The 56,735-nt window shown below is 59.1% G+C and carries 54 protein-coding genes (1 of these 54 running past the window's edge); 25 read left to right on the top strand and 29 right to left on the bottom strand.

Annotated elements, in window-relative coordinates:
- A protein-coding gene (locus BKN05_RS01080) for a YciI family protein (RefSeq protein ID WP_284820316.1) crosses the window boundary here: on the bottom strand, positions 1-214 show its 5' portion. The gene continues 74 nt to the left of window position 1, outside the view; the window shows 214 of its 288 coding nt (coding positions 1-214); the start codon lies at positions 212-214; its stop codon lies off the left edge, out of view.
- A gap of 59 nt (positions 215-273) precedes the next feature.
- Between BKN05_RS01080 and pgsA the strand changes: the two genes are divergently transcribed.
- The 4 genes from pgsA to BKN05_RS01060 all read left to right on the top strand — a co-directional run bounded on the left by pgsA (position 274) and on the right by BKN05_RS01060 (position 2,795).
- Entirely contained in the window at positions 274-858 is a 585-nt protein-coding gene (gene pgsA / locus BKN05_RS01075; RefSeq protein WP_005325132.1) for a CDP-diacylglycerol--glycerol-3-phosphate 3-phosphatidyltransferase, read from the top strand.
- A 7-nt stretch (positions 859-865) separates the two neighbouring features.
- Positions 866-1,363 carry a CinA family protein gene (locus BKN05_RS01070; protein WP_286687709.1) on the top strand — a complete coding sequence of 166 codons (498 nt, stop codon included), beginning with the start codon at positions 866-868 and terminating at the stop codon, positions 1,361-1,363.
- A gap of 26 nt (positions 1,364-1,389) precedes the next feature.
- Entirely contained in the window at positions 1,390-1,752 is a 363-nt protein-coding gene (locus BKN05_RS01065; RefSeq protein WP_005325127.1) for a helix-turn-helix domain-containing protein, read from the top strand.
- Positions 1,753-1,934: 182 nt separating this feature from the next.
- A complete protein-coding gene (locus tag BKN05_RS01060; RefSeq protein ID WP_250408363.1) occupies positions 1,935-2,795 on the top strand; it encodes a PspA/IM30 family protein in 861 nt (286 codons plus the stop codon).
- Between the two features lie 79 nt (positions 2,796-2,874).
- On the opposite strand, the gene BKN05_RS01055 is transcribed toward BKN05_RS01060, so the two are convergent.
- From BKN05_RS01055 to BKN05_RS01045, 3 genes are read right to left on the bottom strand one after another with little or no spacing between them, the layout of a single operon-like run.
- Positions 2,875-3,495 (bottom strand): energy-coupling factor transporter transmembrane component T family protein, encoded by a 621-nt coding sequence (locus BKN05_RS01055; RefSeq protein ID WP_284820320.1) that lies wholly within the window; start codon positions 3,493-3,495, stop codon positions 2,875-2,877.
- Positions 3,496-3,506: 11 nt separating this feature from the next.
- Positions 3,507-4,199: an energy-coupling factor ABC transporter ATP-binding protein gene (locus BKN05_RS01050; RefSeq protein ID WP_284820322.1), complete on the bottom strand. Its 693-nt coding sequence runs from the start codon at positions 4,197-4,199 to the stop codon at positions 3,507-3,509.
- The gene (locus tag BKN05_RS01045; protein WP_284820324.1) at positions 4,199-4,762 is read right to left on the bottom strand and encodes a biotin transporter BioY; all 564 of its coding nucleotides are present in this window, start codon (positions 4,760-4,762) and stop codon (positions 4,199-4,201) included. Before BKN05_RS01045 ends, BKN05_RS01050 begins: the two co-directional genes overlap by 1 nt.
- A 163-nt stretch (positions 4,763-4,925) precedes the next feature.
- Between BKN05_RS01045 and BKN05_RS01040 the strand changes: the two genes are divergently transcribed.
- From BKN05_RS01040 to BKN05_RS01020, 5 genes are all read left to right on the top strand, one after another.
- The gene (locus tag BKN05_RS01040; protein ID WP_005325117.1) at positions 4,926-5,141 is read left to right on the top strand and encodes a DUF3046 domain-containing protein; all 216 of its coding nucleotides are present in this window, start codon (positions 4,926-4,928) and stop codon (positions 5,139-5,141) included.
- Positions 5,142-5,323: 182 nt separating this feature from the next.
- Positions 5,324-6,460, top strand: a complete 1,137-nt coding sequence (recA, locus tag BKN05_RS01035; RefSeq protein WP_005328639.1) for a recombinase RecA — start codon at positions 5,324-5,326, stop codon at positions 6,458-6,460.
- Between the two features lie 50 nt (positions 6,461-6,510).
- Positions 6,511-7,113, top strand: a complete 603-nt coding sequence (gene recX, locus BKN05_RS01030) for a recombination regulator RecX (protein WP_286687708.1) — start codon at positions 6,511-6,513, stop codon at positions 7,111-7,113.
- Between the two features lie 45 nt (positions 7,114-7,158).
- Complete coding sequence (gene miaB / locus BKN05_RS01025) at positions 7,159-8,721, top strand: tRNA (N6-isopentenyl adenosine(37)-C2)-methylthiotransferase MiaB (RefSeq protein WP_286687707.1); 1,563 nt, start codon at positions 7,159-7,161, stop codon at positions 8,719-8,721.
- 22 nt (positions 8,722-8,743) lie between these two features.
- A complete protein-coding gene (locus tag BKN05_RS01020; protein WP_286687706.1) occupies positions 8,744-9,370 on the top strand; it encodes an Rv2732c family membrane protein in 627 nt (208 codons plus the stop codon).
- Positions 9,371-9,384: 14 nt separating this feature from the next.
- Here BKN05_RS01020 and BKN05_RS01015 read toward each other — a convergent pair whose 3' ends face one another.
- Together BKN05_RS01015 and BKN05_RS01010 are read right to left on the bottom strand one after the other, a co-directional pair.
- Positions 9,385-10,479, bottom strand: coding sequence for a GNAT family N-acetyltransferase (locus tag BKN05_RS01015; protein ID WP_286687705.1), 1,095 nt, complete (start codon positions 10,477-10,479; stop codon positions 9,385-9,387).
- A 35-nt stretch (positions 10,480-10,514) separates the two neighbouring features.
- Complete coding sequence (locus tag BKN05_RS01010) at positions 10,515-11,819, bottom strand: DUF349 domain-containing protein (RefSeq protein ID WP_286687704.1); 1,305 nt, start codon at positions 11,817-11,819, stop codon at positions 10,515-10,517.
- A 136-nt stretch (positions 11,820-11,955) separates the two neighbouring features.
- Between BKN05_RS01010 and BKN05_RS01005 the strand changes: the two genes are divergently transcribed.
- The 3 genes from BKN05_RS01005 to dapF are packed head-to-tail and all read left to right on the top strand — an operon-like array spanning position 11,956 to position 14,317.
- Positions 11,956-12,555, top strand: a complete 600-nt coding sequence (locus BKN05_RS01005) for a hypothetical protein (RefSeq protein ID WP_239228331.1) — start codon at positions 11,956-11,958, stop codon at positions 12,553-12,555.
- The gene (miaA, locus tag BKN05_RS01000; RefSeq protein WP_284820336.1) at positions 12,555-13,451 is read left to right on the top strand and encodes a tRNA (adenosine(37)-N6)-dimethylallyltransferase MiaA; all 897 of its coding nucleotides are present in this window, start codon (positions 12,555-12,557) and stop codon (positions 13,449-13,451) included. The genes BKN05_RS01005 and miaA overlap by 1 nt, the downstream gene beginning before the upstream one ends.
- A gap of 5 nt (positions 13,452-13,456) precedes the next feature.
- Positions 13,457-14,317 (top strand): diaminopimelate epimerase, encoded by an 861-nt coding sequence (dapF, locus tag BKN05_RS00995; RefSeq protein WP_284820338.1) that lies wholly within the window; start codon positions 13,457-13,459, stop codon positions 14,315-14,317.
- A gap of 39 nt (positions 14,318-14,356) precedes the next feature.
- On the opposite strand, the gene BKN05_RS00990 is transcribed toward dapF, so the two are convergent.
- The gene (locus tag BKN05_RS00990) at positions 14,357-14,968 is read right to left on the bottom strand and encodes a hypothetical protein (protein ID WP_396334653.1); all 612 of its coding nucleotides are present in this window, start codon (positions 14,966-14,968) and stop codon (positions 14,357-14,359) included.
- Between the two features lie 36 nt (positions 14,969-15,004).
- Complete coding sequence (locus BKN05_RS00985) at positions 15,005-15,802, bottom strand: hypothetical protein (protein ID WP_286687702.1); 798 nt, start codon at positions 15,800-15,802, stop codon at positions 15,005-15,007.
- Positions 15,803-15,877: 75 nt separating this feature from the next.
- Between BKN05_RS00985 and hflX the strand changes: the two genes are divergently transcribed.
- From hflX to BKN05_RS00970, 3 genes are all read left to right on the top strand, one after another.
- On the top strand, positions 15,878-17,371 hold the full coding sequence (gene hflX / locus BKN05_RS00980) for a GTPase HflX (RefSeq protein WP_286687701.1): 1,494 nt from the start codon (positions 15,878-15,880) through the stop codon (positions 17,369-17,371).
- Positions 17,372-17,402: 31 nt separating this feature from the next.
- Entirely contained in the window at positions 17,403-18,683 is a 1,281-nt protein-coding gene (locus tag BKN05_RS00975) for a uracil-xanthine permease family protein (RefSeq protein ID WP_286687700.1), read from the top strand.
- A gap of 131 nt (positions 18,684-18,814) precedes the next feature.
- Positions 18,815-19,804 carry an HNH endonuclease signature motif containing protein gene (locus BKN05_RS00970; RefSeq protein ID WP_225746841.1) on the top strand — a complete coding sequence of 330 codons (990 nt, stop codon included), beginning with the start codon at positions 18,815-18,817 and terminating at the stop codon, positions 19,802-19,804.
- Positions 19,805-19,872: 68 nt separating this feature from the next.
- Here the strand turns inward: BKN05_RS00970 and BKN05_RS00965 are convergent, their stop codons facing one another.
- Genes BKN05_RS00965 through BKN05_RS00955 form a run of 3 tightly spaced genes read right to left on the bottom strand, consistent with a single transcriptional unit; the run spans position 19,873 to position 23,302 of the window.
- Positions 19,873-20,142 (bottom strand): HPr family phosphocarrier protein, encoded by a 270-nt coding sequence (locus tag BKN05_RS00965; RefSeq protein WP_005325102.1) that lies wholly within the window; start codon positions 20,140-20,142, stop codon positions 19,873-19,875.
- Positions 20,143-20,196: 54 nt separating this feature from the next.
- Entirely contained in the window at positions 20,197-22,323 is a 2,127-nt protein-coding gene (locus BKN05_RS00960; protein ID WP_286687699.1) for a PTS fructose transporter subunit IIABC, read from the bottom strand.
- A gap of 13 nt (positions 22,324-22,336) precedes the next feature.
- Entirely contained in the window at positions 22,337-23,302 is a 966-nt protein-coding gene (locus BKN05_RS00955) for a 1-phosphofructokinase family hexose kinase (RefSeq protein WP_198493194.1), read from the bottom strand.
- Positions 23,303-23,500: 198 nt separating this feature from the next.
- Here BKN05_RS00955 and ptsP point away from each other — a divergent pair, with 198 nt between their 5' ends.
- Complete coding sequence (gene ptsP, locus BKN05_RS00950; RefSeq protein ID WP_198493193.1) at positions 23,501-25,189, top strand: phosphoenolpyruvate--protein phosphotransferase; 1,689 nt, start codon at positions 23,501-23,503, stop codon at positions 25,187-25,189.
- 21 nt (positions 25,190-25,210) lie between these two features.
- Here the strand turns inward: ptsP and sugR are convergent, their stop codons facing one another.
- Positions 25,211-25,993 carry a transcriptional regulator SugR gene (sugR, locus tag BKN05_RS00945; protein WP_049377410.1) on the bottom strand — a complete coding sequence of 261 codons (783 nt, stop codon included), beginning with the start codon at positions 25,991-25,993 and terminating at the stop codon, positions 25,211-25,213.
- Positions 25,994-26,351: 358 nt separating this feature from the next.
- Complete coding sequence (lexA, locus tag BKN05_RS00940; protein WP_198493192.1) at positions 26,352-27,056, bottom strand: transcriptional repressor LexA; 705 nt, start codon at positions 27,054-27,056, stop codon at positions 26,352-26,354.
- A 731-nt stretch (positions 27,057-27,787) separates the two neighbouring features.
- Between lexA and nrdR the strand changes: the two genes are divergently transcribed.
- The gene (gene nrdR / locus BKN05_RS00935) at positions 27,788-28,246 is read left to right on the top strand and encodes a transcriptional regulator NrdR (RefSeq protein ID WP_005328590.1); all 459 of its coding nucleotides are present in this window, start codon (positions 27,788-27,790) and stop codon (positions 28,244-28,246) included.
- On the opposite strand, the gene hrpA is transcribed toward nrdR, so the two are convergent.
- On the bottom strand, positions 28,243-32,130 hold the full coding sequence (gene hrpA / locus BKN05_RS00930; RefSeq protein ID WP_286687698.1) for an ATP-dependent RNA helicase HrpA: 3,888 nt from the start codon (positions 32,128-32,130) through the stop codon (positions 28,243-28,245). The genes nrdR and hrpA overlap by 4 nt on opposite strands.
- Positions 32,131-32,238: 108 nt before the next feature.
- Between hrpA and BKN05_RS00925 the strand changes: the two genes are divergently transcribed.
- Positions 32,239-33,138 carry a hypothetical protein gene (locus BKN05_RS00925; protein ID WP_198493190.1) on the top strand — a complete coding sequence of 300 codons (900 nt, stop codon included), beginning with the start codon at positions 32,239-32,241 and terminating at the stop codon, positions 33,136-33,138.
- An 88-nt stretch (positions 33,139-33,226) separates the two neighbouring features.
- On the opposite strand, the gene BKN05_RS00920 is transcribed toward BKN05_RS00925, so the two are convergent.
- On the bottom strand, positions 33,227-34,171 hold the full coding sequence (locus BKN05_RS00920) for a hydrogen peroxide-inducible genes activator (protein ID WP_198493189.1): 945 nt from the start codon (positions 34,169-34,171) through the stop codon (positions 33,227-33,229).
- 160 nt (positions 34,172-34,331) lie between these two features.
- On the opposite strand from BKN05_RS00920, the gene BKN05_RS00915 reads away from it, so the two are divergent.
- The gene (locus BKN05_RS00915; protein WP_286687697.1) at positions 34,332-34,925 is read left to right on the top strand and encodes a peroxiredoxin; all 594 of its coding nucleotides are present in this window, start codon (positions 34,332-34,334) and stop codon (positions 34,923-34,925) included.
- Between the two features lie 97 nt (positions 34,926-35,022).
- Positions 35,023-35,547, top strand: a complete 525-nt coding sequence (ahpD, locus tag BKN05_RS00910; RefSeq protein ID WP_049377405.1) for an alkylhydroperoxidase, AhpD family — start codon at positions 35,023-35,025, stop codon at positions 35,545-35,547.
- Between the two features lie 89 nt (positions 35,548-35,636).
- Here ahpD and BKN05_RS00905 read toward each other — a convergent pair whose 3' ends face one another.
- A complete protein-coding gene (locus BKN05_RS00905) occupies positions 35,637-38,180 on the bottom strand; it encodes a DEAD/DEAH box helicase (protein ID WP_286687696.1) in 2,544 nt (847 codons plus the stop codon).
- A 34-nt stretch (positions 38,181-38,214) separates the two neighbouring features.
- Positions 38,215-39,279 carry a PAC2 family protein gene (locus tag BKN05_RS00900; RefSeq protein WP_286687695.1) on the bottom strand — a complete coding sequence of 355 codons (1,065 nt, stop codon included), beginning with the start codon at positions 39,277-39,279 and terminating at the stop codon, positions 38,215-38,217.
- A 242-nt stretch (positions 39,280-39,521) separates the two neighbouring features.
- Between BKN05_RS00900 and BKN05_RS00895 the strand changes: the two genes are divergently transcribed.
- Complete coding sequence (locus tag BKN05_RS00895; protein WP_286687694.1) at positions 39,522-40,607, top strand: DUF4192 domain-containing protein; 1,086 nt, start codon at positions 39,522-39,524, stop codon at positions 40,605-40,607.
- A 13-nt stretch (positions 40,608-40,620) separates the two neighbouring features.
- Here BKN05_RS00895 and galE read toward each other — a convergent pair whose 3' ends face one another.
- From galE to BKN05_RS00850, 9 genes are all read right to left on the bottom strand, one after another.
- Positions 40,621-41,607 carry a UDP-glucose 4-epimerase GalE gene (gene galE, locus BKN05_RS00890; protein WP_286687693.1) on the bottom strand — a complete coding sequence of 329 codons (987 nt, stop codon included), beginning with the start codon at positions 41,605-41,607 and terminating at the stop codon, positions 40,621-40,623.
- A 2-nt stretch (positions 41,608-41,609) separates the two neighbouring features.
- On the bottom strand, positions 41,610-42,287 hold the full coding sequence (locus tag BKN05_RS00885; RefSeq protein WP_286687692.1) for a metal-dependent transcriptional regulator: 678 nt from the start codon (positions 42,285-42,287) through the stop codon (positions 41,610-41,612).
- Positions 42,288-42,509: 222 nt separating this feature from the next.
- On the bottom strand, positions 42,510-43,523 hold the full coding sequence (locus tag BKN05_RS00880) for a sigma-70 family RNA polymerase sigma factor (RefSeq protein WP_005325073.1): 1,014 nt from the start codon (positions 43,521-43,523) through the stop codon (positions 42,510-42,512).
- A 182-nt stretch (positions 43,524-43,705) separates the two neighbouring features.
- Positions 43,706-44,497: a helix-turn-helix transcriptional regulator gene (locus BKN05_RS00875; protein WP_198493184.1), complete on the bottom strand. Its 792-nt coding sequence runs from the start codon at positions 44,495-44,497 to the stop codon at positions 43,706-43,708.
- 144 nt (positions 44,498-44,641) lie between these two features.
- Positions 44,642-46,015 carry an L-serine ammonia-lyase gene (locus BKN05_RS00870; RefSeq protein ID WP_198493183.1) on the bottom strand — a complete coding sequence of 458 codons (1,374 nt, stop codon included), beginning with the start codon at positions 46,013-46,015 and terminating at the stop codon, positions 44,642-44,644.
- Positions 46,016-46,060: 45 nt separating this feature from the next.
- Positions 46,061-47,476, bottom strand: a complete 1,416-nt coding sequence (locus tag BKN05_RS00865) for an SLC5/6 family protein (RefSeq protein WP_286687691.1) — start codon at positions 47,474-47,476, stop codon at positions 46,061-46,063.
- A 358-nt stretch (positions 47,477-47,834) separates the two neighbouring features.
- Positions 47,835-48,278, bottom strand: a complete 444-nt coding sequence (gene dtd / locus BKN05_RS00860) for a D-aminoacyl-tRNA deacylase (protein ID WP_049377396.1) — start codon at positions 48,276-48,278, stop codon at positions 47,835-47,837.
- 42 nt (positions 48,279-48,320) lie between these two features.
- Positions 48,321-49,892: a DUF7782 domain-containing protein gene (locus BKN05_RS00855; RefSeq protein WP_286687690.1), complete on the bottom strand. Its 1,572-nt coding sequence runs from the start codon at positions 49,890-49,892 to the stop codon at positions 48,321-48,323.
- Between the two features lie 15 nt (positions 49,893-49,907).
- Entirely contained in the window at positions 49,908-50,282 is a 375-nt protein-coding gene (locus BKN05_RS00850) for a DUF3099 domain-containing protein (RefSeq protein WP_239281982.1), read from the bottom strand.
- Positions 50,283-50,419: 137 nt separating this feature from the next.
- Here BKN05_RS00850 and BKN05_RS00845 point away from each other — a divergent pair, with 137 nt between their 5' ends.
- Together BKN05_RS00845 and BKN05_RS00840 are read left to right on the top strand one after the other, a co-directional pair.
- Positions 50,420-50,671, top strand: coding sequence for a DUF3039 domain-containing protein (locus BKN05_RS00845; protein ID WP_005325062.1), 252 nt, complete (start codon positions 50,420-50,422; stop codon positions 50,669-50,671).
- The gene (locus BKN05_RS00840; RefSeq protein ID WP_286687689.1) at positions 50,668-52,434 is read left to right on the top strand and encodes a DEAD/DEAH box helicase; all 1,767 of its coding nucleotides are present in this window, start codon (positions 50,668-50,670) and stop codon (positions 52,432-52,434) included. The genes BKN05_RS00845 and BKN05_RS00840 overlap by 4 nt, the downstream gene beginning before the upstream one ends.
- Positions 52,435-52,527: 93 nt before the next feature.
- Here the strand turns inward: BKN05_RS00840 and BKN05_RS00835 are convergent, their stop codons facing one another.
- Entirely contained in the window at positions 52,528-53,961 is a 1,434-nt protein-coding gene (locus BKN05_RS00835) for an RNA polymerase sigma factor (protein WP_396334654.1), read from the bottom strand.
- A 200-nt stretch (positions 53,962-54,161) separates the two neighbouring features.
- Positions 54,162-54,920, bottom strand: a complete 759-nt coding sequence (ppgK, locus tag BKN05_RS00830) for a polyphosphate--glucose phosphotransferase (protein WP_286687687.1) — start codon at positions 54,918-54,920, stop codon at positions 54,162-54,164.
- Between ppgK and BKN05_RS00825 the strand changes: the two genes are divergently transcribed.
- A complete protein-coding gene (locus tag BKN05_RS00825) occupies positions 54,919-55,806 on the top strand; it encodes an inositol monophosphatase family protein (protein WP_198493176.1) in 888 nt (295 codons plus the stop codon). The genes ppgK and BKN05_RS00825 overlap by 2 nt on opposite strands.
- A 112-nt stretch (positions 55,807-55,918) precedes the next feature.
- Positions 55,919-56,209: a DUF4193 domain-containing protein gene (locus tag BKN05_RS00820; RefSeq protein WP_049377389.1), complete on the top strand. Its 291-nt coding sequence runs from the start codon at positions 55,919-55,921 to the stop codon at positions 56,207-56,209.
- Positions 56,210-56,249: 40 nt separating this feature from the next.
- Here the strand turns inward: BKN05_RS00820 and BKN05_RS00815 are convergent.
- Positions 56,250-56,735 (bottom strand): IS30 family transposase (locus BKN05_RS00815; protein ID WP_286687686.1); only part of this gene is annotated, 486 nt, incomplete at its 5' end.

Raw genomic sequence — 56,735 nt, 5'->3', positions numbered from 1 at the left:
CGTTGTCCATGAGGGCGATGGCGTCGGCGACCACGGCGTCGTCGGCAAGCCCCACGATGATGAGTGCGCCGCCCTTGGAATCCGTCAAGGGGCCTGTGGCAATGATGGTGCCCTCCTCAAAAAGTTGCGCGGTAAACTCGCGGTGCGCGGGGCGTGCCTTAGCAATCTCAGGATTTTTGGGGTTGTAGTCGTAGCTAACAGCAAAATACTTCATGCTTCGCATTTTAAAATGCAGGGGCATCCAAGCGCAGGTGCTTGGTGCTAACAGGTAGTATGTATAACGTGAATCAACCCGGAACACAGTCAGCGCAATCCTCGGATGTGAATCCACAGGTATCCAATTGGAACCTGCCAAATATTCTCACCAGCCTGCGCATTCTTTTCATTCCGGTTTTCGCATGGCTAGTTATTGCCGGCCATGAATGGTGGGCTTTTGGCCTATTCGCGGCCTTAATGCTCACAGATAAGCTCGACGGGGACATCGCACGTGCCCGTGGCCTTATCACCAATTTTGGCAAGATTGCTGATCCCATCGCGGATAAAGCGCTTATGACTACCGCACTGGTATGCCTCAACATCATTGGGGTACTGCCGGTGTGGATTACCGTGGTCATTCTCATCCGAGAGTTTGGTATCACCATCTGGCGTATGGTTTTGTTGCGCCGCGGCAAGGTGGTACCTGCTTCGAAGGGCGGCAAGCTGAAGACTGTATTGCAATCCTTGGCAGTCGGGCTGTATCTGTGGCCGTTGCCGGAGTGGATGAACGTACCTACCTTCCTAGTGATGCTTTTGGCCGCAGTGGTGACCGTGGTTACCGGCGTCCAGTACCTCATCGACGGTAAGAAGCAGAATAGCTAGGCAGTCCATGAACGTCACGGCGTCCCGCCTCGTATCTGAACTCACCGAGCGCGGCGAAACTTTGTCCTTTTGTGAGTCGCTTACTGCTGGGCTGGCCAGCGCCACGGTGGCTTCTGTCCCTGGAGCTTCGGCTGTGTTGCGCGGAGGGCTTGTAACATATGCCACCGATGTGAAATCCCACTTTTTGCATCAATCGGTAGCCGATATCGAAGCAGCCGGTGTGGTTTCTGGGGAGACTGCCCTTGCAATGGCGCGCGCGGCGGTGGCAGAAACCGCCGCGGACTGGGGGATAGGCCTTACCGGAGTGGCAGGACCAGACCTACAAGAAGGCAAGCCGGCGGGCACCGTATATATCGGCATCTATTCTCCTGACAGAGTGGCATTCTCCCAGTTGCTATCCGGATTAGGCAAGGAGCGCAACGAAATCAGAGAGGCCACGGTCGCAGCCGCCCTGCGTCTACTGTGCTCAACTTTGGAAGAAAATCCGGCACCGCGGGAACAATAACGAGACAAGGAGCGTTGACCATAGTGATGAACACTTCTACTGCAGTCCTCGAACACCCGGTAAACGGCGCTGTTGCACCAGCGGCGCCCGCCACTGCTCGTACCCCTGAGCCCCTTTTGCGTGAGGCTCTTGGGTTGACGCTGCGCGCCTTCCGCGCGGACAAAGGAGTAACCCTGCGCGAATTGGCCGGGGTGGCCCGCGTATCGCCGGGTTACCTTTCGGAACTTGAACGCGGCCGCAAGGAGGTCTCCTCTGAGCTTCTTGCGTCCGTGTGCCACGCGCTGGATTGCTCTGTCTCTGATGTACTGATTGAAGCGGCCGGTTACATGGCCCTGCCCTCCATGGATGAGGAGCTTGCCCATACGGCACCTGCCGCATCAGAGCTTTAAGCCACAGTGGTTTATGTCAGCAGCCGGCCTTTTCTCTTGCGGGGAGGGCCGGCTGTGGCGATTATGGGGGCGTCGGCAAGCGCCCGCGACCGCGGGGAGTGCAAGCGGTGGAAACAGCGCTTCGCTAGTATAAACAGCAGAACATTACGCACATTTTTAACCTAGAAAGGTTGAAGCACACCATGGCGAACCCATTTGTTAAGGGCTGGAAGTACCTGATGGCACTCTTCGATAATAAGATCGAGGAAAACGCCGACCCGAAGGTGCAGATCGAGCAGGCTATTGAGGACGCTCAGCGCCAGCACCAGGAGCTGTCTCAGCAGGCGGCCGCCGTGATTGGTAACCAGCGTCAGCTGGAAATGCAGCTTAACCGCCGTTTGGCAGAAGTAGAAAAGCTGCAGGGCAATGCTCGCCAGGCTCTGGAATTGGCTGATCAGGCCCGTGCTAAGGGCGATGAAAATAAGGCCGTGGAGTACGAGAACGCGGCAGAGGCCTTCGCTGCCCAGCTGGTTACGGCTGAGGAGTCCGTGGAGGATACCAAGAAGCTGCACGACCAGGCACTGCAGCAGGCAGAAAAGGCCAAGAATGCGGTTCAGCGCAACAACGCCGCGCTGCGTGAAAAGGTCAATGAGCGCTCCAAGCTGCTTTCCCAGCTCGAGCAGGCAAAGATGCAGGAAAAGGTTTCCGAGTCTTTGAACTCCATGAACGAGTTGAGCGCCAATGGCAATACACCGTCCCTGGATGCTGTGCGCGATAAGATTGAGCGCCGTTACTCCAAGGCGCTAGGCCAGGCTGAGCTTGCTGAGAACTCCGTGGAAAACCGCATGGCCGAGGTTCAGCAGGCGGGCATACAGATGGCCGGTCATTCCCGCTTGGAGCAGATTCGCAGCGAAATGAACTCTTCTAAGTCCGTGGAAGGTAATAAGGCTCAGGCCATTGAGGGCAATAAAGCGTCCGGCTCTGCTGCCGACAACGCTGCTCAGCCAGGCAGTGCCAACAACGATGCTGTGCAGGCCCGGCTGCGTGAGCTGCGTGGGGAGTAAACCCCCGACAGTCTTTTAAATAATTATCGCCTCCCTCGGCCATCATGTGGTGGTGCGTGGGAGGCGATAACTATTGCTGCTAGTCGCCGACGCCGCGGGCCTGCAAAGCCTCACCCGTGGCGCGTGCTCGCCGGATGGAGCGAATGATAACCGGGGTGCCAAATGCGAGCGGGGACATCCCGGCACCGCGCGCTTTGCGGGCATCTAGGACTTCATAGACGGTTTCAAACATCAACGGGATGAGACGAATAGTCAGTGACATAGCCAAGCTGATGTTTTCTACCGGTATTCCGAGTCGCTTTAGGGGCTGTAGCGACTCTTCCAGCGACTCCATAATCTCATCGACCGTGGAGGTGAGCGTGAGCAAGAAGGCGGCCATCATAGCGGCAAAGACATTGAGGAACATCACCGCCGCATAGTCGAAGTCCTTTGCCCACCATTGAAAGCCTGCCAAGGGGACTAGGAAAAGGAGAGGCGGCCGGATCTGACTCCACGCAATGCCCAGTGGAATCCGGGCGCAAGCATAGAGAAAGACGACAAAAATGACGCCGCCTGCTGCCCACGGAATGGACTTGAAAAAGATGCTGGTGACCAGGATAAAGACTAAGAGGAATGCGATCTTCCAACTAGGCTTGATGCGATGAACAAAGCTGGTGCCATCAACATAGACGGAAAGTGGGAGATTCGTGCGTCGTTGCATGACAATTCTCCCTACAGCGGCCGCTGGGCCATGAGGTCTTGGTAAAAATCTATGACCTCCGCCGGCCGGCCATCCGCGGCGATGTGGTGGTCATCGATGCAAATGACCCGATCAAAATCGCTTAGAAAGTCTAGATCGTGCGTCACCACAATCAGTTGCTGTTCCAATCGCGCGAATTCTCTTTTGATTCGATCGCGGTTGCGCAGATCTAGCAGGGTAGTGGGCTCATCAGCGATGATGAGAATCGGGTCGATGACCATGACCGCTGCCAGTGCGAGGAGCTGCTTTTGTCCGCCGGAGAGCGTATGCGGTGAGCGTTCAGCAAATTCGGCGAGTCCGAAGCGCTTGAGGGTAGCATCCACGCGGGCGAGGCGCTCGTGTTTGGGCAGCTTAAAGCGGCGGAGCGAAAAGGCGACGTCATCGCGCACATTGGGCATGACAATTTGGTTTTCGGCATCCGAAAAGACAAACCCCACCTTTTCGCGCACCTTTTTTCCTTGCTTGGCGACGTCCATCTGGTCCACCGTCACCGTACCTTCACTAGGCTCGCCCAACCCATTAATGAGCCTGGTCAAGGTGGATTTTCCGCCACCGTTCTGGCCGATAATGCCAATGCGTTGTTCGGTGAGGGTGAGGTTGATGTCCTCGAGTACCACGGTGTCATCAAAAGCCACCGAGACTGAGGAAAATTCGATCGTGGGCACTAGGCGGCCTTTCGTCCCATCAGATCGGGGAAGGCCGCGTGAACACCGAGAGCGATGATGACGGCGACGACAAGCTTTCCGGCATCGACAGGGATGAAGGGCAATTGGGCGGCGAAGGCTGGACCAATTTCCAAGCCGGAGCGGATCATGAGACCAAAGGCGCCGCAGATGTATTGGACGGCAAGGCCGGCAACGGCAGCGATGGCAAGCATGACCGCCATGCCGCCCTTGTTCTTAGGGGAGCGGTAGGCAATTGCGCCTGCAACCGCTGGCGAGAGAACATAGCCGATGATGTAGCCCGCGGTTGGGCCTGCCAGCGCGCGCAGCGTGGTTCCGCCACCTGCCAGAACTGGGAGGGCAAGGCCCAGGAACAAAAAGAGGAGCCCCACGTATCCGCCGCGCTTGCTGCCCAAAATAAGGCCGGCGAGGATCAGTGCTGCGTTTTGCAGCACGATGGGCACGCCGGCCGAACCGATGGGAATGGACACGAAGGCAAGGACGATGACGAGAGCGGTAAACACGGCAACATAGGCAATGGTGGTTGCCAGAGAGTTCTTTTTCATGCTCAAGAGGTTAGCACTGCATGAAAACTGCAGACAATTGAGGGTTTTGAACGGTGTTCATTTGAGGCTGACAATGCTAAGCCAGAGAGATAGCGGCGGGCCCCCAATTGACGTTCTCCGGCCTGCTGGCGTCCGTGCTTTAGTGCTGAGTAGGATGGCGCGCATGCGATTGACCGAGTATCACCAGCTCATTGTGGATGAATTTGGCGAGTCTAAGGGAAAGTGGATTAGCCACTCCCATGTCTTGCCCGACCTCGGGGCAACGCCCGATGAGCTTATCGAACGCGGCGTCGATCCGCGTCGCGTCTGGCTGAGCCTGTGCGATGACTTTGATGTACCGAAGGAGCGCAGGTTGGGGGTCGATTACCCTACTTTATAGCGGCGTCGAATTTGACGGACTGGCGTGTCTACTTTCAAAATTCGAACAGATGTATGTAAGATGGCGGAAGTGTCGATGCAGTCGTCTACAGTGGGATGGCGTTGACGGAGGGAACCGTTTGAGTTCCACGGCAGTCTAATAATGCGTTAGTACATCGTCGTTAAAGATAAGGATGAAAGTTAATGGCAACCAAAAAGAAGTCTTCTTCTGCCGCCTCTAAGGGAGATGACCGCCAAAAGGCCCTCGATGCCGCAATGGCCATGATTGAGAAGGATTACGGCAAAGGCGCTGTGATGCGCCTGGGCGATGACAACCGCCCACCGATTAAGGCCATTTCTTCCGGTAATACCGCAATCGATGTCGCTCTTGGTATTGGCGGTTTCCCGCGCGGGCGCATCGTAGAGATTTATGGCCCGGAGTCTTCCGGTAAGACCACTGTTGCGCTGCACGCTATTGCATCCGCGCAAAAGGACGGCGGCATTGCCGCGTTTATTGACGCCGAGCACGCGCTCGACCCGCAGTATGCTCGCCTGCTTGGCGTGGATACCGATAACCTCTTGGTTTCCCAGCCAGATACCGGCGAACAGGCCTTGGAGATTGCCGATATGCTGGTACGCTCCGGCGCAATTGACATCATCGTCGTTGACTCCGTAGCTGCCCTTACCCCGAAGGCGGAAATTGAAGGTGAGATGGGCGATAGTCACGTCGGCCTCCAGGCCCGCCTGATGTCGCAGGCGCTGCGCAAGATGACCGGTGCCCTGTACAACTCCGGTACCACCGCTATCTTCATTAACCAGCTGCGCGAAAAGATTGGCGTGATGTTCGGCTCGCCAGAGACCACCACCGGTGGTAAGGCGCTCAAGTTCTACTCTTCCGTGCGCTGCGATATCCGCCGCATCCAGACCTTGAAAGATGGCCAAGATGCCATCGGTAACCGCACTAAGCTCAAGGTGGTAAAGAACAAGGTCTCTCCACCATTTAAGATTGCTGAGTTCGACATCATGTATGGCGAAGGCATCTCTCGCGAGTCCTCCATCATTGACCTTGGCGTCGAAAACGGCTTCATCCGCAAGTCCGGCTCTTGGTTTACCTATGAAGGCGACCAGCTGGGCCAGGGTAAGGAGAAGGCGCGTAATTTCCTGAAGGATAACCCGGATCTGGCTAATGAAATCGAGCAGAAGATTTTCCAGAAGCTCGGTATCGGCGAGGCTGCGGCCGAAGGCGAGGAGGGCGCTGCGATGGACGTTCCTGGTGCCGATGACCCATTGACCGATGAGTCCGTTGATCTCGTTCCAAACGTCGATTTTGATGACGACTAAAATCGTCTAACCCGTCCCCATACAGTCCGCGTACCATTTGAATCTGCATCATGAATCAACCCGCCCCCGAAAAGCTCGCCCAACTCCGCCAGGCCCTCGAGGCCTATGAGAATGGAGCGGCAGGGGGCGGGCTTTTTGATCGAGAGGCAGAAGAGGCCAAGGCCAAAGTCCGCTCTCGTGCCCTGGGCCTTTTGGATCAGCGCTCTAGGTCCCGGAAAGAGCTTCATGATCGTCTAGTCAAAGCCGAGTTTGAGCCAGATGTCGTTGAGGACGTGCTGGATGATTTGGCCCACGCGGGGCTGGTGAACGATACCGCTTTTGCACACGAGTGGGTGCGCCAACGACATAAGCGGCGCGGCAAGTCCAGCTCGGTTCTCAACAGGGAATTGCGGGAAAAGGGCGTGAGCGAGGCCGACCGTGCTGAAGCGCTCGAGCAGATTGACCCTGCCGATGAAGAAGCCATGGCACAGGCCCTTGCGGAAAAGAAGGCTCGCTCCATTAAATCCGTACCGGAGGATCGCAAGGAGCGCGACAAGGCCCTACGCCGCATCGTGGGTGTGCTGGCACGCCGCGGCTTCAATGAAGGGATGTCGCTACAGATCGCAATCGCAGCCCTTGACGCGCGGTGCGCGGAACTGCGCGCAGAGGACTGATACGGCCAAGGCAGGGTAGCGCCGGAATGGCTAAGTCCGGCAGTTATGAGATGCCTAGCTTCATGGCTAAACTATGCCGACGTGGAGCAGACAATCGCAGATAACCGTACTTATGAAGTCCGAACTTTCGGCTGCCAGATGAATGTGCACGATTCAGAGCGCATCTCTGGCCTCTTGGAGGAGGCCGGCTACGCGGCCGCCGGCGAAGGCGTGGAGCCAGATCTCATCGTCTTTAATACCTGCGCCGTGCGCGAAAATGCCGATAAACGGCTCTACGGCACCTTGGGTGCCTTGAAGAAGACAAAGGAAAATCATCCCGGCATGCAAATTGCCGTGGGTGGTTGCTTGGCGCAGAAAGACAAGGACACCGTCCTAGATAATGCCCCGTGGGTTGACGCTGTCTTTGGCACTCACAATATGGCGGCCCTGCCGACGCTGCTGGAGCGCGCCCGCCATAACGATGAAGCACAGGTGGAAATCGTTGATTCGCTCGAGGCTTTTCCGTCCGTCTTGCCGGCCAAGCGTGAGTCTGCCTATGCCGGTTGGGTTTCTGTTTCTGTAGGCTGCAATAACACCTGCACCTTCTGCATTGTTCCTTCCCTGCGCGGCAAGGAAGAGGACCGCCGGCCCGGCGATATCTTGGCCGAGGTCAAAGCCCTAGTAGATCAGGGCGTATCCGAGGTAACTTTGCTGGGACAAAACGTCAATGCCTATGGCGTCAATTTCGCCGACCCCGATATGCCGCGCGACCGTTTCGCCTTTTCTAAGCTTTTGCGCGAGGTAGGCAAGATCGAAGGCCTTGAGCGCCTGCGTTTTACCTCCCCGCACCCGGCGGAGTTTACTTCCGACGTCATCGATGCCATGGCCGAGACCCCTGCCGTGTGCCCGCAGTTGCATATGCCGCTGCAGTCCGGCTCCGACAAGGTCCTTAAGGACATGCGCCGTTCCTACCGCACTAAGAAGTTCCTGCGGATTTTGGACGAAGTACGGGAGAAAATTCCGCACGCCGCAATCACGACCGATATCATCGTGGGCTTCCCAGGCGAGACCGAGGAAGACTTCCAAGACACCATGGAGCTTGTGCGCCGCGCTCGCTTTGCCTCGGCCTTTACCTTCCAGTATTCGCCGCGTCCGGGAACCCCGGCTGCGGAAATGGAGGACCAGATTCCTAAGGAGGTCGTCCAGGATCGTTTCGAGCGTCTCGTTGCCCTGCAAGATAGCATCCAGGCCGAGGAAAACAAGAAGCTCATCGGCACGGATGTGGAGCTTTTGGTGCAGGCCGAAGGCGGCCGCAAAAACGATGAAACCCACCGCATGACCGGCCGCGCCCGCGATGGCCGCCTAGTGCATTTCACCCCGGTTGATTCGGAAGGCACGGATATTTCGGCGGAGATTCGCCCGGGCGATGTGGTGCATACCCAGGTCACTGGTGCGGGCTCCTTCTTCTTGCTTGCCGACGCCGCCGTGACCTCCCACACCCGCACCAAGGCCGGCGATATGTCTGCTGCCGGCGAAACCCCTACCACGGCACCTATTGGTGTCGGCTTGGGATTGCCGTCGATTGGCAAGCCCGCGGCAGCCGAGTCCGGCGATTCCTGCGGTTGCTAGCAGGGGAGTAGGCTAGGGAGCCATGACTGAGGAACATTCGACCACCGCAGCCCACAATGCAGCTAACGCTGAGCGGAGAGCAGCTCAAACAATGGACCTCGGCGGTCACAAGGTTACGCTGTGCATTGCAGTGGTGGCGTATATCCTCTACCTGATTTTGCCCTACGCCGGTCCAGCCCACGGTTGGGAGGCATTGACGTTCGGCACCACATCTAGTGGCGTGAGGATTTCCATCATGGAAACCGTCTCCGCGTGGCTCGCGCTCATTGGGCTGGGCATTCTTACTCCGGTGACGCTGTTCACCCGACGCGCCACGCCTGGACTGATTGCATGGATGCTGGTGACGGTGTCCTTCTTCGCCAACCTATGGGGCTTCTGGTTCCGTGGCTCTACCGCCGACGGGGCGTCGCTGGGAATGTGGGTAGGAATGCTGGCTACCTTCCTAGCATTTCTGGCCTATAGCACGGTGGCGCTGCGCCGCAGCCCAGAGCAGAAGGCCGCCGAAGCCCGCGTGCGCGCCACCGCCGGACAGCTCGATGAGGTGGGCGAATTTCAATCCAGGATTGACGCGGCACCGCAGCGGGAGCCACTGGTGGACAATCGCCGCAAGCAAGCCGCCGAACGCCACCGCGCCCAACGCGGCGAGTAGTAGGCCTGCCGCCACTAGTCCCGCAGCCGCAACTCCCACGCAGAAGAACGGGAGAGTTTCCGGGCGCCCAGGCTGCGGTAAATGGCATTCATGGCCGCGTCCTTGGCGGCAACGGAACAATAGCAGCGCCGTACCCGCGGCCAATAGCCTGCCACCTCATGCAGCGCTGTGAGCTTGGCTAGCTGCGCAAGTCCGCGGCGGCGGTGCGGGCGATCGGTCACAGTCAGAGTCCACTCGCATACTTCAGGATTCGCGTCCTCGTGCCGGGCCATTTCGGTCAGTGCGAGAATGCTCCCGTCCTCGGCGGTGAGTGCGACAAGAAGTGTGTGCCCGTGACGAGAGCGCAGGCGGCTGTGCGCGTCGCGCAATCGAGCACGCGTCCATACGATGGGCTCCACCGTCAGATCACCAGTTTCCGCGTCTGTGGACGCTAGGCTAAGCAGCCGCATGACCTCGTCGAGGTAGCCCTCAGGGATGTCGTAATCCGGCCAGACTCGGGCGGTGATCCCCGCCGGGAGCAGTGCTGCGACCGGGCTTTCGGGGATATCCATCACCAGCTGGTGTTCCGCATGCCGTTGCGTAAATCCCAACTGGCGGTAGATACTGCCCATGGCGTCGTAGTCTGGGTCCGCGCCCGGCGGGTGCAATAGTCCTACGTGCGCTACAGTGCGGCCGAGTTTCCGGGCCAGCTCCAGCGCCTTTGCCCCCATCCACTCGGCTACTTTTCGCCCCTCCTCATCGAGCTGGTCGCCAGGAAGGGGCAAATCGCATAGCACGCATTCAATCTCTGCGGCCTCGCGCTCCTCCAAAAGCGGCAGGCTAATGTGGATGAACCCGAGGTAATCCAGCTCCGGGCTCGGCTCCACCGAGGGGATAAGCGGCAGGCCAAGTTCAGAAACCTCACCAAGGGTGGAGTCGCCGTCCACTACGGCAAAGAGATGGGTCTGTGATTCGCTAGAGCCCTGCAGACGCTGAACCACGCGGCCTGGCGACGTCGATGCCGCGGCATCGCCGCTTGCTTCTTGGGCCGCCAAGTTGGCCCAAAAGACGAAGCTGCGAATGCAGTCCGCAGGTTCGCTCGGCCGGGCGTCAGTGCTAGGCGAGTGCACGGGCCGCGGTGGCCGCGCAATGTGGACGAGGTGCACTACTTATCGTTGACGGCGTTAGCGGCGGCGTCGGCAAAAGCCTGCCACTGCTCGGCCTGCGCGCGCAGATCAGCGGCCTTTTTCGCATCGCCCTTGGCCTCAGCTGCCTCGGCCTGGGAGTTAAACTCGTCGACCTTAGCTTGGAACTGCGCCACGCGTGCTTGCGCCTCTGGGTCAGTGCGGCGCCACTCGGACTTTTCTGCTTCGGTGACGCGCTGCTCCAGCGCCTCAATCTTGGACTCGTACTCGCGCACCTGCTTGCGGGGAACGAAGCCAATCTCTTCCCACTTTTCCTGCAGCTCGCGCAGCTTAGCCTTCGCACCTTCGATGCCCTTGGACGGGTCGATCTGGCCGTCGTACTCCGCAATCAAGGCGTCCTTGGCCTTGGCATTTTCTGCAAACTCACGGTCGCGCTCGTCATTGACGGCATTGCGGGCATTGAAGAACTTGTCCTGGGCGGCGCGGAAGCGGGCCCACAGCTTATCGTCCACGTCGCGCGGGGCGCGGCCGGCGGCCTTCCACTCGGTCATCAAATCGCGGTAGGCGCGGGCGGTGGGTCCCCACTCGGTGGAATCCTGGATGGCCTCGGCACGCTCGACGAGTTCTTCCTTCTTCTTGCGGGCAACCGCACGGGCGCGGTCCAGCTCGGCAAAATGGGAGCCGCGACGGCGGTTGAAGGAGTCGCGGGCGCGGGAGTAGCGCTTCCATAGGGCATCGTCGGTCTTGCGATCAATGCCCTTAATTTGCTTCCACTCTTCCAGGATGGCGCGAATGCGGTCGCCTGCGGCCTTCCATTCGGTGGAGTTTTCGGCAATTTCTTCTGCCTCAGCTGCCAGCTTTTCCTTGGCAGCGATAGCTTCCTCGCGGCGGCGCTCCTTATCGGCCTGCGCCTGCTCGCCGGCTTCTACCGAGTGCTCAATGACGGCAACAAGGCGGCGGTCAAGTGCTGCGATATCACCGATGACCGCAGCGGTAGGCAGGGTGTCGCGCAGTTGCGCTGCGGTCTTTTTGATGCCAGCGGCCTCGCTGGGGTTGGCGCGCAGGCGCGCCTCGAGCAGTTCAATTTCGGTGGAGAGATCGTCGTAGCGCGCGCCGTAGTGCTGTAGGCCCTCCTCGGGGGTGCCGGCCTGCCATTCGCCAATCTTGCGTTCGCCCTCCGGAGCGGAAACGAAGACGGAACCATCCGCGTCGACCCGGCCCCACTTGGCCGGGTCATTCTTGCTGGGTGTCTGGACGGGAACAGGCTTTGCGGTGGGACGAGGGCCCTTCTTGGGCATGGAACCTGGGGTAGGGATGGGAGACATGACAAGCCCTCCTATGCATAGATCGCCGCGCGTCACGGCTGCCGAATAAAATCACTGGATACATTACCGCGAATATTCCGCGCGTGCCCAGATTCTATTTAATTACCTCCACTTGGGTAGATAGTATGGAGGAATAATGTTCAATCTCATGGTAATGCCAGCCTCACCCGCGCTGGCCGTGGAGCTTTCCTCCAATGACGCCGCCTCTCGCGCACTGCTTGCCGCTGCCCGCACCCTTGCGGTGGAAGCTGCGGCCGCCGGCATAACGCAGGTAGATATCGTCGGCAGCCAGGACAAGCGCTGGTACACCGCCCACACCGGCAGCTTAAAGGCGTGGGGTGCGGCCACGAACCTAGGCGGCGGCAATTATCTGCCCGAGATTATGGCCCGTTACGTGCTGCACAGCGTGCCGCAGCTTAACGCCCGCGCTAGCCGGGAGCACATTGGCCAGCCGGATCCGGCGGCGCTCACCATCGTCGTGGCAGATGGCAGCGCGGGCCTGACCGAACGCGCCCCCTTAGCGCTCGTTCCCGGTGCCCAGGAAGCGCACGAGTGGTGCGAGGAGGTGCTCATGGGGGCGTCGGCAAGCAAGGCAGGCGAGTGGCTTTCCCAGCGCGGTGTGGTAGAGCCCGCACTGTGGGAGGAGTTAGCAGGACTACAACCAAAGAAGGCGCAGTTGCTGGCCACCGACGCCACCCTGGGGGTTGGCCGCTACGTTGCAGGGTGGGAGGTCTAATGCGCCCGATTGCAGTGTTTGGACCTACCGCCTCCGGCAAATCTGCGCTGGGGTTGGCGCTGGCGCAGGAGCTAGACGGCGAGGTGGTCAACGTCGATTCCATGCAGCTCTACCGCGGCATGGACATTGGCACCGCCAAGCTCACCCCGGCCGAGCGCGAGGGAATCCCGCACCACCAGCTCGATGTGTGGGACGTGACCGAAACCGCTTCTGTGGCGCGCTACCAGCGCGATGCCATCGCGGACGTGGAAAGCATCATGGCCCGCGGCAAGACGCCAATCCTGGTTGGCGGCTCGATGCTTTATGCCCAAGCGCTTGTCGACGACTGGCAGTTCCCACCCACCGACCCCGCCGTCCGCGCCAAGTATGAAGCCCGGCGCGTAGAAATCGGGACCGATGCCCTGCACGAGGAGCTGGCGCAGGTGGACCCGGCCGCGGCCAAAATCATTGAAGATAAGGATCCACGGCGCACCGTGCGCGCCCTGGAAGTCATCGAGTTGACCGGCAAGCCCTATAAAGCCAGCCAACCGCCGAAAGACGCCTCGCCGCGCTGGGGTACCCGTTTGCTCGGCCTGCGCACCACCGCAGATTGGCTTAATCCGCGCATCGAGCTGCGTACCCGCCAGATGTTTGAGCGCGGACTCATCGAGGAAGTCGAGCGCCTCCAATCCCAGGGCTTGGTCGCCGATTCCACGGCCGGGCGCGCCATCGGCTATGCGCAGGTATTCCAAGCCCAGCGCGGCGAACTCACCTGGGATGAGGCCGTTGAGCGCACGATTACCGGGACACGGCGCTATGTGCGCCGCCAACGCTCGTGGTTCAATCGCGACAAGCGCATCGCGTGGTTGGATGCCGCGGGCGATACGACCGCCCAGGCGCTGCGCGCGCTAGGGTAGGGAGCATGAAATTTGCCAAGGGTCATGGAACTGAGAACGACTTTGTCATCGTCGAAGACCACGCGGCCGCCACGCCGCTTGCCCCCGAGCGCGTAGCGGCGCTGTGCGATCGCCGCGCCGGTATTGGCGGCGACGGGTTGCTGCGCGTCGTGCGCGCCGAGGCGTTGCTCGCGGCCGGAGAAATCGAGGCCTTGGCCGAGGGCATCGCGCCCACTGACTGGTTCATGGATTATCGCAACGCCGACGGTTCCGTGGCCGAAATGTGCGGCAACGGCACCCGCGTTTTCGCCCACTGGCTGCGCTCGCGCGGCCTCGTGGAAGAAGACGAGTTCACCATCGGCACCCGCGCCGGCGCCAAGCGCGTGACGGTGCACTCGTATGATGAGCACGCGGCGGAGGTCACCGTGGAGATGGGACCGGCCGAAGTAACGGGTGTATCCACCGCGTCCATGGCAGGGGAAAGCTACGCCGGTCTGGGCGTTGACATGGGCAACCCCCACCTCGCGGCCGTGGTGCCGGGGCTGGACGCCGAGGAACTTGCGGCCAAGACTTTCGAGCAGCCCGTCATTGATGATTCTTTCTTCCCCGCCGGCGTGAATGTTGAGGTCGTGACCCCTCTGCGCGATGGCCACGTGCACATGCGCGTCTTTGAGCGCGGGGTAGGAGAGACCCGCTCTTGCGGCACCGGCACCGTGGCGGCCGCGACCGCCGCGCTTGCCGACGCCGCCGTTGACCACACCACCACCCCTCACGGCACCGTGCACGTACACGTTCCCGGCGGGGAAGTGACCGTGGGCATCTATGAAGGTGGCTCGCGCTTGACCGGCCCGTCCGCGATCGTCGCCACCGGCGAGACCTCGCTTTAGGCCGCGTAGCGCGCGGCGCACGCAGTGAGCGGTGAGCGCTTAGGCGCTGCGCCCTTCGCCTTCCTCTTTCTCGAATGCTTGCTCTTCGAGGGCTTGGCGGCGCAGGGCGCGATTTTTTACTTCGTTCTTTTCATACTTCGGCCCGAGCGCAAAAGCGGCGCGGCGGGCCGATAGCCATGTTTCCTTGAGCTCGCGAGCCCGTCCATCGGTCACCTTCAGCAAGGATTCCAGCTCGTTGGTGCTGACCTCTTCCGCGTTGACGCGCAGGTTCAACCGGCGCAGGAACCGTCGGGCGCCCGAAATTTCATAGTGGAAGGCTTCGATGGTGGGGTCGGAGCAATCCAGATCTAAAAGCGCCGGCCGGTAGAGCGTGCGGTCCGCGATCTTCTCGGCCGCCTCGGAGGACCGGAAGTCTTCGTACTCCGCCAAGACGTCCTCAATATCTTCGGCAGAGAGCCGAATAGAGCTGCGCAGCGCCGCCTGCTCCGAGGCATCCGGCCGTGTGTGGAGCATAAGCAGTGCCGCCGCGATAAGTAGTGCCGCGATGAAAACCCCGGGAAGTTTTAGGGTTGCCACAACCGCCACTGATCCGACCAGGATCAGCGCGAGAACCAGCACCCGCCGGTTTCTCGCATTTTCCGGGAAAGGCATCCACACAGCTATTCCACCAGACCTTTGCGTCAGTTCTTAGTGGCCGCCGCAGCCGCAGCCACCAGAGCCACAACCGCAGCCAGCGCCGTCGCCGCAGCCACCGCTGGGCATTTCAATAGAAGCCGTCAGCAGGGCGGTGCCGGCAACGATAGAGTCCTTGGCCGGTAGCTCGTTGCCCCCCGCAGGCAGGCAGAGATCAAAGGGGAAAAGGCCATCCATGACGAGGTGGGCGAATTTTTCGCCGGTTAGCTCATTGGTACGCGACTCGGATTCCATGACGCGGGCCGCAAAGGTAGCGGCTGGGGTAGGAACCTCCGCGCCAGACCCAGAGGAGATAACCTTCGCTCCCGCGGACTCAAAGAGCGCCGGGAATTCGCCCTCGGCCGCCTCATAGGCAGCGGCAGACTCGTAGGTGCGGACATCAAGGCCCATGGCGGTGAGGGAGATTTGCTGCCATTGCTGCAAGGGTTCGTCGGCAAGCAAAGGCCCCTGCGCCAAGTTTGCGGTGGCCTGGGCGATGGTGGTGCCGAAAGGATCGATAATCTCCAGCAGGGCGAGGACATCGTTGACCATCTCCACGTGGGCGAACCCCTGCGTAACGGCATTGAAGCCAATGAAAGTAGCAAAAGGCTCCACCGCGAGGATATTGAGCTGCGCGCCCGATGGATCGGTGAACTGAATCAGCTGACCACCGCGTACCTCGCCGGTAACGGCCAAGCGATCGCTAGCGATAGCGGCCTCGACGGCATCCTGCCAACGTTCGAAATTGAGGCCGATGGCCTGCATCTCGGTATTCTGCTTCACCCCAGTGTCCTTAACGTTCATGCCCGCCATTGTATCGCCTTGCGCAGCCAGCTAAGAATCCGCAATTCCCGCTTTCGGCCGCAACATGCCAAAATGAAAGGTAGTATGACCGAATTTTCCCAGCACAATAACGACGATCTCCTTGCCCGCGCATTCCGCGATAATGACGCCCCGGCCGCACCAGAGGCGACGCCCACCACCGGTGACCTTGACCTGGCAGAGCGCAACGCCTTCCGTCGCGTTACCCGTGAGACCACCATTCGCGCCGAGGACACCACCGATGGCTATGAGGTGGAGTACCGTAAGCTGCGCCTCGAGCGCGTCATCTTGGTTGGCGTGTGGACCGAAGGCACCGTGGCCGAAGTCGAAGCCACCATGGACGAGCTCGCGGCGCTGACCGAGACCGCCGGCGCCGAAGTAGTAGAGATGATCTACCAAAAGCGCGATAAGCCTGATCCCGGCACCTTCATTGGTTCCGGCAAGGTCAAGGAATTGCGCGATATCGTCGAGGCCACCGGCGCCGATACCGTGGTATGCGATGGTGAGCTCAACCCCGGCCAGCTCACCGCTCTCGAGCGCGCGCTTAACACCAAGGTCATTGACCGCACGATGCTCATCCTTGACATCTTTGCCCAGCACGCCAAGTCCAAAGAGGGCAAGGCACAGGTCTCCTTGGCGCAGCTGGAATACCTCTACACCCATACCCGTGGTTGGGGCGGCAACCTTTCGCGCCAGGCGGGCGGCCGCGCCGGCTCCAATGGCGGCGTGGGCCTGCGTGGTCCCGGTGAGACCAAGATCGAGATGGATCGCCGTCGCATCCGCACGGAGATGGCTCGGTTGCGCAGGGAGCTGCGCGCTATGAAGACCGCCCGTGAGGTCAAGCGTTCCAAGCGCCAGCGCTCAACCATCGCGCAGATAGCCATTGCCGGCTACACCAATGCTGGAAAGTCCTCGCTCATCAACGCCATGACCGGCGCCGGCGTGCTGGTGGAGGACGCACTTTTTGCCACCTTGGATCCCACCACCCGCCGTGCCACGCTTGCCGACGGCCGCCAAGTCGTCTTCACCGACACCGTCGGGTTTGTCCGCCACCTGCCCACGCAGCTGGTCGAGGCCTTCAAATCCACCCTGGAAGAGGTACTTGCCGCCGATATTATGTTGCACGTGGTCGATGGCTCTGACCCATTCCCGCTCAAGCAGATTGAGGCGGTCAACCAGGTCATCTATGACATTGTGTCCGAAACCGGCGAGCAGGCCCCGCCCGAGATCATCGTGATCAATAAGATCGACCAGGCCGATCCGCTGGTGCTCGCCGAGCTGCGTCACGTACTCGACCACGAGGACGTCGTCTACGTATCCGCGCGCACGGGCGAGGGAATCGACGAGCTTACCGCGCGCGTAGAGCTCTTTCTCAACGCCCGCGATAGCCACGTCAAGCTGCAGGTTCCCTTTACCCGCGGCGATGTGGTGGCCCGCGTCCACGCCGAGGGCACGGTGCGCCACGAGGAGTACACGGCCGATGGCACGCTTGTCGACGTCCGCCTGCCCGCACCCACCGCCCGCGAACTCGCCGAATTCATCGTGGAGGAAGTTTCCTAAAACCAGCCCGGGTGATCCATAATTAAGGCTCGTGAGCTTAAAAGGTTGGACCGTCCACGGAGACGGTAAAAGGATTGCACCGGGCGCGGTCGTAGCGCCGGAAGAACGACTCAGCTGGGGCCGAACCATCGGCATCGGAATGCAGCACGTGGTGGCCATGTTCGGCGCTACGCTTTTGGTTCCCACCTTGACCGGATTCCCCGTCAATACGACGCTGCTCTTTTCCGGCCTGGGCACAATTTTGTTTCTGCTTATCACGCGCAACCGATTGCCGTCTTACCTCGGCTCCTCGTTCGCGTTCATCGCACCGCTTTCGGCGTCGCAGCAGTACGGCATCGCCGCGCAAGCGGGTTCCATTTTGGTCACTGGCCTCGTCTTGGCAGCGGTGGGTGTGGCAGTCAAAATCGCCGGCCGCCGCGTCCTGGACGCCGTCATGCCGCCGGCCGTGACCGGTGCGATCGTAGCCCTCATCGGGCTCAACCTGGCGCCGAATGCGGCCGAGAACTTCGCCTCCCAGCCGCTCGTGGCCGCCGTGACGCTACTCGTCATCCTGCTGGCCACCGTCGCCGGCCGCGGCATGGTCTCGCGCCTGTCCATCCTGCTCGGCGTGGTCGTCGGCTGGGTCTTCGCGGCGTTGACCGGCAACCTCGGCGATGACGCCGTGGCGGCCATCGATGCCGCCCCGTGGGTGGGCCTGCCGGAATTCCACGCGCCTTCTTTCAACGTCTCCGCCATTGCCGTGGCGCTTCCCGTGCTGGTAGTTCTCATCGCGGAAAACGTCGGCCACGTCAAGGCCGTCTCCGAGATGACAAAGCGCGATCTCGATGACCTGGCCGGTGACGCCCTGATTGCCGATGGCCTCGCGTCCACCCTTGCCGGCGGCTTCGGTGGCGCCGGTACCACGACCTACGCCGAAAATATCGGCGTGATGGCCGCAACGCGTGTGTATTCCACCGCCGCCTACTGGGTAGCAGCCTTTACCGCTATCCTTTTGGCCTTCGTGCCGAAGTTTGGTGCGCTGATCTTTACCATCCCTACCGGCGTTCTCGGCGGCGCTTGCATCGTGCTGTATGGACTCATCGGCATGCTGGGTGTGCGCATCTGGATGGATAATAAGGTTAATTTCAATAACCCGGTCAACCTGACTGCGGCCGCGGTGGCGCTGATCGCGGGCATCGGCAACCTGACCCTCACTGTAGGCGGGGTTTCCCTCGAGGGCATTGCGTGGGGCTCGGTTGGCATCATCGTGGCCTATCCGATTATGAAAAAGCTCTACGATTCCGTCGGCGAGGGATACGGCGCCAAGTACTAATTTTCAACCTGTGAATAACTGCCCGTCGCGCGCCCGCGGCGGGCAGTTTTGTTGACGGGCCAACGCGGGTTATCCACAGCTGGCCGATATGCGGCTCGCACGGGCCTGCGGGTGCTGTTTAACTCAGCGGCATGACCGCATTAGACGCATACTTAAACGCTGTGGGCGCCGGCATGGACATTATCGCCGCCGTTCAGGGGCTCAGCGATCGTGAGCTGATCGCGCGAGGCGCCTCAGATATAGCCGCGCGCGACCTGCTGCGTTTATGCGATACCTATTTCGGTCGGTGCGGCTTTGCTGCTAAACAGCGAGCGGCGCGGCAGACTCGGCATTCCCTTGACGTGCTACTGCTGATTGAAAAATACGCCTTGCGCTTGCCGACGCAGCGCGATGCCTGGACCCTACGCACCGAACTGTGTGCCTTTCGCGGCAGCGCCACCGCCCTGGAAAAGCGTGCCCGCGCTTTGGTACGCGAACTGCGACCGCGCCGCGCGCCCGAAAAGGGAGTACGAATTACCCGCCGCTCCGGCGGCCCGTGGTCACTGACCATTACCGGGGATTCGGCCGATGTGGCGGATATGCACGCTGCATTGGATGCCAATAAGCCGTTGGAATCTGCCAAAGACCTCTTCTTTGGCAAGGCGGATGCGTCGCGCACAACGGTGACGACGCAGGTGGTTCTCACTCTTGACGAGCTCGACCGCGTAGTAGACGGAGGCGGCGAGGAAATCACCCTCCAACTCACCAATGGCGCTCGAATCACCGGAGCCGAGCTTGTCGCGCGGACACTGAGCGACCACGGCTATGTCACGCTCGTCCATCCCCATGAGGGCCCGGTCAACCTCTACCGGACCTCGCGCGTAGCCAACGACAAGCAGCGGCTCATGGCGGCTGCGGTCAACCCGGTATGCCCGTGGGAGAGCTGTAACTATCCTGCCGACAAGTGCCAGATTCACCACCTCAAAGCCTGGAAGCATGGCGGCGAGACCAACGCTGCGAACCTTGCGACATGCTGTCCCTATCACAACGGCGTCAATGATGATGACCCCAACGCCCCGCCGCGACGAGGCCGGCTAGCCCGGGTGCGTGGGCAGGTGACGTGGGTGCCACCGTGGGGATAGGTGGCGTCGGCAAGCGAAAAGCTCCCCACCCTTGCGGCGGGGAGCCTAAAGTCGAACCGTTTTAGGACTTAGGAAGCGTCTAGGTCCTTCTCGATGAGAGCAGCAATCTTTTCCACTGCTTCTTCGTTTTCGGAGGTGACGGTAACCTCATCGCCCTGTTCTGCACCAAGAGCCATGATCATCAGGGAAGAGGCAGCGTCGGTCTCATCCTCATCATCGTCGCCGACCAGGTTAAGGAAGATATCCTCATCGAATTCGCCAGCAGCGTCCGCGATAATGGATGCGGGACGTGCGTGTAGGCCTACGGAGGAGCCAACCTTTACAGTCTTGGAAGCCATGGAAAATATCCTTTCTTACGGGGATTTTTAAAGTCCAGTGTACGAGTGTTTGGTTTATGCTGCCACGTTCTGGGCGGCTTCTTCGACGGCCTTGTTAGGCCAGAACTGCTTCATCGCCAGCACCGCCGCAGTGGAGACAACCACGCCGGCCGCAATGGCCACGAGGTAGCCCCAGAACGGGTCAATGGCGAAGAAGACGAACACGCCGCCGTGCGGGGCACGGGAACCGACCGACAGGGCCATCGAAATTGCGCCCGTCACCGCGCCGCCGGCCATCATCGAAGGGATGACGCGGAACGGATCGGCCGCCGCAAAGGGGATGGCACCCTCTGAGACGAAGGACAGACCCAGCAGCCAGGCGGACTTGCCGTTCTCCTGCTCGGCCGGTGTAAACAGAGATTTGCGGATAAACGTAGCTAGAGACAGCGCAATCGGTGCGACCATGCCGGAAGCCATGACGGCGGCCATGATCTGCATGGAGGATTCGTCACCGGTAGACAGCCCGGCCGTCGCGAAGAGGTAGGCAGCCTTATTGACTGGGCCGCCCAGGTCGAAGCACATCATCAAGCCGAGGATGATGCCAAGGAGCACGGCCGAGGAGCCGGACATGGACGATAGCCAATTTTGCAGGCCGTCCATGATAGCTGCCAACGGTGCACCCAGCAGCAGGTACATTGCAAGGCCGACGATTAGCGAGGTAAGCAGCGGGATAATGACGACCGGCATGAGCGAGCCCAGCCAGCGTGGCACTTTCCAATTGCCAATCCACATGGCGATAAAGCCCGCCAGAAGACCAGTTACCAGGCCACCGATGAACCCAGCGCCCAAGGTGACTGCGATCGCGCCGCCCGCGAAGCCCGGGGCGATGCCCGGACGGCCGGCGAGCGCGTAGGCGATATAGCCCGACAGCGCGGCGACAATAAAGCCCATAGCCGCTTGACCGACGGCGAAGAGAACAGCGCCGAGATAGAGCAAGAACCCGGAGCGCTCGAAGTGCATGAGTTCGCCGTCAACGGTCACGTCATGGCCGGGGAGGTTGCCGAGCGAAAAGTCCGTCGATAGTGCTTGCCAACCATTTGCCATATCGGCACCACCGAAAAGGAAGCCGAGGGCGAGCAGCAGACCACCGGCCGCGACGAACGGGACCATATAAGACACGCCGGTCATAATGGCTTGCTGGATGCGCTTGCCCCAACCGAGAGACTTGCCTTCTTCCGCATCGGCACGGGTAGCGGTGCCGGAGACTTTGTGCGAGTGGCGGTTGTGCGCGGCAGCGACGGCCTCATCGAGCATGGTGCCGGGTTCATTGATGGCGCGCTTGACGCCGGATTCGATTACCGGCTTGCCAGCGAAGCGCTCGCGATCGCGCACGCCGACGTCCGTGGCGAAGATAACTGCATCGGCCGCGTCGATGGTGGCTTGAGAGACAGACTCATTATTTGACGAGCCTTGGGTCTCTACGGTCAGCGAGACGTCGTCACGCTCGGCTGCGGTCTGGGTCAGCGCGTCGGCGGCCATGTAGGTGTGGGCGATGCCGGTGGGGCAGGCGGTGATGGCCACGATGCGGGTGACATCGGCCGAAGATTCTGCGTTGGTAGGGGTTGCGGCCGAGGGCGCGGCGGCGGAGGAGCCGGCGGCACTGGCACCGGCACCGGCACCGGTTGCGGCAGTGCCGGCAGTAGCGCCCTGGGCGGCCGGTTCTTCGGCTGGCTTCTTCTTTGGCTTTTCGGCATTTACTACGTCCAGCACAAGCCGAACGATTTCTTCCTTGGTGGGTGCGTTGCGAAGTGTCTCGAGGAAGTCCTTGCGCACAAGGGCGCGGGCCAACTTGGACAAAATCTTCAGGTGGGCCTTGCCGCCACCGGCCGGAGCGGCGATGAGGAAGACGAGCTGAGCGTCGCCGTCGGGGCCGGAGAAATCCACGCCGCGGCTCAGACGAGCGAATGCGAGGGTAGGTTCGGTCACGGCCTCGGAGCGGCAGTGTGGAATGGCGACTCCGCCAGGGACGCCGGTACCGGCCTTGGCCTCGCGGTCAATGGCGGGCTGTGCCAAACCGGCGATGTCGGTGGCTCGGCCGGTGTCATGGACCAGCGTGGCCAGGTTGGTGATGACGGAGTCAACGCTGTCGCCGAAGTCGGCGTCGAGCGCGACTAGGTCGGTAGTGATGAGGTCGGAAGCCATGTTTAGGCACTCCTTAGGCTAGCGAGTTTACGGGGGTATGTGCGATATCGAGTTCTTCTGGGCGGGGGAATTGGGTGCCTTGTTTGGATGCAGCCGCAGTTCCGTAGGCCACCGACTGCGCGAGGCTATCGGCCGGTGATTTACCTGCGGTGCGGCCGAGGAGGTATCCGGCGAGCGCGGCGTCACCGGCGCCTACGGTGGATTTCACCGTTGCTGGCGGGGGAGTTGCAGCCCAAGCGCCGTCCGCGGTAACCAGCACCGCGCCGGCACCGCCAAGAGTGACGAGTACTTCTGCGATGCCCTGCTTGACGACGTCCCGGCCCGCCCGAACAACCCCCGAATACTCGCCGCGTGCGGCCTGGTCTTCCAGTTCGCGGCCGTCGGTTCCGGTGAGCTGGCCGAGCTCTAATCCATTGGGCTTAATGAGATCCGGCGCAGCAGAATTGAGGCTTTCGCCAATGGCCTGCATTGGGGCATCTGACGTATCGACGGCAATGCGAGCCTGTGGTGCGGCCGCGCGGACCGCGGAGATGAGATCGCAATACCAATCGGTGTTAACGCCACGCGGCAGGGAGCCGGCTAGTACCACCCAGTCGGAGGCAAGGGCGCGGGCGGTGAGCTCGGAGGTAATGGCGTGGGAGTCGGCGTCGGAAAGCACAGGGCCTGGACCGTTGACCTTGGTGGTAGTGCCATCAGGCTCCGTGATGGTGGTATTGACGCGAATTGTGCCATCCATGTGGATTGCAGAGGAAGGCAGCCCGGCCGAGTGGATGAGAGTTAGGAAAGAATCGGAGTCGTGGGCCGGGAAAAGAGCCAAGGATTGCTCGCCGGCCAAGTGCACGGCATGGGTGACGTTTACACCCTTGCCGCCAGCAACCTGTGTGACCTCGCTGGCGCGGTGGACATCACCGGAGGTCAATGGCTCGCTGAGCACAAGGGTGGCGTCGATACTGGGATTGGGGGTCAGCGTGAGAATCAAGTTGTCCCTTTCGCAGGTTGTATATTGGGGCCGAATGCCGTTGGAGAGAACCTCGCGGGCATGGCCCGCCCTTAAATGTTGATTCTTGTCCGATTGTGTCCGAAAGTCAACAGAATTTCTGTGGTATACATTGCTTTTCTATCCGATTTGTGGTGTTCTGGAAGTTAATAAACCGCTATCTTCGAAGGAAGTACGCTCATGGAAAACGCGTCTGAGTCCACAATCAAAGGAACCGGTGTCGTTGCCGGAGTCGCCTACGCCGAAGCCGTGTGGGTCCGCCCTCGCCCGGCTCTGCCTACCGAGGGAAGCATTGACCCAGAGCAAGCGAGCGATTCTGAATACGACCGCTTCCTTGCGGCCGTAGATACTGTCGCTGGCCGCTTGGAGCAGCGAGCTGCTGCCGCGGAAGGTCAGGCTGCGGAAGTTCTGACCGCAACGGCCGGCATGGTCAAGGACCGTGGTTGGCATAAGGCGGTGCGCAAGAATATCCGCACCGGCCGGAATGCGGAATTCGCCACTGTCGGTGCCACCGATAAGTTTGTCACCATGTTCGAGGCCGCTGGCGGCGTGATGGCAGAGCGCACCACTGACTTGAAGGACGTGCGCGACCGCGTAATCGCAGAGCTGCGCGGCGAGGACGAGCCGGGCCTGCCGCTCGTAGACGGCGAGGCCGTGCTGTTCGCGGACGATTTGGCCCCGGCCGATACCGCGACGCTGGATACCAAGCACATCAAGGCCCTTGTCACCGAGCTTGGTGGACCTACCAGCCATACGGCCATCATCGCCCGTCAGTTGGATATTCCATGCATCGTTGCTGTGGGCGCCGCGCTTAGCGATATTGAAAGCGGCACGTTGGTATTCGTCGATGGTGCAGTAGGCGCCGTTACCCTTGGAGCCGATGAAGAGGCTTCCACGAAGGCAGTGGCCGAGTACCGCGAGCGTGCGGCACGCGTTGCCCAATGGCGCGGCCCGGCTGAAACCAAGGACGGTCACCGTGTGCAGCTGCTTGCCAACGTTGCTGATGGCAACGCCGCCCGCATTGCTTCGGATTCGCAGGCAGAGGGTATCGGCCTCTACCGCACGGAACTATCGTTCCTCTCGGCCAGTGAAGAGCCCAGCGTTGATGAGCAGGCAAAGATTTACGGCAAGGTCTTTAATGCCTTTCCTGAATCAAAGGTTGTCGTACGTACGCTGGATGCCGGATCCGATAAGCCTATCTCTTATGCCACGCTAAGCTCCGAGGAAAACCCAGCATTGGGTGTTCGTGGCCTGCGTATAGCACGCGATAATGAGGCTCTGCTGACCCGCCAGCTGGATGCGATTGCGCAGGCGGCTAAGGCTCGCGATGACAAAGCATCTACTTGGGTGATGGCTCCTATGGTTGCCACCTCTACCGAGGCCCAGTGGTTTGCTAGCCTGTGCCGCGAACGCGGCCTGACTGCCGGCGCCATGATCGAGGTTCCGGCCGCAGCGCTTATGGCGGATAAAATCATGCCGCACCTTGATTTCGTGTCCATCGGCACCAATGACCTGACTCAGTACACTATGGCTGCAGATCGCCTGTCGCCACAGCTGGCCTACCTGACCGACCCGTGGCAGCCGGCTGTGCTGCGGCTCATTCAGCACACCTGCATCGTGGGCCAGGCCAATAACGTCGCGGTAGGCGTGTGCGGTGAGGCAGCAGCCGACCCGATGTTGGCCTGCGTGCTTACCGGTTTGGGCGTAAATTCGCTATCCGCAGCGTCGACGGCGGTAGCAGGCGTCGGCGCGCAGCTGGCAGAAGTTACCTTGGAACAGTGCCAACAGCTTGCCGAGGTGGCACTGGATGCGGAAAGCCCTGACGCTGCCCGTACCGCAGTGGTAGAACGCATGGAGTCCTTCGCCTAAAGTAGGCGAAGGATCGGGGGATTATTCGCTGGCGAGCACGACCTCAATTTCGCGCTCGCGCAACGCTTCTACGAAAGAATCGGGGGCAGCGGCGTCCGTAATGACGACGTCAATATCGGCGGCAGACGCGAAACTTACCAAATAGTCATTGCCCAGCTTGCTGGAGTCACACATGACCACTACCTTGTGGGCATTGGTGACAAAGGCGGACTTGATGGCCGCCTCTTGGGAGTCGGCCGTCGACAAGCCATGGTCCAGGGTTAGGGCATTGGTGCCGATAAAGGCGACGTCGGCACGCATTAAAGCTATGGTGCGCAGCGCGGTATCGCCAACGACGGCTTGAGTAATCGCGCGGACCGTACCGCCAAGTAGCTGGACGTCAGGCACGCCATTGCCCGCTAGCGACAGGGCGATGGGCAGGCTATTGGAGACAATATTAAACTGCGCCTGCGGGTATTGCTGTCCAATGAGCTCCGCGAACGCGTTAATGGTGGTGCCTGCGTCCAAGAAAATGCTGCCGCCGCCCTGGGGGAGAAAATCTAGGGCCGCGCGGGCGATAGCCGCTTTTGCGCCGGAGGCGGACCGCTGGCGGGTATCCAGGGTAAGCTCCGCGGTCTGGAAGGATTGGGAGGCTACTGCGCCGCCATGCACGCGATGGACGATACCCTCACGGTCAAGCACTGCAAGGTCGCGGCGAATGGTCTCGGCCGTAACTTCGAAGCGTTCTGAGAGCTCAGTGACGTTAACGCGGCCTTCAACGGCGGTGAGGGAAGCGATTTGGCGACGCCGCTCTTCTGCGTACATGATTCCTCCTTGAATCTAGAGACATCGCGTCATGGCGTGGGGGTAAAAGTTGCCACTTTATGCGGAAATGAAAATCCGGCGATGTTGTTTTGCTTAGTCCATTGTCTCAAAAATCGGGAATAAACGGACTAAAGCAAAAATTTGCACAGCTGCATTGTGGATCTGACGCTCTGAAATGCCTGGTTAGAAGGAAAAGTGGGAAAGTGGGATTTTCGTCTCTTTTGGTGTCCGGGTCCGAATTGGAGCAAAAATGGGGGTAGCAGCAAACGGGCCGCGTCAACGAAGGGGGAGCATAGATAGACCCCGCGAGGCCATGCTCGGCCCTTGCGGGGTTATAGAATCTGCGTCGGGTGAGTGGTTAAAGCTTACGGAATACCGATACAACCTTGCCCATGATTTCCGCATCATCGCCGTTGATGGGAGCGTAGGCCTCATTGTGGGGAAGCAGCCACACGCCGGAGGAATCGCGGTGGAACTCCTTGACGGTAGCTTCAGATCCTTCGAGCAGGGCGGCCACGAACTCGCCTTCCTCTGCAACTGACTGGGAACGAATAATTACCCAGTCGCCGTCAAGGATGCCGGCATCCTGCATCGAGTCGCCGACTACTTGCAGCATATAAAGATCGCCGCCACCGACCACCTCGTCAGGCATTGGGAAGTATGTGTCGACGTTTTCCTCTGCGGTAATGGGTGCTCCCGCAGCGATACGGCCGACCACAGGAATATAAGAAACGGCACCTGCATCCTCGGGAATTTGCTGCTCAGGCTTAGCCGGCTTGCGGCCGGGCTTTTTGGCGCCATCATCCGTATTAAGGTGACGAACATCTACGGCACGCGGCTTATTAGGGTCTCGTCGCAAAAACCCTTTCTCTTCCAATTGTTTTAGCTGATAGGCAACCGATGATGTGGACTGTAGACCCGCTGCGTCACCAATTTCGCGAATGCTTGGTGGGTAACCACGCAACATAACGGCGTCACTAATGACATTGAGAATGCGTCGCTGGCGGTCAGATAGGGAGGCGTAATCGGTCTTCTCGGTGGTCTTCTTTGGCTTGCGGCCCATTGCTGGCTCCTCGGAGGGGATCGGGTGGGTTTATAGGTGGTCTGTTAGCTCGCGGCGCTGAAAAGTTGCCACACGTCATTTGTAGCACGAAAAGTACAGATGTTCGAGATTTTCGCGTTGGGGTGGACAAGTATTCGAAGCGATGCTATAAATCGAACGTACCGACTAAATCGAACATTATGGCGACTGGATATCATGGCGTGTCGCATGAGGTGCCTACGGTGGGGTCAGTCGTCGAAAGGAAAGTTATGTCTCTGCTGCTCAATTCTCGCAATAACCTGGTAACTCGCAACGCTAGCGAACCCGTAGTGGTGCCTTCTGCGGCCGTATGGGATGTGGAGCGTGGCTACGGTTCTGTGGTCCGCAGTACCGCAAACTCTTGGTATGTTCGAACTCTACGTGTGGAAGATTGCACGACCTATCGTTCGAACCGTACGTCGACCGGAAGGTCTGGGAACAGATCGAATAGGGGTCGAAACAGCGTGGGTGAGTCGAACACAGGTAACTACGCATTGGGCGCAGTGTTTGGTGTAGCGGTCTTTGTGGGTACTTTGTTAGGCGGACTAGCTAGCACTGAAGGAAACAGTGCACCGCAACCGCCGGCCTCTAATGTGCAACAAGTAGAGGCTGCAGTAACACGCTAGGGGGAACGGTGGGGGCGAAGCCCAGTGGTCGAACGGAATTGAAGGTGAGTAAACTACTGGCGTAACAACGTCAGTGAAAGGACCACTGTGTATTGCCCCTTTTGTCACAATGAGCAATCCCGCGTCATCGACTCGCGTGTGGTCGATGCTGGAGCGTCGATCCGTCGCCGGCGCGAGTGTGCTTCGTGCAAGGGGCGCTTTACCACGGTTGAGAAGGCCGTGTTGCTTGTGGTGAAGAGAAACGGTCTGGCCGAGCCCTTCAGCAGAGATAAATTGATTCGCGGCGTGCGCCGTGCCTGCCAGGGGCGAGATGTAAGCGACGATGCCCTGAAGAAGCTGGCGCAAGAAGTAGAGGAGACCGTGCGCAGTCATGGCTCCTCGCAGGTCAACGCGAACGAGATTGGCCTGGCCATCCTGGAACCACTGCGGGACCTTGATGAGGTGGCCTATCTGCGCTTTGCCTCTGTATATAAATCCTTTGAAAGCGCAGATGACTTTGAATCCGAGATTCGGCTGATGCGAAGGCGCGATCGCGAGGACTTTTAACGCAGTTTGTCCACCGCCTTTTGGATACGGCGGAGTGAAACGGCGTGGGCTGTGCCAAGGCGCTGAGCGAAAAGAGAAACTCGAAGTTCTTCGATCATCCAGTGCACGTCCTTGACCTTGCGGGTCTTTTCACGGCCGGCCGGGAGGCTGCGAAGGCGGTTGGATAGGTAGGCCTTGGCGTTGTCTACCTCGGCTTGGCGGTCCGCATCGCGGTCCGGGTCAAGGTTCATGTCCTCTAGGCGAATTCGCATGGCTTGGATATATCGCGGTAGATGACGCAGATGGGACATGCCATGGACAGTGATGGCGTTCCGGGGTAGGAGGAAGTCCAGTTGTGCGCGCATGTCATCGATTGCTGGACCGTCCCAATGAGCGAGTTCCGCTCGCAGGTTGGAGTACTCGGCGAGTCCTGGGGCAATAGCTACCACTGCTTGGCGTACGCGGCCTGGGACTTGGGGCTTGACTGTGTCTTTAAGCTTCTGGAACGCTGCGGGGGTGCGGACGGGTCCGCCCGCTTCCATCATCAGGTCGCGGATCGCGGCGACGCGGGCGTCGTTGACAAGGCCGTCGGCGCCGCCGTGCGGATAGGAATCGACGGCGACGCGCTGTTGCAATGGCAGGCCCTTGACCATTTGGGAGGCGTTGACGGATATCTCACGCATGAGGAGCGTAAGTGTGGTCGTGACCATGGCGGCATCTGCGGCGGCCTTGGTGGGATGGACCTTGAGTTCGACGCCCTCCTTGGTAGCGACCAGGGCAGGGTAGGCGGTGACCTCGTGGCCGTCGACGGTGGTCTTGACCGTGTCATCGATGGTGCCGAGGGTGTCGTCGGTCCATTCGCTGACGGAGGTGGACTCGGAGGTGCGCGAGACGCGAGATACGGAGGACTTGATGTGTCCGGCCTGACGTCGGACGAGCGCCGCGAGGTCGCGGTCGGAGTCGACGATTTTGCCGCGCTTATCGATGGCCCCGTAATTCATCCGCAGGTGGGCGGGTAGCTTGCTGGCCTGGAAGTCGGTGGCGTTGATTCCTTGACCACCGAGTTCGCGGAGGACGTCGGCAAGCTGCTGGGTGATGGGTCCTTCATAAGGGATGAGGCGGTCGATGGCGCGCTCGGCAAACTCGGGCGCGGGTACGACGGTGCGGCGCAGGGCCTTGGGCAGGCTCCGGATAAGCTCGGTGACGAGCTCGAGGCGCAGACCCGGAACGAGCCAATCGAAGCCTTCGGTATCCAAGCCGGCGAGCATAGGAATGGGAACCATTACGGTGACGCCGTCGAGAGGATCGCCGGGCTCGAACTTGTAGGTCAGTTCGTAATCGATAGAACCCTTGCGCCAGTGGTCGGGGAAGGATTCCTCGGTGACCTCGTGGGAGTCATCGATGAGCTTAGTGGGATCGAAATCCAGCAGATCCGGGGTGCGGCGGCGCTCCTTTTTCCACCACGAGTCAAAGTGGCGGCCGGTGGTTACCTTTGCCGGAATGCGCTGGTCATAGAAATCGAAGAGCGTGTCTTCGTCTACGATGAGGCCGCGGCGGCGGGCCTTTTCTTCGTATGCGGCGGCGTCGTCAAGCGCTTGGGCGTTGGCCTTGAAGAAGGCGTGGTGGGTGTTCCAGTCGCCGGCGATAAGGGCATTGCGGATGAACATATCGCGGGCAGCGGAGGGATCGACGCGGTGGTAGGGCACGGTGCGGTCGGCCACGATGGGCACGCCGTAGAGCGTGGATTTTTGGTGCGCGATGGCGGCGGCGCGTTTGCGAGACCAGGTGGGCTCGGAGTAGTTGTGCTTGAGCAGGTCTGCACCGAGCTTTTCCACCCAGGCGGGATCGATGGCGGCGACATCGCGCGCCCAGAGGCGGGAAGTTTCCACCAGCTCGGCGGCCATGAGGAATTCGGGAGGCTTTTTAGCCAGGGCGGAGCCGGGGAATACCAGGAAGCGGGTGTTGCGCGCGCCTTGGAATTCTTTGGAGTTGCCATCGCGGGCGCCGATATTGGATAGCAGGCCCGAAAGGAGGGACATGTGTATGTCATCGGAGCGGCGCTCGGTGCCTTCCTGGTAGGTCCAACCCAGCTGCTTGGCGACATCCTTGAGCTGGCGTACCAAGTCAAACCACTCCCGGATGCGCATGTAGTGGAGGAACTCCTGTTTCATGCGCTTGCGGAACTTATTGCCGGATTGTTCGTTGCGGGTTTGCTTGATGTAATCCCATAGTTTGAGCATGGACAAGAAATCCGAGGTTTTGTCCTTGAAGCGGGCGTGGGCTTGGTCGGCCTGGGCTTGGAAGTCGAGGGGGCGTTCGCGCACATCCTGGATGGTCATGGCGGCAACGATGACCATGACATCATCGAGGCATCCGTTGGTATTGGCTTCAATAAGCATGCGTGCCATGCGCGGATCCAGTGGGATGCGGGCGAGATCGCGGCCGATGGTGGTGAGCGAGGGCTTGTCCTGCTTGTCGTGGAGGGCGCCGAGCTCGTGGAGGAGTGTGAGACCATCGCGGATGGCCTTGTGCTCGGGAGGTTGGATGAAGGGAAATTGTTCGATATCACCGAGCTTGAGCGAAACCATTTGGAGGATGACACTCGCGAGGTTGGTGCGCAGGATTTCTGGGTCGGTGAACTCGGGACGGCTTTCAAAATCCTGTTCGCTGTAGAGGCGGATGGCGATGCCGTCGGCAACGCGGCCGCAACGGCCGGAGCGCTGGTTGGCGGAGGCCTGCGAGATGGGCTCGATGGGCAACCGCTGGACCTTGGTGCGCGTGGAATACCGCGAGATGCGGGCGGTGCCGGTATCGACAACATAGCGGATACCGGGCACAGTAAGCGAGGTTTCGGCGATATTGGTGGCCAAGACGATGCGGCGGCCGCGGTGCTCGCTAAACACGCGGTGCTGCTCTTGGTTAGATAGGCGGCCAAAGAGGGGAGTGACCTCGACGTTTTTCCATTTTTTGCCTTCGATGGCCTCCATGGCATCGCGGATATCTCGCTCGCTAGGGAAGAAACACAGGATATCGCCGCTGCCTTCGCGCATGAGCTCTTCGATGGCCTCGGTCAAGCCATCGAGCGGGTCTTGGTCCACGACTTTTCCGCCGGCCTCGAATTCGAGTGGCCGGTAGCGGATTTCTACGGGGTAGGTGCGTCCGGAGACCTCGATAATGGGGGCGGGGTTGCCGTCGGCGTCGGCAAAGTGGGCGGCGAAGCTTTCTGGGTCGATGGTTGCGGAGGTGATGATCACCTTGAGGTCGGGACGCTTGGGCAATAGGCGCTTCAAGTAGCCCAAGAGGAAGTCGATATTGAGCGAGCGTTCGTGGGCCTCATCGATGATGATGGTGTCGTACTTATTGAGGAAGCGGTCGCGTTGCATCTCGGCGAGCAGAATGCCGTCGGTCATAAGCTTGACGGCGGTGGTCTCAGAGACGCGGTCATCGAAGCGGATGGCGTAGCCAACGGACTCGCCGATTTTCTGGTCCAATTCCGCGGCGATGCGTTCGGCCACGGTGCGCGCTGCAATACGGCGCGGCTGGGTATGACCGATGAACCCGCGCCGGCCGCGACCTAGCTCGAGGCAGATTTTCGGGATCTGGGTGGTCTTACCAGAACCGGTCTCACCAGCGATGATGACGACCTGGTTGTCCCGAATTGCCTCGGCGATATCGTCCTTGCGGGCGGTGACGGGGAGGGCGTCGGGGTAGGTGATGGCGGGAACGGCGGCGTCGGTAAGTGCGACGCGCTCGGCCGCGGCATGGATTTCAGTGCCGATTTCTTGCAGCGCTTTAGGGGCACGGGCCTTCTTGAGGCGGCGACGGAAGGCGCGCGCCTCGGCCAAAGAGACATTTTCGAGTGCGGCGAAAAGCTCGTCGCGAGAAGGGGATTCGTTCTTAGTCATGACTAGGCAACGAGTTTACCCGTCCACCTAAAATGAGGAAAAAGTTGTTAAAGTTAAAATACTTATCCAAGCCTCAACACGAAATGCTAAAGGAGAGAGCACTAGGCGATGACAAACCCGTACTCCGACGGCAATGACGATTTCCCGCGCTACGAGCCAACCGATCACCCAGAGGATAATCCAAGTTTTGGTGGCCTACCATCTTATGGTGGCTCCCATGAAAGCAATAAACCAGGATATGCCGGATACGGGGCTTCACCGGGGGAATTTAGGGGAAAGCCCTCGGCCATTGACGCCCTCTCTTTTGGCTTCAAGGCAACCTTAGGCAATTGGAAATTGTGGGTGCTCGGCTCGTTGTTGGTCGGCGTTATCTTATTTGCCGTCACAGCGGCCGAGTCTTTGCTGAGTGGCCCAGAACCTGACTCCAACCCGGACATTCAGATTGTATTTCAGCTGGCTTCGACGCTGGTAGGAGTCTTTGTCGGGCTTCTGGCTATGCGCTTGGCCCTATTTCAGATTGATGACTCACGCACTGGTTGGGGCCATGTGGGTAAAAAGGTGCGCTGGTGGCAGCCGTTCGTCATTATGCTTGTCATCAGCGTGATATCCAGCGTGGTGGTCTTTCTTGCCATCGGCGGAGGCTTCTTCGCTTTATTCAATGACGCAGATAGCCTGTCCGAGGAAGAATTGCTCTCTGCAGTCTTGAGCGTCCTCGGCGTGGGATTGGTATTAGCCCTCATTAGCGTCTTGCTCCAGCCGCTCTTTATGCTGATGCAGTGGTTTGCCGCCGATGGTGACGGTGTGGGCGAAGCTGTGAAGAGGGGCTTTGCTGCGGGCAAGGCTAATTATGGCCAGCTTTTGCTCCTGACCATCGTGAATTTCTTTATTCTTTTGGGTGGTGTGCTGCTGCTGGGCATCGGCCTCATTGTGGCCTCCCCAGTTACATTCCTGGCGCAGGCTCACCTGTTCCGCCAGTGCGCTGGCCGAAATACCTTGCCGCAGGCTTAATGGAAAAGCTCTAAGCCACCGCCTTTTAAATGTAGGCCGTGGCTTTTGCTGTGCTTGGCGACGTCCCCGTGGGGCTTGCCGCAAGCGGCTACTGTCGGGAGCGCTCAATCGCCTTGTTATAGGCGGCGGTGATGAGCGTGCCGAATTCGCGGAACTCTTCGGCGCGAGCTGCGGAGGAACGGAACACGAGACCCACCTCGCGTTCGGCGGTGACATCGGAGGCAAAGTGGGCGATGGCGACGTCCTTGCCATGGCATTCGGTGGCGAGGGCGGATTCGGGGACGAGGGTGCAGCCCAGGCCACCCATGACCAACTGCATGATGGTGGTCAGGGAGGAAGCGCGGGTGACGGAATTGGTGGCCTCGGCCGGGTTGATATTGGCATGGCGGCAAAGATCGACTACCTGGTCGCGCAAGCAGTGGCCGTCGTCAAGCAGCAGTAAATCCAGGTCCTTGAGTTCCGCAAGCTTGACATCCTCACGGCCAGCGATGGGGTGATCGGGCGGGCAGACAATGGAGAATTGCTCCGTGTAGAGCGGGCTATCGACCATGCCGGTGGCCTCGGATGGAAGGGCCATGATGGCAAGGTCCAAGTTACCGTTGCGCAGGCGGGTAATGAGGTGCTGGGTTTGCTCCTCGACGAAACGCGGCTCGAGATCCGGGTAAGCCTCCGCAAGCATGGAGAGCAGATCGGGGAGGATGTAAGGGGCGATGGTGGGGATAACGCCGATGGTCAGTGGGCCGGCAAGGGTGCCGTTGGCGCCGCGAGCGTTGGCCAGGAAGGTATCGGCTGCTTCAAGCGTTGCCTTGGCGTAGGGGAGGAGGGTCTCACCGGCCGAGGTGACGATGACCTTGCGGGTGGAGCGCTCGATAAGCTGCAAGCCCAATCCCTGTTCGAGGGCAACGAGACCCTGGGAGAGGGAGGGCTGGGAAATTTCGAGTTTGGCAGCTGCGGTACCAAAGTGCTTGTTTTCCGCAACGGTGACGAAGGTGCGCAGCTGAGCAAGTGTAGGGCGATACTCTTTATTATTCATGCCTATTACTCTAACACTTACCTATAGGATTTGCTATTGACGCGAGCGGAAAAGATGGTATAACTGATCGTGTTGGGCCGGATGCGGTCCTGCCCCGCTGCTTGTACGCCAAGCGGCAGGAAACTTAGAGGAAAAGCCTTTGCTAAAGGAGTTGAAGACTATGCCTATTTTGACCGTCGGCGAAAAGTTCCCAGAGTTCAACCTCACCGCCCTGACCGGTGGCGACCTGCACGACGTCAACGCTAACCAGCCGGAGGACTACTTCGAGCAGGTATCCCTGGACAAGTACGAGGGCAAGTGGAAGGTGGTCTTTTTCTACCCGAAGGACTTCACCTTCGTCTGCCCGACCGAGATCGCTGCCTTTGGCAAGCTGGACGAGGAGTTCCAGGACCGCGATACCCAGATCCTTGGCGGCTCCACCGATAACGAGTTCGCTCACTTCAACTGGCGCGCAACTCACCCAGAGCTGAAGGAAGTTCCTTTCCCGATGTTCTCTGACGTGCGCCACGACCTCATCCGTGCACTGGGTGTAGAAAACTCTGATGGCGTTGCTGACCGTGCTACCTTCATCATCGACCCGGATGGCGTTATCCAGTTCGTCTCCGTTACCCCGGATGCTGTTGGCCGTAACGTAGACGAGGTTCTGCGTGTGCTCGACGCCCTGCAGTCCGAAGAGGTTTGCGCTTGCAACTGGGAGAAGAACGACCCAACCAAGAACATCAACAAGATGGACGTCGTTCAGTCCGCGCTCTAAATCTCACTGAGATGCAGGTTTACCCCGCTTTCGTGGCGGGGTTTCCTTTTAAATCCAATGCAGAAAATTCCTATCAAAACCGCAAAGGAAAAAAGTTATGTCTATTGATAATCTGAAGTCTTCCCTGCCGGAGTACGCCAAGGACCAGAAGCTCAACCTGGGCGCGCTGACCCGTTCCAAGGACCTGGACGAGGAGCAGCTCTGGGGCTGCCTGCTGGCATCGGCTGCCGCAACCCGCAATGACACCGTGCTTTCTGAGATTGCGGAGGAAGCAAAGGAGCACCTGTCTGAGGAAGCTATCGAGGCAGCTTACGGCGCAGCCACCGTTATGGCTATGAACAACGTTGCCTACCGCGCCAAGGGTTGGTTGGGCGATGACTACGCACAGGTTAAGTTCGGCCTGCGCATGAACATCATCTCCAAGCCAGGCGTGGACAAGGCCAACTTCGAGCTGTGGAATACCGCAGTCTCCGCCATCAATGGCTGCGAGCACTGCCTGGGTGCTCACGCTCACGAGCTCAACGAGGCTGGTCTGAGCAAGGAGCAGGTCTGGGAGGCCGTCAAGGTTGCGGCCGTTGTCCAGGCTGTGGCACAGGCTGTCCAGATTGAGGCCGCACGCTAAAATAGCCGGCTTTTAGCCGCCCTCGCGCTTGCCGACGTCCCTCTTATTCTGGGGCGTGGCAGCCAGGGCGGCTTTGTCGTTTTCGCAGGCTAGTACTCCACGCGCAGGTCTGCTAGGCGGACTTCGCCGGCCTCATCGGAGGCACCGAGATCTACCGTAGCGACGAACTGGTAGGCGTGATCGCCGTCTGGGTCCTTGATGATCTGGCGCACGGACCACGCACGCGAGTCAGTATCGCTTAGGCGGAAATACTCCGGGCCGCGGGCCTCGGGGCCGGAATCGATGTCATCATACTCATCGAAGTAATCATCTAGGATAGCGCCGAAGTCCGGCACCTCGTCCAAGTAATCGAGCAACTCCGCTAAGCGGTCTTCCTTTTCCAAAGCAAAGAGCTGCACCAAGCGGAACATGTAATTGCGCACCATGATGGTAAAGGCGCGGCGATTGGCCGTGAGCGCGGTGGGGTCCTCCACGCCAAAGGCCAGCTCGCGGTCTACCGTATCTTGGTCGATGGGGGAGTCTTCGCCGGCCATTTGCGCCCATTCGTCGACAAGCGAGGAATCCACCTGGCGAATAAGCTCACCTAGCCAGACAACGATATCTTCAAGCTCTGGAGTGTTGTACTCGTCCGGAATGGATTGCTTAAGAGTGCGCCAGGCGTCGGTCAGGTAGCGCAAAATCACGCCCTCGGAGCGGGCCAAGCCGTAGGTGGCGACCAGATCCGAGAAGGTCATCGCATTCTCGAGCATGTCGCGCACCACGGACTTGGGTCGCAGCTCAAACTCCTTGACCCACGCATTGGTCTCAGCGAAAGTATCGTAGGCCTGCTCCAGTAGCTCCTCGAGCGGCTTCGGCCAAGTGATATCCTCCACGATATTCATGCGGTCGGTGTAGTCCACCCCGTCCGCCTTCAGCGCGGCGATTTCTTCGCCGCGGCGCTGCTTCTGCTGGGCAATGAGCACCTGGCGCGGGTCATCTAGGATGGCCTCAAAAACTGAAATAACGTCCAGGTTATAGGTCTCCGCTTCTGGGTCCAGCAGCGAGAGCGCCGCCAAGGCGAATGGGCCCAGCGGCTGATTGAGCGCAAAGTCACGCGGTAGCTCTCGCACCAAATGGTAGGGACGGCCGTAGATATCCAATCCCTTGGTGGACTTTTGCACGACGCCGGAATCCACTAGCCCGCGGAAGAGATCGAGTGCGGTGAGGATGTCTTTATTCTGTTTGCTGCGGTTATCGTGGTTGTCTCGCAGCAGGTGGCGCATGTGGTCATAGCCATTGCCGTGGCGCGCCAAGACGTTGAGCAGCATAGAGTTAGAAACGCGGAACTGAGAGGTAAGCTGTTCCGGTTCCGCCTCAGTAAGGCGCGCGAAAGTCTTCTCGGACCAGGACACCTCGCCTTCTCGGGCGGACTTTTTCTTGAGCTTTTTCAAGCGTTTGGGGTCGTCGCCGATGCGGCGGCGTTCCTTGGCATTTTCGATCTCGTGCTCGGGGGCCTCGACTACCACAGTGCCCTCGGTGTCATAGCCGGCGCGGCCGGCGCGGCCGGCAATCTGGTGGAATTCGCGCGATTTGAGGATGCGTTGGCGCTGGCCGTCGAACTTGGCAAGCCCAGTCATCAGCACGGTGCGGATGGGCACATTAATGCCCACACCCAGGGTATCGGTACCGCAAATGACCTTAAGCAGGCCCTTTTGTGCCAGGCGCTCTACCAATCGGCGGTATTTGGGCAGCATGCCCGCGTGGTGGATGCCGATTCCCTTGCGCAGCAGCTTGGATAGATCCTTGCCAAAGGCGGTGGTGAAGCGGAACCCACCGATTTCCTGGGCAATCGCTTCCTTTTCTTCCTTAGTGATAATCCCCGAAAGTGAGGTCAGCGCCTGCGCGCGCTCGGCCGCTTCACGCTGCGAGAAGTGCACCACGTAGATAGGTGCCTTCTTATCGGCCAAGAGCTCCTCGATGGTCTCGTGCACCGCGCTAAAGACATAGGAAAAGTCCAGTGGCACGGGCCGCGTGGTGCCGGCGACGAGGTTGGTGGCGCGGCCGGTGCGGCGGGTGAGATCCTCTTCTAGCCACTGAGTATCGCCCAGAGTGGCGGACATGAGCAGGAACTGCGCCTTGGACAACTCCAGCAGCGGCACCTGCCATGCCCATCCGCGGTCCGGTTCGGAGTAGTAGTGGAACTCGTCCATCACTACCTGGTCGATATTGGCCTCGGCGCCATCGCGCAGCGCAATATTGGCCACAATCTCGGCGGTGGCGGCGATGATGGGGGCATTGCCATTAACGGTGGCGTCGCCAGTCATCATGCCCACATTCTCGGCGCCGAAGATATCGCACAGAGCAAAGAACTTCTCGCTCACAAGGGCCTTGATCGGTGCGGTATAGAAACTGCGCTGGCCACGAGCTAGGGCAATGAAGTGCGCAGCATTAGCCACCATGGACTTTCCCGAGCCCGTAGGGGTAGCGAGGATAACATTATCGCCGGCCAAAATACCGAGCGAGGCTTCTTCCTGAGCTTGGTACAAATTGATACCCCGGCCGGTGGTCCACGAGGTAAAGGTATCCCAAATTGCCTCGTCTACGAGGGACTCGGGTACTTCCGTTAAGTCTGGCAGCAGCTGAGATAAGTTCACCCCCACCACCTTAGCGGCGATGGGGGCGGGTTAGTTAGATATCGTCACCTAAGTCGCCCTCGCCCGAAGCAGAATCAGGGCCATCCTTCCCTTCATCGGACCTCGAGCCTTCTTCCTTGGTGGAATCTTCGCGGTCATCGATCTCGGTATTGATGATCTGCTGGCTTTCTTCTTCATCCAAGGAAGCCAAAAATGCCTGGAATTCCTCGCTGATTTCCTCACCGGTAGGCATAGGCTCCTCGCCGGGCATGATCGCCTGCGGGTGCTCCTTGCGGTAGCGCTCCATATAAGCGTCATACTGCTGCTCGAGTTGTTGGACTACGCCTTCAATCTCATCCGAGCCACCAACTTGTTCCTCCAGTTGGTTTTCCACGCGAGAAATGTCGGCCTCAATGCTGCCCAAAGGAATATTCAGGCGCGCCGCCCGGGCCACCGCATCCAGCAACTGGTACGTGGCCTGCGGATAAGGCGAAGCGGCCAAGTAATGCGGCACGTGGACGGTATATCCAGCCACGGTGCGGTGCTTATCCGCCAGAGCCTTTTCCAGATACAGCGCGGCGGAGCCTGGCACCATCATGGTGGAATCCATCGAGAGCATGTGCTCGGTCAAGCGGGAGGAGGTGCCATGGGCCGTAACCACCGTAGGGCGGGTATGCGGCACCGGCATCGGCGCGGCATAGAGCATGATGGTGTTTTCAATATTGAACTTTTCCACCAGCTTCACCACGGCCGTAGTGAACGCCTCCCAGCGCATGTCTGGCTCAGGGCCAGACAGCAGTAGGAAAGTCTTGCCGGAATTATCGCGCAGGACCTTAATGCCAAGATCCATAGACTCGATTTCCAGCGCCCGATCCTTATCAATCGTGATGGCTGGGCGGCGCGAGCGGTAATCAATCAGCTCATCAGAGTTAAACGATGCCAGCTGACGGCCTTCCAAAGCGGCCTTCAGGTGGTCAGCACTTGCTTCAATGGCCTGGCCAGCGTCAGCATAGCCGTGCATGGCAACAATCATGGTGGGGCCTTGTCCGTCACCGGAATCATCCCTAATCACCGGAGCCGGATATTCCAGCTCATACATGCGGCGATCTTCTTCGTGCATGTTGTGTTACCTCCTTGCTTTCTCACCTACCCCAACGCCGCGTGCGTGCGTACTATTCCCGCGCGCACCGCGAGGTTAAATAAACAATTGTGCCCCAAACCGCTGCGCATTGCCAGCGCAATCCCGGGCGGGGTGTGGAAAGCCGCTTGCCGACGCCCCCTTCACCCCACCTATCCACAGATCCCCACCATCTAGCCCTTGGTGGCCTATGCATAGTTGCGCGCGTGGTTGAAGCTGGGGCTATGGACATCACAACACCAACTCAGCCCATCCGTACGCCCGGCGATATCCTCGCCAATATTCCAGGAATCCTCGGATTCTTTCCCACCGAATCAGTTATCCTCATCTCCATCCAACCCAGCCAGCGCGGATACAGCATCGGACCAGTAGCCCGCCTCGATCTGCACGATGTGCCTGGTGCCCTTCACGAAGTGATGGATGCGTTTCACTGCGGAAATCCCGAAATCATTTTCTGTTTCGTGCTCTCCCAGCGCGAGGAAGGCGAGCTCTGGGACATTCTGCAGTCCCTTTATCATTTCCAAGACCGGACAGGTATGGGCATCGATGCCTGCTGGCTGTCCGAAGAACTCTCCACCAATACCGCCTATGACCTCATCTTTGGCCACGCCACAGAAAGCGGCGAGGGTCCGCTGCAGAATTGGATGGAAGGAACCATACCCGCCATCTCGACGAGCCACACGATGCGCGCCTGCGTGAATAATGGCATGCTTCCGGAACTTAGCCGCCATGACCTGGTCCAACGCTTTAAGGACCCGAACCCCTACTTTGGGGAAGAAGAGATTAGGGCCATGGAGCGATGCGCCGAAGAGATTGCCCGCCAATTGCGCGCCGGGCACGGGTATGGCACTACAGATCCAGTGCAGGTGGTCAAACACCTTATTGCCGATGCCCGCTATGTGCTCAGCGAGGTCGAATCGTTGGAGGAAACCCTAGAAAATGAAGAATTGTTGTGTGTGGCAGCCATGTGGATGTCTACCACCTGGACCCGCGACCTAGTCATTACGGAGCTCGTCTCCGCGCCGCGGGAAGCAGGTGACCTGTTATTGGCGGTAGCGCGTACATTCCAGGGGCCTATTCGCTACAACGCCCTAGCTTTGTATGCTGCTAGCCAGGTGTCCGACGGATTCGGAATTTATGCCGGTCCGGCGCTTTCCGTAGTCGTAGAAGAGGCGCCCCATCACAATTTGGGGCGCCTCATAGCGCAGGGATATCGCAGCGGCATGGGAAAGCGGTTGGTCTCCAGCCTATGCCATGGTTGCGAGCTAGCCCGCGAGGCAGCGGGGCTTCGCGTCGACAGCCCCGCCTAACACGCGCGGCGTTCTAGGAGCGCTTCGCCGAATGTGCCTTATCGCCGAGCTGTCGGGTGAAGTTCCACGCGTCGGTGACGATGGTTTCCAGGTCCGTACGGGTGGGATTCCACCCGAGTTCGCGCTGAATCTTCTCAGAGGAAGCGATGAGCGTAGCTGGGTCGCCTGCGCGGCGCGGGGCCACCTCAGCCGGAATGTCGTGGCCGGTGACCTTGCGGCACATTTCGATGACCTGCTTGACGGAGTACCCTTCGCCAGAACCCAAGTTGTAAATGCGGTGGGCGCCAGATTCATTGGACTCGAGGGCAAGCACGTGGGCGTCGGCTAGATCGCGGATATGGATGTAGTCACGCACTGGGGTGCCGTCTGTGGTATCCCAGTCATCACCGAACATGAAAATCTTATCCCGGTGGCCCAAAGCAACTTGCAACACGATGGGGATGAGGTGGGTTTCTACCTCGCGGTTCTCGCCAATATTTCCGTAGGCACCAGCCACATTGAAATAGCGCAGCGAGGTAGCGCCCAGGCCGTAGGCGTGGGCAAAGGACGTGATCATGTAGTCGATGGCCAGCTTGGTCGCACCATACGGATTGGTGGGCTGGGTTGGCATGTCTTCCGTAATCGGCACCTGGTCAGGCTCACCGTAGGTTGCAGCGGTGGAGGAAAAGACGAGGTTTTTGACGTCGTTATCCCGCATGGCATTAAGCAGCATCAGGGTAGTAACTACGTTGTGCTGCCAGTACTCATCTGGTTTTTCCACGGATTCGCCCACCAAGGAGCGTGCAGCGAAGTGAATGACGCCTTCGAAGCCACCTTCGCCCAAGACATCGGCAGCCTTGTCCGCGACGTCGCCCTCGATGAGGCGGGCGGCTTCCGGAACGGCCTCACGGTTGCCGGTGGAGAAATTATCGATGATGGTTACGTCATGGCCCTGCTCGACTAATACTGCGGCGCAGACGCTGCCCACGTAGCCGGCGCCACCGGTGATGAGAAGCTTCATGGCTATACCTCCACGCGCACTGCGTGCGCCAAATCGTCGGAAAGCACGACGCTGCCACCTTCCGGTGTCGACAGTGTAATCGTGCCGCTGTTATTGACTACAGACACCTTGGTGCCCACACGGATCCCAGCATCGGTGAGTTCTTGGAAGGTGCCATCATCAACCTGCAGGATTTCATTGACCTGGATGACGGTCGCGGAGACTTGCTCGCCATTGGGGAGATCGACCGCGCGGGTGCCCTGGTCCGGCTGAGTAACATCGAAGCCAAGTGCAGATAGCGCCGGAATAGGATTGCCAAAAGGCGACCGCGTCGGATCATCGAGAACGGCGACCATGCGCTTTTCCACCTCTTCGCTCATCACATGCTCCCACCGGCAGGCCTCGTCGTGAACCTTGGCAATGTCGAGCCCCAGGACGTCGGTAAGCAAACGCTCTGCCAACCGGTGCTTGCGCATGACTGCGGTAGCTAGGTCGCGGCCCTTGTCCGTGAGATCCAAGCTGCGGTCGGTGCGCACGTGCAAAAGGCCATCGCGCTCCATGCGAGCTACAGTCTGAGAAACCGTAGGCCCAGACTGCTCCAAACGCTCCGCAATGCGGGCGCGTAGGGGAGTAATGCCTTCTTCCTCTAGCTCGTAGATGGTCCGCAGATACATCTCCGTTGTATCAACTAGGTCCCTCACGTGGGCATACCTTTCTGTGTGAATACAGTTACGCGGCTATAGTCCCGCCCAAGAACGGGAAAGCGCTTTCTAGACTCTGCAGTCCAGATTAGCCTACCCAAGGCTTGGCTCGCCGCTAGGAACCAAGCCGATGCCTTATCAACGCCAAACCCCGAGCCCATGGCGGTACGTTGCCAAATGGACCCGGGGAGAGGATGTGCTGCCGAATGCGGTAGGCGTGGATTACAAAGCGTACTCGCGCAGGCGATCGGCGCGGTTGCCATCGCGCAGCTTTGCCATGACTTCGCGCTCAATCTGGCGTACACGCTCGCGTGAAAGGCCGAAGCGGCGGCCTATCTGATCCAAGGTGCGCGGAACACCATCATCGAGGCCATAACGCAGGCGGATGACGTCCTGCTCGCGCTTCTCTAAGGTGTCAATCACACCGCGGATATCAGAATGGCGCATAGATGCGACGACCGCAGTTTCAGCATCGGTAGCTTCTGCATCTTCAATGAAGTCGCCCAAAGGAGCTTCTTCATCGGTACCTACCGGCATATCGAGAGAGACCGGATCGCGTGACTGGCGCAGCAGCATTTCAATCTTGTTTTCATCAATACCGGATTCTTCCGAAAGCTCCTCGTTGGTAGCTTCGCGGCCCAATGATTGATACATCTCGCGCTTAATACGAGAAAGCTTGTTAACCTGCTCAACCAAGTGGACTGGGAGGCGAATGGTGCGGGACTGGTCAGCCATGCCGCGGGTAATCGCCTGACGGATCCACCAAGTGGCGTAAGTGGAGAACTTGAATCCCTTGGCGTAATCGAACTTCTCCATTGCGCGGATAAGGCCTAGGTTGCCCTCCTGGATGAGATCCAGCAGTGGCATACCGCGGCCGGTGTAGCGCTTGGCCAGCGAGACAACGAGGCGCAGGTTGGCTTCGAGCAGGTGGGAGCGTGCCTTCTTGCCTTCGCGGGCGAGGATCTTTAGGTCGCGCTTTTCGGCACGGGTGAGCTTTTCTGCGTTATTGAGCTTGTATTCCGCGTACAGTCCAACCTCGATGGCCTGAGCGAGTTCTACCTCATCTTCCGCGCTGAGCAGTGCGGTCTTGCCGATGCCGTTGAGATAGACGCGGACGAGGTCGGCAGAAGGATTATCGTTGGTTTGGTTGCGGCGAGATCCGCGGTCCACTTCCTGTTCTTCATCAGTAGTGGCACTTGAAGTGCCCTTGGCGGTGGTGGCAGATGTCTTCGTCATAGTGAAGCCTCCTGAATTTGTCGCCGGTTTCACAAAGTACAACGGAGTCTTTAGCGATTTAGTTCCCAGTGCAGAGAGAATTAGTAAAACCAGTTGGTCCCCGTGGTACAACTCCACCTTTTCGGGGGAGAGATACCACGGGGAGCGGTTACGAGCTGCGAATAGCTTGGTATGTGGAACTACTATCCGCGCACCTGGACGAGGTAGCGGTAGATAGTCGGTTCAGATACGCCTAGGCGCGTCGCTGCCGCGGCAATTCCGCCTTTAAGAAGGAAGAATCCTGCATCCTCAAGGTCAGAGACCACTTCGAGTCGCTCCTCGCGCTGCATGCGAGGTACTGGCGTGCTCTGGTTAGAAATTGCGGAATTCAACATGGAATCTAGAAGGTTCTCCACGTTGGAGCGCAAGGACTCGCTGACTTCTTCCTTCTCTGGCTCCTCTTCCGCAGCCTCGTCTTCTGGAACCGGGTCTGGTACCGCGACGGGTCGCTGCGGCAGCTCTTCCGTACCGGGGTAGCCGCCGAAGGCCTTTGACTTATCAAATGCGGGATCATCGGCGTTGCCGATAAGTGCGGCGGCAGTATCGCGAATGTGCACCAACTCAGAGACATCAACATTGATGCACAGCATGCCCCGCATATGGCCGGAGTCGTCTCGGATGAAAAAACTAGAAGAGCGACAAATTTTTCCTTCCGCATTGACGGCGCGGTAGCCGGTCATCATGGGGATTGCTGCGGCATCGCCTTGTTTCATAAACCACAGAGCGAAATCGGTCACTGGGCCGCCTAGCTGCCGGCCAGAGATGTGGCCGTTGGCGATGGCCATGATGGATTTATCGGGAACGTCGAGATCGTGCAGCACGATTTCGGTGTTGGGGCCCATTGCCTTACCGAGGAATTCGACGAGGGGAATGTACTGCTCGAGGAAGTTTTCTTCGGAGGCACTGCCGCTAGGGAAGTTCATTAGCTGAAGCATGTCCTTTAATTCCTGTCAGATTATAGAGAAGATATCACACGGAAGCGAATAGGCGGAAGGGGCAGTAGCGCCAAAAAAGCCGGGTGAACACAAGCGGCTTAGCGCTGTGCTCACCCGGCTCGTCGCTTCTTTACAGGGTGGTCTCTATCCACACACCGGAACTGGCGGGTGAACTGCTAGGGCCAGGCCACCTTGTGAGGTTTCCCTGTACTTGGCGTTCATATCCTTACCAGTCTTATACATGGTCCAGATGACTTCGTCCAAAGAGACGCATGGCTTGCTCTCGCGTTCCAGCGCCATGCGGGCGCTGGTGATGGAGTCAACGGCAGCGACAGCGTTGCGCTCAATGCAGGGTACCTGAACCTGCCCGAGTACTGGGTCACAGGTCAGGCCTAGCTTGTGCTCCATGCCAATCTCGGCTGCAATGCAAACCTGCTCTGGGGTAGCGCCCATGAGCTGGGCGAGACCGCCAGCAGCCATGGAGCACGCTACACCAACCTCTCCCTGGCAGCCGACCTCAGCGCCAGAGATGGAAGCGTTCATCTTGTACAAGGAAGCAATCTGGTTGCAGGCGAAGATGTAATCAGCAAACATCTCGGTGGTAACGGGCTCAACGAACTTGTCGTAGTAAGCCAGTACTGCCGGGACAACGCCGCAGGCGCCGTTCGTAGGTGCGGTGACAACGCGGCCGCAGGATGCATTCTCTTCAGAGATAGCCAGTGCGAACATATTGACCCAGCTGAGGATGTTTAGACCATCGTGCGGTTCGGACTGCTCCAGGCGGCGCCTGAGGGCAGCGGCGCGGCGGGGGACAAGCAGGGAACCTGGAAGCGGACCGTCGGTAGCGGAGCCGCGCTCGATGCCGGTGTACATGACATCGCGAACCTTGCGCAGGTGCTCATTGACCTCTTCTTCGGAACGAAGTGCCAACTCGTTGGCAAGGCCTAGCTCTGGGAGGGTCATGTTGTTCTTCTCGCATAGCTCGAGCATTTCTGCGGCGCTGGCGTACGGGAAGGGGATATCAACCTTGGCGTCCGTGCGCTTGGCAAAGTCTTCCTGCTTGACGATGAAACCGCCGCCGACCGAGTAGTAGGTCTTGTGCAGGATGTCTTCCTCGCCGGCGAAGGCGATAAGACACATGCCGTTCTCGTGCATTGGCAGGTACTCATCGTGGAAGTAGAAGCCGCCGTCCTTGGGGAATTCCACCTCGCGGGAGCCGCCCAGCATGAGCTTCTCGCTGCTGCGGACATTCTTCATGAATTCGGAGATGCCGTCGATATCAACTGTCTCTGGCTCTTCACCGGCCAGGCCGAGGAGGATGGCCTTGTCTGTGGAGTGGCCGATGCCCGTGAGGGAGAGGGAGCCGTACACATTTGCCTGAACTCGAGTGACCTTGTCAAAGAGGTCCTTTTCCTTGAGTTCGTCCACGAAAGCCTTGCCGGCTTTCATTGGGCCTAGGGTGTGTGAGCTTGAGGGGCCGATGCCAATCTTGAACATATCGAAGATGCTGATGAACATTGTTTTTCCTTGAATCCTCTGCGATTTTCTCGTCTGTGGCGGTGCTTAGAAAGCCTGGACGATGGAGTAGATGATGGTTGCTAGGGCGACGAGGCCCATGAAGAAGACGAAGTAGTTGGAAGCCTTGCCCTTGTAGCGCTTCAGTGCTGGGACCTTGTGGATGGCGACCATTGGGATGATGAAGAGCATGATGGCAATCGTCGGGCCACACAGGGTTTCAATCATGCCCAAGATGGATGGGTCAGCCCAGGCGACGAGCCAAGCGGTGACCAGCATGAAGATGAGGGTGATGGTATCGAGCTTGTGGGCGGACTCTGCGTCGTCCTTGCTTGCGTTCTTGCTGCCCTTGACGACGAGACCTTCGAAGCCTTCGGCTGCGCCGAGGTAGTGGCCGAGGAAGGACTTAGCAACTGCAATCATGGCGATGATTGGGGCAATCCACTGGATAAGTGGGTTATCGAAGTGGTTGGCCAAGTAGGACAGGATGGTGATGTTTTGTGCCTTAGCTTCTGCCATGTCAGCCGGGGAGAGGCTCAGAGCGGTGGAGAAGACGAAGAACATAACCACGACGACCATGAGGATTTCTGCGCGGAGCAAGGTCTTGCGGGACTTGGCCTCAGCGAACTTGCCGTAGGTCTGGCGGCGGTCAACGGCGAAGGAGGAAATCATCGGGGAGTGGTTGAAGGAGAAGACCATAACCGGAACCAGCAGCATCAGGGTAACGCCCATGCTGTGGCCAGAAGCCTCGCGAGCAACGTTGAGGTCGAAGGAATCAAAGAGCGCGGTATTCCACTTCGGGATGAGGTAGAGGGAAAGCAGAACCAAGATGCCGATGAATGGGTATACCAAATAGGACATGACGTGAACCACGACGTCCTTGCCCATGCGCACGATCAGGATGAGGCCGCCTACCAGCAGGAGGGAGGTAAGCCAGCGGGCCGGAGGAGTAATTCCGAGCTGGTGCTCTAGGAAGGAGTTGACCGTGTTGGTGATGGTGACCGAGTAGACCAGCAGGATGGGGTAGACCGACAGGAAGTACAGGATGTTCATCAGAACGCCGGCCTTCTTGCCAAAGTGTTCCTCGACGACGTCCGTGAGGTCACCGTCTGGCTTGGAACTGGACAGTACCAAGCGGGCCATTCCGCGGTGAGCCCAGTAGGTCATAGGCAGTGCTAAGACCGTCATGATGATAAGCGGGATGATGCCACCGATGCCGGCGTTAATGGGGAGGAAGAGGACACCAGCGCCGATTGCGGTGCCGAACAGGGAGAGCATCCATACGGTGTCTTCCTTATTCCACTTCGGTGCACCCTTCTGGCCATCGAACGGGGTGTCAATGCCAGGGGCTGGTGCGGATTCCTTGGAGGAGGGAGCTGCCTTGGAGGCCTTGAGATCCTCAGGCAACTCAGCTTGGTTTTCTGGGTGCTGGGCTTTGTTGCGCCGCGTGATTGAGTGGGACATTTTCTTTCCTACATCTAGTTGGTCGGCCGAAGCGTTTGGGCTTCTGCAACCATGATTGAGAAAAATTTTCTCAATCAATTTTGCGTTTGTAGGATTTTGAGAATCTATCTCGCATCCTGCATGTCCAGCCCTTTTGCTTCGCTGTGCCTTCAGTATAGAACAAAATCTTGCAGAGTGATAATAAATTATTGCACTGCGAGTAGGGCATTTATCACTCTCTGAGAATTTGCATTCCCTAGCGCTTTATGGCTTACTCTACACAAAATCTGGAAAAGTGGTTTGGGTCACGGAATCGTTTGTAAAAGGGCCTGCTTAACACGATTTTCAGATCTCGTGGGGCGGAAATTGAGGGTGCGGGCTAGGTCTCTACCAAGACGGTGAAAGGTCCTTCGTTCACAGAGGAAACGCGCATTTTAGCCCCGAATTGGCCTGTTTCTACTGACACGCCGCGTTCCCTGAGGTTCGCAATAATCGCCGCGATGACCGGTTCGGCCTCGGGTCCTGGAGCGGCATCCGCCCACGAAGGGCGTCGACCTTTGGCAGTGCGGCCGTACAAAGTAAATTGGCTCACCACAAGCACGGGCGCTCCGGCATCAATGACTGACACTTCGCCATCAAGAATGCGCAGTTCTGCAATCTTGCGTGCCATCTTCTCAGCGCGGGGTTGCCAATCATCCATATCCTCGCGTGAGACCCCAATTAGAGCGAGAAGGCCACCGGTTTCGGGACTAGTAATGGCCCCTACGGTCTCTCCATCGACGGTCACTGTGGCCTCCGATACCCGAGTCAAAACTGCGCGCATGGTTTACTTCTCCTTATATAACGAGTGGGGGACAGTGTGGATCTAGCTGAGGTCCGGCGAATCGGTATCCAAGAGGAGATCAGCTGGGATAAGCAGGCCATGTCGGACCATATCGATCACGGCGGGTAGAGCAGCAGTAGTAAGTTCTGCTTCGTCGAATCCGTGCGCCGCCGCATACAGGCCAATGGTTTCTTCCAGGTTCAAGCCCTGTGGGTTGAGTCCGGCGACTATGGCTGCGATGTGTTCATCTACTTCGTGGCTCCAGCGCGGACCGTCGGTGCGAGTAAGGCGTAGAGCGGCTCGTGTAAAGCCCTGGCCCAATTGCCCATCTGGGGTGCTAATATCTTCGCGTGCCAGCCCCGGGCGTACGTGGAAGTGTTTTCCCTGTAGCTCGCCGGGTACTAGGTCGCGCAACCACGCCACACGGGCAAAATATTCTTCTACTTCAGGTCCAAGTGGGTCGCTAAAGGTCTGCGGCATATCTTCGGCCAAGATATCGGCAGGTTCATCGTCGCCGATGCGTTGGATAGCGACAAATCCAAAGCCAATGCCATTGACCTCATGTTGCTGGAAATGTTCCAGCCAGGCGCGTGAGCGTTCTTGTCCTTCAGACGAGCGTACATCCAGGGATTCGTCCTCGAGCCAGGTGGACACATAGAGTGCGGGATCGGCTACGTCGCGCTGAATGATCCAGGCGGCAATTCCTTTGTCCGGCAGCCAGGAAGCAACGCGTTGCTGCCAGGTCTCGCCGCTGGTGTGTACCCAAGCGGCCAGAAGGTGAGCAGTTCCGCCAGGGGTTAGGTGGTCGGCGGCCCGAGAGACAACCAGCTCGCTGGCACCGTCCAGATTTAACCCGGAATCGCGGTAGACGTGGCCAACTTCGGGAAGACCAACGACAAAAGGTGGGTTAGCTACGAGGCGGTCAAAGCGGCGGCCGGCTACGGGGTCGAACCACGAACCTTGCAGCAATTCCACTTTCTCGCTATCGCCAGTAGTGGCAATGGTAGCCTCGGCCAACTTCAACGCGCGCTCATGCACGTCGGTGGCGGTAATCTTTTCAGCGCAATCGAGCTGCCCCAGCAATTGGACGCCCGAGCCAGTGCCTAGATCTAAGACGCTGCCCACTGGGCTTACTGGTGTGGATTGCAGTAGGGAGAGGCTTGCCGCGCCAACGCCAAGCACATGGTCTGGGCCAGGTACGTGGTCGACCAAGGAGGCGTCGACGTCGGAGAAGATGAGACGGTTGGCGCCAACGATAGTGTGGGGGCGGATATCGAGGGCAATGTAGGCCTTGCCATGGGCGTCGGCAACCGCAACATTGGCATCCAGCAACTGGGTAGCTAGGCGCGCGCCTACCGCCTCGCCCAAAAGCGTGGCCGGCAGGTGTTGATGCAGGAGGAAGAAGCGGATCAAAAGATCCAATTGAGATTCGCTGTGCGCGGCGAGCGCAACTGGTGCGGGTTCGCCGCGGAAGAGGGCCTCGGTAACTTCCGGACCTAGGTGCCCGGCTACGCCATCGGTAGTAAAACCGGCGGCGGTAAAGACGTCGGAAAGCTCAGGGGCCAGCTTGGCTAGCGCGGGGGCATCAAAGTCGGGGCCAAAAGCGGTCGTCATGTAGGCAGGAATCCTTTACTCTTCTTCGTGATCAATGATGTCGTGGTGTGCCTCAATAGGCCGGGCGGTGCCGCCGGATACCTGTGGGGCGTGGGCTTGGCTATAAAGCTGCCGGTTCATGGCTGGCTTGTACACGTTTTTCTCGCGCTTATCCTTCTTTTCTCCCCGGCCGTTGCCAATCACCACGGCTATCCAGGGGAGGGGAAATGTCACGCCCACAATGATGGCGGCTAGGAGCCACCAATGCATATAAAGGAAATAGCCGGCGATGAGTAGGGAAGGAACGCGCAAAAACTGGAAGATTCCGTACCGAATTTCGCGGCGCTTGCGGTCCTGGCCAGGCGTGAGCTTGGCATCTGTGATGAGATAGCGCTCTTTTTTGCCAAACAACCTAGACTCGGCTCCCCTCGTGCGCGTCGGAGTTCCCTCGATAAGGGGAGTGGGGCGCAGTGGCCGGCGTGCATGACGTGTACATGTTCTCCAAGGGTAGCCGCCTGACTCGCAAAGTTCGATGCCGATGCGGCAAAATGGAGTGCGTGACTACGACTACGAAGACAATTGAACGGCCAGATATTCGTGAAGACACTTCGACGACGGATAATGACACGCCGAAGTTCTTCCACTACGTCAAAAAGGATCACATCCTCGATTCCGCGGTGAACGGCAAGTACGTCGTTGCGCTGTGCGGTGAAACTTTTCCGGTGACCAAGCAGGCAAAGCCGGGTTCTCCGGTGTGCCCCGATTGTGAGCGTGTGTATAAGGGTCTGCGCCGCAAGTGAGGACTTTTAAAAAGACTAACCTTCGCGCCTGGCAGCAATCCGCCCTCGATAAATTCCTCGCTACTAAGCCGCAGGACTTCATGGCGGTGGCGACCCCGGGCGCCGGAAAGACTACCTTCGCACTGCGCATTGCCACCGAGCTCATGGAAGACCGCACGGTCGAGCGCGTCATCGTGGTGGTGCCTACCGAGCACCTTAAGACCCAGTGGTCTAGCGCTGCCGCGCGCGTAGGTCTAGCTCTAGATCCCGCGTTTAGCAATTCCTCTGCCGTTAATCCCTCCATGGACGGCATTGTGGTGACCTATGCGCAGGTGGGTATGCACCCCTTCAAGCACCGCGCGGTGGCCTCTGCTCGGCGCACTTTGGTGATCCTTGACGAGATTCACCATGCAGGCGACGCCAAGAGCTGGGGCGATGGCGTCAAGGAAGCCTATGATGATGTCAATCACCGCCTAGCTTTGACCGGTACGCCTTTCCGCTCCGATGACTCGCCCATTCCATTCGTTCAGTACGTAGACGATGGGGAGGGGCACAAGGTATCCCGTTCGGACCACACCTATGGCTATGGCGATGCGCTTGCCGACGGCGTCGTGCGCCCCGTTGTCTTTCTTTCTTACTCTGGCGAAGCCCGCTGGCGCGATTCGGCTGGTGAGGAGCATGCAGCCCGTTTGGGCGACATTATGAATGCGGAGCAAACCGCCCGAGCGTGGCGCACCGCCTTGGACCCCAAGGGCGAGTGGATCCCTGCGGTGCTGCAGGCGGCGCATACCCGCCTGATGCAAATGCGACGCAATATGCCGGATGCCGGCGGCCTGGTGCTGGCTTCGGATACGACGACCGCACGCGCCTATGCCAAGATCCTCAAGCAGCTTTCCAATACACCCGTGTCGGTGATTTTGTCTGATGATCCCGGCTCCTCGGACCGCATTCAGGAATTTTCGGAGTCCACCGATGAGTGGATGGTGGCAGTCCGCATGGTGTCCGAGGGCGTCGACGTCCCGCGCCTAGCGGTGGGCGTCTATGCTACCTCGGCATCGACCCCCCTCTTTTTCGCCCAGGCCATCGGCCGCTTCGTGCGCTCGCGCATGCCGGGTGAGACGGCGTCGGTTTTCCTTCCTTCGGTCCCTGTCCTGCTGGGTTTGGCCGAAAATATGGAAAGGTCCCGCGACCACGTCTTGGGTGAAGAAAAGCCCGACAAGGAAGGCTGGGACGATGAACTGCTAGAGCAGGCGAATCAGAAGAAGACCGAACCAGACATGCTGGAGAAGTCTTATGAGTCGCTTGGTGCCGAGGCAGAGTTCTCGGGCCTGCTCTACAACGGTTCGCAGTTCAATACCGGGGATATGACCACCGATGAGGAAGCGGACTTCCTTGGCATTCCCGGACTACTGGATGCGGACCAAGTAAAAGATTTGCTGCGCAAGAAGCAATCCGAAGAAATGGACCGCCGCGAAGCGGAGGAAAAGGCGCGACGCGCCGCTGAGGCGGAGGAAGCTCACCGCCGCAAGCTCTACGGCATGGACTATGCCCCGGCCTCACGGAAGAAGTCTATGGAATCTGAGCCCAGCGACACCGGAGTCGTCGACGAGCTAGGCCAGCTGCGCAAAGAGCTCAATACGGTCGTATCCATCGCTGCCCAGCGCTCCGGCCGCCCGCACGGTGCTATCCATACTGAGGTGCGCAAGGCCTGTGGCGGTCCGCCCACCGCGCTGTGTAGTGCCGAGCAGCTGCGCGAGCGCATCGAATACCTGCGCAAGTGGTAGAGGTAGAGCGGCCCACGGTGGCTAGAAAGTAGTTACGCAAAAAGCCCGCACCGAAATTGGTGCGGGCTTTCTACGCTCCTGCAGCTGCAGCGATTAGTCGAGGTAATCGCGCAGAACCTGCGAACGGGATGGGTGGCGCAGCTTCGACATCGTCTTGGACTCGATCTGACGAATGCGCTCGCGGGTAACTCCGTAGACCTGGCCAATCTCGTCCAAAGTGCGCGGCATGCCGTCGGTCAAGCCAAAGCGGAGGCGAACCACGCCGGCTTCACGCTCGGACAGCGTTGTCAGCACGTCTTGGAGCTGATCCTGCAGTAAGGTGAAGGATACGGCGTCGACCGCGATGACGGCCTCGGAGTCCTCGATGAAGTCACCCAATTGGGAATCGCCTTCGTCACCGATGGTCTGATCCAAGGAAATGGGCTCGCGGGCGTACTGCTGGATTTCGAGCACCTTTTCCTCGGTGATATCCATCTCCTTCGCCAGCTCCTGCGGGGTAGGCTCACGGCCCAAGTCCTGCAGCAGCTCGCGCTGGATGCGGCCCAGCTTGTTGATGACTTCCACCATGTGCACTGGGATGCGGATGGTACGAGCCTGGTCAGCCATGGCGCGAGTAATGGCCTGGCGGATCCACCAGGTGGCGTAAGTGGAGAACTTATAGCCCTTGGTGTAATCGAACTTCTCCACCGCGCGGATAAGGCCCAAGTTACCTTCCTGAATGAGGTCCAAGAAAGCCATGCCACGGCCGGTGTAGCGCTTGGCCAAGGAAACCACCAGACGCAGGTTGGCCTCCAGTAGGTGGTTCTTGGCCTTGCGGCCATCGCGGGCGATGCTGCGCAGGTCGCGCTTTTCCATGGGGGAGAGCTTGGCAGCCTTATCGCCTTCGGCGCGGGCTTTTTCCATCTCATCCATGCGGTGCTGTGCGTACAGGCCAGCCTCGATGCGCTTGGCTAGGGAAACCTCTTGCTCGGCGTTGAGCAGGGCGACCTTACCAATCTGCTTGAGGTAGGCACGAACGGAGTCAGCAGAGGCGGTTAACTGCGCATCCTTGCGTGCCTGGCGCAGCGCAGCGGATTCTTCCTCGTCCCAGACGGAAGAGGAGTCTTCCTCTTCTTCCTCATCGTCGTCGTCCAAGTCCTCTTCGAGGTCTTCGCCGGCGTCGAAGTCATCATCGTCTTCGATGTCCGCATTGGTGGGATCGAAGTCGACGTCTTCGTCGTGCTCGTCCTCCTCGAGCTCCTCTTCTGCTTCCGGCTGTGCCTGCTTTTCGGACTCGGCTGGGGATTCCTGCTTCTTTGCCGCGGATTTGCGGACCGTCTTCTTAGTGGCCTTTTTGGCAGACTTTTTGGCAGTCTTCTTCGCAGTCTTCTTGGCTGTTTTCTTAGCGGTCTTTTTGGCCGTCTTCTTAGCCGTCTTTTTCGCGGTTTTCTTTGCCGTCTTCTTGGCGGTCTTCTTTGCAGGAGTAGATGCCTCAGCGGCGTTTTCGCCCTCGCCGAGTGCCTGGTCTGAAGATTCAGTGGCTGCCACGTACGCCCTTTCGACTAACTTCTTGATTGAAACAGCTCTGTGCGCCCTTGTCGGGCGCTCGTGCATCAGTGTGATGTTAGCGCGTTGTGGCCTTATGCAGGCCAGACACGCCCTAGAGCTATTTAACTTAGGATCGACCGCCCAGTATAGAGGATCTTTCCAATCTGCCGGTGGATAGGGTCACCTGCAGTGCGTAAATATTACGGTTTCAAACCATCTACCGCCGCCATTGCAGCTCCGACAATTCCTGCGCGATTGCGCAGTTGTGCAGGCATGACGGGGGTTTCAATATCAAGGTGTGGGCCCCACTTTTCAAACTTGCGGGAAATTCCACCCCCGATGAGGAAGGCCTGCGGGTTAAAGAGCTTTTCATATTCCGCGAGGACCTTGTTGAGTCGTTTAGTCCACTGCTTGTACTTGAGTTCCTCGCGGTCCTTTACTGCCGAGGACGCAATCTTCTCAGCCTCGTCATCGCCCACCGTGAGGTGCCCCAGTTCGGTATTAGGGAACAACTGGCCGTCCAGGAAAAATGCCGAACCGATACCGGTGCCTAGGGTTAGGAAAATTACGGAGCCCTCCTTGGCGATGTCCTCTCCGTAGGCGACCTCGGCTAGTCCCGCCGCGTCGGCGTCGTTAAGCACGACAAAATCTGCATCGAGGTAGTCCGCAAAGAGTTCTGTGGCGTTGACCCCAATCCAGTCCTTGGAAATATTTGCCGCAGTCTCGACTTCTTGGTTGCGAACCACGGAAGGCAGGGTGATGCCAACGGGGCCGTCCCACTGTTTTTCCTGCACGATGTGGGCTACCACCTTGGCAACATCGTGCGGCGTAGATGGCTGTGGGGTGGCGATCTTCATGCGTTCACCCACGAATTCGCCGGTGGCAAGGTCCACCTCAGCGCCTTTAATGCCGGAGCCGCCGATATCGATGCCGAAGGAATGGCCAGAAAGAGTAGTCATGCCCGATAGTCTAGAAGAAGGCACAATAGTTGGCATGACTGAGCAGATCGATTTTCTCCACTTGCGGGATTTTGCCGTTTCTACCGCCACGCGGGCTGCGGAATTAATTACTGCGCGGCGCGCAGAACTCGTAGCAGGCGACGGCATCGCGGCGCATACTCACACCAAGTCCAGCGACGTAGATCCAGTAACGGAGGTCGATACCGCGACAGAGGAGTTCATTGCCACCACCATCCGCACCCAACGCCCCGGGGACGGAATCTTTGGCGAAGAAGGCGCCAATGTGGAATCGACGAGTGGTGTTACCTGGATTGTCGATCCGATTGACGGCACCGTGAATTTCCTCTACGGGGTGCCGGACTACGCCGTATCCATTGGTGCAGAATACCAAGGGCACCTCGTAGCTGGCGCGGTGGTCAACGTGGCGCGCGGGCGCACCTATGCGGCCGCAGCCGGCCGAGGTGCCACGGTCACCGGCCCAGACGGAATTGAGCACGCACTGCGGTGTGGCCAGACACAAGATCCTGCGTTGGCCTTGGTAGCCACCGGCTTTGGCTACGAAGCTGACCGGCGAGCAGCCCAAGCCGAGCTCCTTACCAAGCTCCTGCCTAATGTGCGTGATATTCGCCGCATCGGCGCTGCCGCGCTCGACCTATGCAGGGTGGCAGAGGGAACCGTTGATGCCTACTTTGAGCACGGCATCAATGCGTGGGATTTCGCTGCTGGGGCAATCATTGCTCGCGAGGCAGGTGCGGTGGTGCGCCATCCAAGCTTTGATAAAGGCTCCGCTGACGGTGAACTTACCTGGGCCGCGGGGGCAGATTTGGCCCCCGCATTCGAAAAGCTTTTAGCAGCGCACAGGGCCACGGACGTGCTGCGGGGGTAATAGTTTCCCACGCCGGCGAGCGGTGAGATGACATCGAGCCATTTGTGCTTTACTATGCGCGATCGATAAATACCCATTCCTTAAAGCAACTTGACCATTAGGGGCGTGCATTATGGCCACCGATTATGACGCACCGCGCCGGCGCGCGGAAGATGAACTCGAAACTGACTCTCTAGAAGGACTCAAAGCCGCTGAGGGCGATAACAACGGCATGGACGATGACGGAGAAATCGTTGAAGCCTTCCAGCCGCCATCAGTAGACCTCACGGGCGAGGAGCTTAATGTTGAGGTAGTTCCACGTCAGGAAAATGAGTTTACCTGCGGTTCGTGTTTCCTAGTGCAGTCAAATAAGCGTTACTCCCACGAAGAGGACGGCCAACCAATCTGCAAGGATTGCGCCTAAAGGAATACTCAGCAGAAACGAAACCCCGCACTCGGCAACTTTAAACCTGCCGGGTGCGGGGTTTGTTGTAGCAGCCACATTTGGCGGATTCTAGTGGGGTTGAGTTTATCAGTGCGGCCATTTTCTCGGCTGGTGTTTGAAAGCCCAGGGTTTTGCGGGGGCGGCGGTTGAGTTGCATGGCGACGAATTCTAGGTCGGCTGCACTATGGACGCTTAGGTCTGTTCCTTTAGGGAAGTACTGCCTTAGTAGTCCGTTGGTGTTTTCATTGGTGCCTCGCTGCCACGGCGAGCCAGGATCGCAGAAGAACACGGGACAGTTTGTAGCTACAGAAAAGGCCTTATGGCAGGCCATTTCACTTCCCTGGTCCCAGGTAAGTGAGCCTTTGAGATGATCTGGCAAGCCAGCGATCGCTTTAGTAAGTGCTTCATTTACTTCGGTAGCACTATGCCCATTAGGTAAATGCAGCAAGATGACATAGCGCGTGGTTCGCTCTACTAGCGTGCCAATTGCAGACTTATTACCCGC

Source organism: Corynebacterium sp. S5S1, assembly GCF_001913985.1.
Lineage (GTDB): Bacteria > Actinomycetota > Actinomycetes > Mycobacteriales > Mycobacteriaceae > Corynebacterium > Corynebacterium marquesiae.
This window is presented reverse-complemented; position numbering and strand designations above follow the sequence as displayed.

What these genes read in the sequence shown, in the direction of transcription:
- BKN05_RS01070 (WP_286687709.1), top strand. Translation starts at nt 866, where the DNA reads ATGAACGTCACGGCGTCCCGCCTCGTATCTGAACTCACCGAGCGCGGC.
- BKN05_RS00965 (WP_005325102.1), bottom strand. Translation starts at nt 20,142, where the DNA reads ATGGCTTCCAAGACTGTAAAGGTTGGCTCCTCCGTAGGCCTACACGCA.
- recX (WP_286687708.1), top strand. Translation starts at nt 6,511, where the DNA reads ATGAATCAACCCGCCCCCGAAAAGCTCGCCCAACTCCGCCAGGCCCTC.
- BKN05_RS01060 (WP_250408363.1), top strand. Translation starts at nt 1,935, where the DNA reads ATGGCGAACCCATTTGTTAAGGGCTGGAAGTACCTGATGGCACTCTTC.
- recA (WP_005328639.1), top strand. Translation starts at nt 5,324, where the DNA reads ATGGCAACCAAAAAGAAGTCTTCTTCTGCCGCCTCTAAGGGAGATGAC.
- ppgK (WP_286687687.1), bottom strand. Translation starts at nt 54,920, where the DNA reads ATGACTACTCTTTCTGGCCATTCCTTCGGCATCGATATCGGCGGCTCC.
- BKN05_RS00845 (WP_005325062.1), top strand. Translation starts at nt 50,420, where the DNA reads ATGGAGTGCGTGACTACGACTACGAAGACAATTGAACGGCCAGATATT.
- BKN05_RS00915 (WP_286687697.1), top strand. Translation starts at nt 34,332, where the DNA reads ATGCCTATTTTGACCGTCGGCGAAAAGTTCCCAGAGTTCAACCTCACC.
- BKN05_RS00925 (WP_198493190.1), top strand. Translation starts at nt 32,239, where the DNA reads ATGACAAACCCGTACTCCGACGGCAATGACGATTTCCCGCGCTACGAG.
- BKN05_RS00990 (WP_396334653.1), bottom strand. Translation starts at nt 14,968, where the DNA reads ATGCCTTTCCCGGAAAATGCGAGAAACCGGCGGGTGCTGGTTCTCGCG.
- BKN05_RS01020 (WP_286687706.1), top strand. Translation starts at nt 8,744, where the DNA reads ATGACTGAGGAACATTCGACCACCGCAGCCCACAATGCAGCTAACGCT.
- miaA (WP_284820336.1), top strand. Translation starts at nt 12,555, where the DNA reads ATGCGCCCGATTGCAGTGTTTGGACCTACCGCCTCCGGCAAATCTGCG.
- BKN05_RS01055 (WP_284820320.1), bottom strand. Translation starts at nt 3,495, where the DNA reads ATGCAACGACGCACGAATCTCCCACTTTCCGTCTATGTTGATGGCACC.
- BKN05_RS00870 (WP_198493183.1), bottom strand. Translation starts at nt 46,015, where the DNA reads ATGTTCATCAGCATCTTCGATATGTTCAAGATTGGCATCGGCCCCTCA.
- miaB (WP_286687707.1), top strand. Translation starts at nt 7,159, where the DNA reads ATGAGATGCCTAGCTTCATGGCTAAACTATGCCGACGTGGAGCAGACA.
- galE (WP_286687693.1), bottom strand. Translation starts at nt 41,607, where the DNA reads ATGAAGCTTCTCATCACCGGTGGCGCCGGCTACGTGGGCAGCGTCTGC.
- hrpA (WP_286687698.1), bottom strand. Translation starts at nt 32,130, where the DNA reads ATGACTAAGAACGAATCCCCTTCTCGCGACGAGCTTTTCGCCGCACTC.
- ptsP (WP_198493193.1), top strand. Translation starts at nt 23,501, where the DNA reads ATGGAAAACGCGTCTGAGTCCACAATCAAAGGAACCGGTGTCGTTGCC.
- hflX (WP_286687701.1), top strand. Translation starts at nt 15,878, where the DNA reads ATGACCGAATTTTCCCAGCACAATAACGACGATCTCCTTGCCCGCGCA.
- BKN05_RS00880 (WP_005325073.1), bottom strand. Translation starts at nt 43,523, where the DNA reads ATGACGAAGACATCTGCCACCACCGCCAAGGGCACTTCAAGTGCCACT.
- BKN05_RS00920 (WP_198493189.1), bottom strand. Translation starts at nt 34,171, where the DNA reads ATGAATAATAAAGAGTATCGCCCTACACTTGCTCAGCTGCGCACCTTC.
- sugR (WP_049377410.1), bottom strand. Translation starts at nt 25,993, where the DNA reads ATGTACGCAGAAGAGCGGCGTCGCCAAATCGCTTCCCTCACCGCCGTT.
- BKN05_RS01065 (WP_005325127.1), top strand. Translation starts at nt 1,390, where the DNA reads ATGAACACTTCTACTGCAGTCCTCGAACACCCGGTAAACGGCGCTGTT.
- BKN05_RS00970 (WP_225746841.1), top strand. Translation starts at nt 18,815, where the DNA reads ATGACCGCATTAGACGCATACTTAAACGCTGTGGGCGCCGGCATGGAC.
- BKN05_RS00875 (WP_198493184.1), bottom strand. Translation starts at nt 44,497, where the DNA reads ATGCTTCAGCTAATGAACTTCCCTAGCGGCAGTGCCTCCGAAGAAAAC.
- BKN05_RS00825 (WP_198493176.1), top strand. Translation starts at nt 54,919, where the DNA reads ATGCCCGATAGTCTAGAAGAAGGCACAATAGTTGGCATGACTGAGCAG.
- BKN05_RS00855 (WP_286687690.1), bottom strand. Translation starts at nt 49,892, where the DNA reads ATGACGACCGCTTTTGGCCCCGACTTTGATGCCCCCGCGCTAGCCAAG.
- lexA (WP_198493192.1), bottom strand. Translation starts at nt 27,056, where the DNA reads ATGGGCCGCAAGCCAAAGAAGACCACCGAGAAGACCGATTACGCCTCC.
- dapF (WP_284820338.1), top strand. Translation starts at nt 13,457, where the DNA reads ATGAAATTTGCCAAGGGTCATGGAACTGAGAACGACTTTGTCATCGTC.
- BKN05_RS00865 (WP_286687691.1), bottom strand. Translation starts at nt 47,476, where the DNA reads ATGTCCCACTCAATCACGCGGCGCAACAAAGCCCAGCACCCAGAAAAC.
- BKN05_RS00900 (WP_286687695.1), bottom strand. Translation starts at nt 39,279, where the DNA reads ATGCACGAAGAAGATCGCCGCATGTATGAGCTGGAATATCCGGCTCCG.
- BKN05_RS00985 (WP_286687702.1), bottom strand. Translation starts at nt 15,802, where the DNA reads ATGGCGGGCATGAACGTTAAGGACACTGGGGTGAAGCAGAATACCGAG.
- BKN05_RS01010 (WP_286687704.1), bottom strand. Translation starts at nt 11,819, where the DNA reads ATGTCTCCCATCCCTACCCCAGGTTCCATGCCCAAGAAGGGCCCTCGT.
- BKN05_RS01045 (WP_284820324.1), bottom strand. Translation starts at nt 4,762, where the DNA reads ATGAAAAAGAACTCTCTGGCAACCACCATTGCCTATGTTGCCGTGTTT.
- BKN05_RS01005 (WP_239228331.1), top strand. Translation starts at nt 11,956, where the DNA reads ATGTTCAATCTCATGGTAATGCCAGCCTCACCCGCGCTGGCCGTGGAG.
- BKN05_RS01040 (WP_005325117.1), top strand. Translation starts at nt 4,926, where the DNA reads ATGCGATTGACCGAGTATCACCAGCTCATTGTGGATGAATTTGGCGAG.
- ahpD (WP_049377405.1), top strand. Translation starts at nt 35,023, where the DNA reads ATGTCTATTGATAATCTGAAGTCTTCCCTGCCGGAGTACGCCAAGGAC.
- BKN05_RS00820 (WP_049377389.1), top strand. Translation starts at nt 55,919, where the DNA reads ATGGCCACCGATTATGACGCACCGCGCCGGCGCGCGGAAGATGAACTC.
- BKN05_RS00960 (WP_286687699.1), bottom strand. Translation starts at nt 22,323, where the DNA reads ATGGCTTCCGACCTCATCACTACCGACCTAGTCGCGCTCGACGCCGAC.
- dtd (WP_049377396.1), bottom strand. Translation starts at nt 48,278, where the DNA reads ATGCGCGCAGTTTTGACTCGGGTATCGGAGGCCACAGTGACCGTCGAT.
- pgsA (WP_005325132.1), top strand. Translation starts at nt 274, where the DNA reads ATGTATAACGTGAATCAACCCGGAACACAGTCAGCGCAATCCTCGGAT.
- BKN05_RS00895 (WP_286687694.1), top strand. Translation starts at nt 39,522, where the DNA reads ATGGACATCACAACACCAACTCAGCCCATCCGTACGCCCGGCGATATC.